Below are 41,200 nucleotides of genomic sequence, written 5' to 3'. Positions count from 1 at the left end.
CTTGCGACTTGCGACTTGCTACTTGCTACTTGCGACTTGCGACTTGCGACTTGCTACTCGCGCCTTCCAACGTGAAGCCCAAAGGTTGGCAACCCGCTCCCAGGCACGGATAATGCCCAGTTTTTCCACCTGCGCATCCAAGCGCTGCACCGCGCTTGCGGTCGAAAAGAGACCCCCATGAAAGACACCATTCGCCAGCTGATCCAGCAAGCCCTCACCCAACTCGTCACCGACGGTGTGCTGCCTGAAGGGCTGTCGCCGGCGATCCAGGTGGAAAACGCCCGGGACAAGACCCACGGCGACTTCGCCAGCAATATCGCGATGATGCTGGCCAAGCCGGCCGGCATGAAGCCGCGCGACCTGGCGGAAAAACTGATCAACGCCCTGCCGGCCAGCGCCGATATCAGCAAGGTCGAGATCGCAGGCCCTGGCTTCCTCAATTTCTTCCAGAACACCGACGCCCTGGCCAACCGCCTGGACGCTGCCCTGGCCGACGCCCACCTCGGCGCGCGCAAGGCCGGCCCGGCGCAAAAAGTGGTGGTCGACCTGTCGGCCCCCAACCTGGCCAAAGAGATGCACGTCGGCCACCTGCGCTCGACCATCATCGGTGACAGCGTGGCGCGGGTGCTGGAGTTCCTGGGCGACACCGTCATTCGCCAGAACCACGTAGGCGACTGGGGCACCCAGTTCGGCATGTTGATGGCCTACCTGCAGGAAAACCCGATCACCAGCGATGAGCTGTCGGACCTGGAAAACTTCTACCGCGCGGCCAAGCAGCGTTTCGACGAGTCCGAGGCATTCGCCACCCGTGCCCGCGGCCTGGTGGTCAAGCTGCAGGCCGGTGACCCGGAATGCCTGGCCCTGTGGACACGTTTCAAGGACATTTCGCTGTCGCACTGCCAAAAGACGTATGAACTGCTCAACGTCAAGCTGACCATGGCGGACGTGATGGGTGAAAGCGCCTACAACGACGACCTGGCCAATGTCGTGGCCGACCTCAAGGCCAAGGGCCTGCTGGTCGAAGACCAGGGCGCCCAGTGCGTGTTCCTCGACGAGTTCAAGAACAGCGACGGCGACCCGCTGCCAGTGATCGTACAGAAGGCCGACGGCGGTTACCTGTACGCCACCACCGACCTGGCCGCCGTGCGCTACCGCAGCAATGTGCTCAAGGCCGACCGTGCCCTGTACTTCGTCGACCAGCGCCAGGCCCTGCACTTCAACCAGGTGTTCGAAGTGGCCCGCCGCGCAGGCTTCGTCGGCCACCCGATGCAAATGGAGCACATGGGCTTCGGCACCATGAACGGCGCCGATGGCCGCCCGTTCAAAACCCGCGACGGCGGCACCGTGAAGCTGATCGACCTGCTGACCGAGGCCAAGGAAAGGGCCTACGCGCTGGTCAAGGAAAAGAACCCGAGCCTGGCCGACGACGAACTGCGCCGCATCGGCGAGGTGGTGGGTATTGGCGCGGTGAAGTACGCCGACCTGTCCAAACACCGCACCAGCGACTACAGCTTCAACTTCGAGCTGATGCTCAACTTCGAAGGCAATACCGCGCCTTACCTGCTGTACGCCTATACCCGTGTAGCTGGCGTGTTCCGCAAGCTGGGCAAGCGCTTTGACCAAGCCGATGGCAAGATCGTGCTGCAGGCCGCCCACGAGCAGGACCTGGCCGCACGCCTGGCGCAGTTTGGCGAAACCCTGAACAGCGTTGCCGAGAAAGGCACACCGCACGTACTGTGCAGCTACCTGTACGACCTCGCCGGCCTGTTCTCCAGCTTCTACGAGAACTGCCCGATCCTCGCCGCTGAAACCCCCGAGCAGCAACAGAGCCGCCTGCGCCTGGCCGCCCTGACTGGCCGCACCCTCAAACAAGGTCTGGAACTGCTCGGCCTGGAAACCCTGGAGCGCATGTAAGTTGGCTGCCAAGAAAAAACCCGCACCCAAACGCGGCGCCAGCCGCCAGACAGCGCCAGCCAAGCAGCCGATCCCCGGCTGGGTATGGCTGGCGGTCGGCCTGACCGTTGGCGCGTTCATCGTGTTCCTGATGAAGCTCGAACCCGGCGGCGATGACATCAAGCGGGCCAAACCCGAGCAGCAGAAGGCCGACAAAGTGGCCGAAACCAGCAAGCCTGCCCAGGCCACACCGCAACAGCCGGTGAAACCGAAGTACGACTTCTACACCTTGCTGCCAGAGTCGGAAGTCATCGTGCCGCCAGAGGCCGTACCGGAGAAAACACCCCCGGTCCCGGCCCAGCCGGTCACACCGGTTACCCCCGCTGAAGCGGCGAAAATCGACACGGCGCGGGCCCAGGCAGCACTGCTTGGCCAAACCCCGCCTCCGGCCCCGCCAGTGATCAAGCCGGCAGCGACCACCCAGTACTTCCTGCAGGCGGGCTCGTTCCGCAAACAGGCCGACGCCGACAAGGTGCGGGCCCAGATCATTCTGCTGGGGCAGTCAGTGAAGGTGGAGTCGGGTACGGTCAAGGAAGAAACCTGGTACCGCGTGATGGTCGGCCCGTTCAGCAACCGCGAACAGCTGACCGGTGCGCAGGAACAGCTCGCCGGCGCTGGTTTTGCCAACCTGTTGCTGCAACAGCGCCAGACCCGCCAGTAACCTTTGAACGGGGCGCTGTGCGCCCCCGTCAGACTTGAGCCGCCCCGGTGCAGCGGCCTTGCCTAGCGACAGGGCTGCAAAGCAGCCCTTGCCCTCTCAGCCCCGCCCCGCGTTGCGTTCGGACACCTGGCTATTGAGTGTCCAGAAGTCGTACAGCACCCCTACCAGGAACAGGCCACCGGTCAGGAAGTAGATGATCGCGGTCACCCACTTGCCCTGATACAGCCGGTGCAGGCCGAACACGCCGAGGAACGTCAGCAGGACCCAGGCGATGTTGTAGTCGATGCGCCCAGACTGGAACCTCAGGTCCGCCTCGCGGTCCATGGCCGGGATCAGAAACAGGTCGATCAGCCAGCCGATACCCAGCAGGCCGAAGGTGAAGAACCAGAGGGTGCCGGTTATCGGCTTGCCGTAGTAGAAACGATGCGACCCGGTGAAGCCGAAAATCCACAGCAGGTAGCCGATGGTCTTGCTGTGCGTGTCGTGGTAGGGCGTTCCCTGTTGATAACTGTTCATGCCTAGCCCTCGTGGGTTATGGAAAAATTTTCTAAGAAAAAATGTGACTTTTTTGTCACAGGCCGACGTATGGCACCCTGCCAATCGACCAACGGATCATAAATTGATCAAAAAGCTGTTATAAAGTTGCGCGCCCAACACATAACTATTCATAAGAGCTTCATCTATGCCGCCTTTACTCAAGACATGGCTGACCCTCTGCCTATTATTGCCCCTGGCCGCCCACGCCACCAATCGTGAGCAACGTCTTCCCAATGGCTTCACCGGCTACACCAGCAATGCCTCCGTGAGGCATGCAGCGGTCAAGCAGACTGCGCCCCATGCTCGCACTGTCAGCGCCGCCAGCACGCGCGGTGGCAAGGTGGCCGCGATGTCGCCCAAGCAGAGCAGCGATGTGCTCAGCCGCGCGGTCAATGTACTCGGTACCCCCTACGTTTGGGGTGGCAGCAGCCCGAAAAAGGGCTTTGACTGCAGTGGCCTGGTCAAGTACGCCTTCAACGACGTGGCCAACGTAGACCTGCCACGCACCTCCAATGCCATGGCCCAGGGCCATGGGGTGAAAGTGGCCAAGGGCGAGTTGAAGCCAGGGGACCTGATCTTCTTCAACATCAAAAGCCGGCGGGTGAACCACGTGGCCATCTATCTGGGCAACGACCGTTTCATCCACGCGCCACGCCGCGGCAAGCGGGTGAGCATCGACAACCTGAGCAAGCCTTACTGGCAGAAGCATTACGTGGTCGCCAAACGGGTGCTGCCGAAAGAGCAGCAGCTGAGCCTGGCCAAGCGCTAAGCTCTTTCCACCTGCAATGGCCCGATCGCCGGCAAGCCAGCTCCCCCACAAATCTGTAGAACTGTGGTGAACCTGTGGGAGATCACACAGCCCTACGGGCTGGGCTGTCGCACAGAGAACTCGATTCGTAACCGCGACGCGGCCCGCTCCCACAAAAACCCCGCTAAATCAATAAGTTATGTACTGTTCTATGAGAGCTGGCTTGCTGGCGAGAGAGCCTGTAGAGGCACTATCAATCGTCAACCAGGCCTTTCTCTCGTAACCCACGCAGTGCCCCCTCCATCGTCCGCATCCCTTGCGCACCACCCGCCTGCATCACCGAACACAACTGCGCCATCCGCCCCTCGCGCACCAGGTTGCGCACCGCCGGCGTCGCCACCAACACTTCCCGCGCTGCAACCCGCCCACCGCCCACGCGGCGTACCAGCACCTGCGCCACCACCATTTGCAACGACTCCGCCAGCATCGCCCGCACCAACGGCTTTTCATCGGCTGCAAATACCTCCACCAGCCGCTCGATGCTGCTGGCCGCCGAGCGCGCATGTACCGTCGCCAGCACCAGGTGCCCGGTCTCGGCCGCTTGCAAGGCCAGGCGAATGGTCTGCAGGTCGCGCAACTCGCCGATCATGATCACGTCCGGATCCTGGCGCAGCGCGCTGCGTAGCCCCTGGGCAAAGCCGCTGCTGTGGCGGCCGACCTCGCGCTGGTTGACCAGGCTACGCTGGCTGCTGTGGATAACTTCAACAGGGTCTTCCAGGGTAATGATGTGCAGCGCCTTTTCGCGGTTCAGCTGGTCCAGCAACGTTGCCAGTGTGCTGGACTTGCCACTGCCGGTCGGCCCACCCACCAGCACCAGACCATCGCGGTACTGGACCACCGCCTGAAACACATCGGTCAGCGCTAGCTCATCCAGCGTGGCAATACGCCCTGGGATCAGGCGGAAGGTCGCCGCAGGCCCATTTAGCTGGCGAAACAGGTTCACGCGAAAGCGCCCTAGGGCAGGCAGCGCCAGCGCCAGGTCCAGTTCAGCCCCTTGCGCCCACTGCTCGCGTTGCGTGTCATCGAGCAGGGTTGCCATGCCCTCGACCAAGGCGCCCGCGGCGAGCGGCGGCATGGCCATGCGCTGCAGCTCGCCGTCCAGGCGCAGCATGGGTGTCTGGCCGGCCGCCAGGTGCAGGTCCGAAGCCTGCACCGCCACGGCCCGTGCCAACAGGTCGGTCACATCCATGAGACTCCCCAAAGGCTTTCAAGTAGGTAGAATGCCGCAAACCCAACACTAGCCGGCCACCCTCCATGTCCACCCTAGCAGACAACCTTTCCGCGATTTCCGCCCGTATCGCCAGTGCTGCACAGGCAGCCGGGCGTGAGCCGGCCAGCGTCCAACTGCTGGCCGTGAGCAAGACCAAGCCAGCCGCTGCGATCCGCGAGCTGTACGCCGCTGGCGTGTGCGATTTCGGGGAAAATTACCTACAGGAAGCCCTGACAAAGCAGCAGGCACTCGGCGACTTGCCCTTGATCTGGCACTTCATTGGCCCCATTCAATCGAACAAGACCAAAGCCATTGCCGAGCATTTCGACTGGGTGCATTCCGTGGACCGCCTGAAAATCGCCCAACGCCTTTCAGAACAGCGCCCTGCCGGGCTGGCACCGCTGAACATCTGCCTGCAGGTGAACGTCAGTGGCGAAGACAGCAAGTCCGGCTGCGCCGCCGCCGAACTGCCGGCCTTGGCCAAGGCCGTGGCGGCCCTGCCCAACCTGCGCCTGCGCGGGCTGATGGCGATCCCCGAACCCACCGACGACCGCGCCGCTCAGGAGGCCGCCTTCGCCAGCCTGCGTAACCTGCTGGAACAGCAGCACCTGGGGCTGGACACCTTGTCCATGGGCATGAGCCACGACCTGGAAGCGGCCATTGCACAAGGTGCGACCTGGGTACGCATCGGTACCGCCCTGTTCGGCGCCCGCGCCCCACTCAACCCCGGCCAAAGCTGATTGCATGCTTTACTCACTCTTTTCCACAAGGACCTGACATGAGCAAGACTCGTATTGCCTTTATCGGCGCCGGCAACATGGCCGCCAGCCTGATCGGAGGTCTGCGTGCCCAGGGCCTGGACGCCTCGCAGATTCGCGCCAGCGATCCGGGCGCCGAGACCCGCAGCCGCATCCAGGCCGAACACGGCATCGAAACCTTCGAGGACAATGCCCAGGCCATCGACGGCGCCGACGTGATCGTGCTGGCGGTCAAGCCACAGGTCATGAAAGCGGTTTGCCAGGCCCTGCAACCCAGCCTGCGTGATGGCCAACTCATCGTTTCCATCGCTGCCGGCATCACCTGCGCCAGCCTGCAAAGCTGGGTGGGCGCGCGCCCCGTGGTGCGCTGCATGCCCAATACCCCCGCGCTCCTGCGCCAGGGCGTGAGCGGCCTGTACGCCACCGCCGAGGTGTCCGCCGCACAGCGCCAGCAGGCCGAGCAACTGCTGTCGGCGGTCGGCACGGCCCTGTGGCTTGAGCAGGAACAGCAACTGGACGCCGTGACCGCGGTTTCCGGCAGTGGCCCGGCCTACTTCTTCCTGCTGATCGAGGCCATGACTGCCGCAGGCGAAAAGCTTGGGCTGCCGCGTGAAACCGCCTCGCAACTGACCTTGCACACGGCCTTGGGCGCTGCCCGCATGGCGGTCGCCAGCGATGTAGACGCCGCCGAACTGCGCCGCCGTGTCACCTCGCCCGCCGGCACCACTGAAGCGGCGATCAAGTCGTTCCAGGCCAGCGGCTTCGAGGCGATCGTCGAGCAGGCCCTGCAGGCTGCCGCGACACGCTCCGCCGAACTGGCCGAACAACTGGGCAAATAAGGAGTTATCGATGAATGCACTCTCCGGCGCCGCGATTTTCGTGGTGCAAACCTTGGTCAGCCTGTACCTGGTGATCGTGTTGCTGCGCTTCGTGCTGCAGCTGGTCAAGGCCGATTTCTACAACCCGCTGTGCCAGTTCGCGGTGCGCGCCACCCAGCCGCTGCTCAAGCCGATCCGCCGCATCATCCCCAGCATTGGCGGCCTGGACACCTCGTCGCTGCTGCTGTCGGTGCTGATCCAGGCGCTGCTGATGGCCTTTGTGCTGATGGTCACCTATGGCACCTTCGGTGACGTCTTGCACTTGCTGATGTGGGCGATCATCGGCATTACCTCGCTGTTCCTGAAGATCTTCTGGGTGGCGATGATCGTGATGGTGATCGTTTCCTGGGTTGCGCCCAACAGCCACAACCCCGCCGCCGAACTGGCCTACCAGATCAGCGAGCCGGTGCTGGCCCCCTTCCGCCGCATCGTGCCCAACCTGGGCGGCATGGACATTTCGCCGATCTTCGCCTTCCTGGCGATTCAGGTGATCCAGTCGTTCGTCATGCCGCCGCTGGCTGCCTATGCCGGCATGCCCCAGGAGCTGTGGCGCATGATCTGACCCCGCATGCACCCAGCGGCAAGCCTTTGCTTGCCGCTGGGGGTAGCGCTCTTTAGACTTACGCCTCCGTCAAGCGTGAGCAGGGTCGATGTCCACTGTCTTTCCCGAAGATTCCGTCGGTCTGGTAGTACCGCAAACCGCCCGGTTCGATGAACCGCTGGCGCTGGCCTGCGGCCGCTCCCTGGCCAGTTACGAGCTGGTCTACGAGACCTACGGCACCCTCAATGCCAGCGCGAGCAATGCCGTGCTGATCTGCCATGCGCTGTCTGGCCACCACCATGCCGCCGGCTACCATGCTGCCACCGACCGTAAACCGGGTTGGTGGGACAGCTGCATCGGCCCTGGCAAGCCCATCGATACCAACCGTTTCTTCGTGGTCAGCCTGAACAACCTCGGCGGTTGCAACGGCAGCACCGGCCCCAGCAGCGTCAACCCGGCCACTGGCAAACCCTACGGCGCCGAGTTTCCGGTACTGACGGTGGAAGACTGGGTGCACAGCCAGGCGCGCCTGGCCGATCGCCTGGGCATCCAGCAGTGGGCAGCCATCGTTGGCGGCAGCCTGGGTGGCATGCAGGCGCTACAGTGGACCATGAGCTACCCGGAGCGCGTGCGCCACTGCGTCGACATCGCCTCGGCACCGAAACTGTCGGCGCAGAATATCGCCTTCAACGAAGTGGCACGCCAGGCCATCCTCACCGACCCCGAGTTCCACGGCGGTTCGTTCCAGGACCAGGGCGTGATCCCCAAGCGGGGCTTGATGCTGGCGCGCATGGTCGGCCACATCACCTACCTGTCCGATGACTCGATGGGTGAAAAATTCGGCCGCGAGCTCAAGAGCGACAAGCTCAACTATGACTTTCACAGCGTCGAGTTCCAGGTCGAGAGCTACCTGCGCTACCAGGGCGAGGAGTTTTCCGGGCGGTTCGATGCCAACACCTACCTGCTGATGACCAAGGCCCTGGACTACTTCGACCCGGCTGCCGCCCACGGCGGCGACCTGGCAGCCACCCTGGCCAACGTCAAGGCGGACTACTGCATCATGTCGTTCACCACCGACTGGCGCTTCTCCCCGGCCCGTTCACGGGAGATCGTCGACGCCCTGATGGCAGCGCGCAAGAACGTCTGCTACCTGGAGATCGACTCACCTTATGGGCACGATGCCTTCTTGATCCCCACACCTCGCTACATGCAGGGTTTCTCGAACTACATGAACCGCATTGCCATCTGAGGACAGCATGAGAGCCGATCTGGAAATCATCCACGACTGGATCCCCGCCGGCAGCCGGGTACTCGACCTGGGCTGCGGCAGCGGCGAACTGCTGGCCTCGCTACGTGACCGCAAGCAGGTCACCGGCTATGGCCTGGAGATCGACCCCGACAACATCGCCGCCTGCGTGGCCAAGGGCGTGAACGTCATCGAGCAAGACCTGGACAAAGGCCTGGGCAACTTCGCCAGCAACAGTTTTGACGTGGTAATCATGACGCAGGCCCTGCAGGCCGTGGAGTACCCCGATCGCATCCTCGACGAGATGCTGCGCGTGGGCCGCCAGTGCATCATCACCTTCCCCAACTTCGGGCACTGGCGTTGCCGCTGGTACCTGGCGACCAAAGGCCGCATGCCGGTATCGGACTTCATGCCCTATACCTGGTACAACACACCGAACATTCACTTCTGCACGTTCGCCGACTTTGAAGAGCTGGTGCATGAGCGCCGGGCCAAGGTGCTCGACCGCCTGGCGGTCGACCACCAGCACCGCAATGGGTGGGGTGGCCGGCTTTGGCCTAATCTTCTGGGTGAGATCGGCATCTACCGCGTCAGCAGCCCTAACCTGCAAGAGCGCCAGCTGGCGGTCTGACGCGCACCGGAGAAAGCGCCCCATGCGCAGCAGCCCGCTAGGATTCAAGCAGAGTATCGAAACCGGCGGCATCAGCAACTCCCTCAGTTTCAACCAGGAAGTGTTCCCAGGCGAATGATGAATTTCCAGCAACTCGTATTGGCCAGCCACAACGCCGGCAAACTCAAGGAACTCCAGGCCATGCTCGGCCACTCGGTGCAACTGCGCTCGATTGGCGAATTCAGCCAGGTAGAGCCGGAAGAAACCGGCTTGTCGTTCGTCGAGAACGCCATCCTCAAGGCGCGCAACGCTGCACGTATTTCCGGCCTGCCGGCCTTGGCCGACGATTCCGGCCTGGCCGTGGACTTCCTCGGCGGTGCGCCGGGTATCTACTCGGCGCGCTATGCCGATGGCAAGGGTGACGCGGCAAACAATGCCAAGCTGCTCGACGCGCTGAAAGACGTGCCAGAAGCCGAGCGCGGTGCACAGTTCGTCTGTGTGCTGGCACTGGTACGCCACGCGGATGACCCGCTCCCGATCCTCTGCGAGGGCCTGTGGCAAGGGCGCATTCTGTTCCAAGCCAGCGGCGAGCATGGCTTTGGCTACGACCCGCTGTTCTGGGTGCCCGAACGCAACTGCTCCAGCGCCGACCTGGCACCTGTGGACAAGAACCAGCTCAGCCACCGCGCCCGCGCCATGGCCCTGCTGCGCCAACGCCTGGGCCTGGCATGATCGCAACGCTGGCTACCCCTGGCGCGGCGGGCTTTACCAGCCTGCCGCCGCTGGCGCTGTACATCCACATTCCGTGGTGCGTGCGTAAATGCCCTTACTGCGACTTCAACTCCCACGCGGCCGGCCCTGAGCTGCCGGAAGACGCCTACGTCGCGGCACTGTTGACCGACCTGGACCAGGAGCTGGCGGCGGTGCAAGGCAGGCCGATCAGCTCGATCTTCTTCGGTGGCGGTACGCCCAGCCTGTTCAGTGCAGGCGCCCTGGGCCGCCTGCTGCGCGGCGTGGAGCAGCGCATACCGTTCGCAGCGGACATCGAGATCACCCTGGAGGCCAACCCGGGCACCTTCGAGCAGGACAAGTTCAAGGCCTACCGGCAAACCGGCATCAATCGCCTGTCCATTGGCGTGCAGAGCTTTCAGCCGGCCAAGCTGCAGGCCCTGGGGCGCATCCACAATGGTGACGAAGCCGTCCGCGCAGCCGGCATGGCGCGCGCCGCCGGGTTCGACAACTTCAACATGGACCTCATGCACGGCCTGCCCGACCAGTCGCTGGAAGACGCCCTGGGCGACCTGCGCCAAGCCATGGACCTGGGACCCACGCACCTGTCGTGGTACCAACTGACCGTCGAACCCAACACGGTATTCTGGAACCAGCCGCCGGAGCTGCCCGAGGACGACATTCTCTGGGACATCCAGGAAGCCGGCCAGGCGCTGATGGCCGGGCATGGTTTTCGCCAGTACGAGGTCTCGGCCTATGCTCAGGCCGGCCGCGCTGCGCGGCATAACCTCAACTACTGGCGTTTTGGCGACTTCATCGGCATCGGCGCCGGCGCCCACGGCAAACTGACCTTCGCTGACGGCCGTATCCTGCGCACCTGGAAGACTCGCTTGCCCAAGGACTACCTGAACCTGGCCAAACCGTACAAAGCCGGTGAGAAGCTGCTGCCAGTCGACGAGTTGCCGTTCGAGTTCCTGATGAACGCCCTGCGCCTGACCGATGGCGTGGAAGCCCAGCTGTTCACCCAGCGCACCGGCTTGCCGCTGGAGCAGTTGCGCGAAGCCCGTCGGGCAGCCGAACAAAAGGGCCTTTTGCAGGTCGAACCGGATCGACTGGTGGCCACGCCAAGGGGCCAGCTATTCCTCAATGACCTGCTGCAGTATTTCTTGACCTAAGGATGACCCATGGATCTGGTACTTGATCTGCTCGCGACGGTTTCCCGCTGGAGCCGCGGCAACCTGTCAGAAATTTCGCTGGCCTTGGTAGGCTGCCTGCTGGTGCTGTTCGGCAGCGACGTCAAAGGCTGGGCCGAACAACGACTGGGCAGCCTGGGTGGCGCTCTGCGCGTACCGTTCATGGCGGTGATGGTGATGGTCGGCAGCGGCGCGGCACTGATCTATGCCACACCCTGGGTGGTGAAGGGGCTGAGCCAGTTCAACAACTACGCACTGGCGCCGGTGCTGCTGGTGGTCGTGGTGCTGATTGGCGTGGTGGCCGACCGGCGCGGCTGAGACACAGCCTCTGGCTGAACGCTTGTGGGACATTCTGTCTTGCCCAGTTTCTGGAAGCATGCGCGATCACTGTAGGAGCGGGTTTACCCGCGAAGAGGTCGGCACTGCCAGCAGAAGGCTTGAGATAGCCGGGGCTGCTTTGCAGCCCATCGCGACACAAGGCCGCTCCTACACCGATCGCGCTAGTCGATCAGCGCAGGAAACAAGCGGGGCGCAGATTCTAAAAGCTGCCCCGGCAAACCAGGGCAGCCCTACCACTTGACTAGCCTTTAACGGGCGTCATCGAAGTGGTCGCGCATGCCTGCATTTCTACAGGCCACAGCGTACCGAAAGGCCAATTCAGCCGATCAGTCCACCTTCTCGAACTTCAAATCCCACACCCCATGCCCCAGCCGCTCGCCGCGGCGTTCGAACTTGGTGATCGGGCGCTCTTCGGGGCGCGGCACGTAGGTACCGTCTGCTGCGCGGTTGCGATAGCCCGGCGCAGCGCTCATCACTTCCAGCATGTACTCGGCATACGGCTCCCAGTCGGTGGCCATGTGGAACACGCCACCGGGCTTGAGCTTGCGCCGCACCAGCTCGGCGAACTCCAGCTGCACGATACGGCGCTTGTGGTGGCGCGCCTTGTGCCAAGGGTCGGGGAAGAACAGCATCAGGCGGTCGAGGCTGTTGTCGGCCACGCAGCGGTTCAACACTTCGATGGCATCGCAGTCATACACCCGCAGGTTCTTCAAACCCTGGGTCAGCACACCGTTGAGCAACGCACCAACACCGGGACGGTGTACTTCTACACCAATGAAGTCCTGCTCCGGCGCGGCGGTGGCCATTTCCAGCAGGGAATGCCCCATACCGAAGCCGATCTCCAGGGTACGCGGCGCGCAACGGCCGAATACCTGGTCGTAGTCCACCGGGCTGTCGGCCAACGGCAGGATGTACAGCGGGCCGCCTTGGTCCAGGCCGCGTTGCTGGCCTTCGGTCATGCGCCCTGCACGCATCACGAAACTCTTGATGCGGCGGTGTGGGCGCTGGTCGCCGTCGGCGGCGATCGGCGTATCTTGCGAATCAGTCATCTGGGGCTCTTACTTGATCAGACCATCCAGCGGCGAAGAGGCGCTGGCATAGAGTTTTTTCGGCATCCGGCCGGCCAGGTAGGCCATGCGACCGGCGACGATGGCGTGCTTCATGGCTTCGGCCATCAACACCGGCTGCTGGGCGTGGGCAATGGCCGAGTTCATCAGCACCGCCTCGCAGCCCATTTCCATGGCGATGGTGGCGTCGGAAGCGGTGCCCACGCCGGCATCGACCAGCACCGGGACTTTCGATTCTTCCAGGATGATCTGCAGGTTGTACGGGTTGCAGATACCCAGGCCGGTGCCGATCAGGCCGGCCAACGGCATCACCGCGATGCAGCCCGCCTCAGCCAGCTGGCGGGCAATGATCGGGTCATCGCTGGTGTAGACCATCACGTCGAAACCATCCTTGACCAGCACTTCGGCGGCCTTGAGGGTTTCGATCACATTGGGGAACAGGGTCTTCTGGTCCGCCAGCACTTCGAGCTTGACCAAGGTCCGCGACTCGTGGGACTTGTAGCCTTGCAGCAGCTCGCGGGCCAGGCGGCAGGTACGCACGGCCTCGGTGGCGTCGAAGCAGCCTGCGGTATTGGGCAGGATGGTGTACTTGTCGGGCGACAACACGTCGAGCAGGTTCGGCTCACCCGCATTCTGGCCAAGGTTGGTCCGGCGCACGGCCACGGTGACGATCTCGGCACCCGAGGCCTCTGTAGCCAGGCGGGTCTCTTCCATGTCACGGTATTTGCCGGTGCCGACCAGCAGGCGCGACTGGAACGTGCGCCCGGCCAGAATGAAGGGCTTGTCGCTGCGAACGTTGCTCATCGTTGTTCCTCGGGAAAAGGTTGCAGGGCTTGCTTGTGAACCACCAGGCTGCTGTCAGCCGCCACCGATCGCGTGGACCACTTCGACCTGGTCGCCTTCGTTCAGCAGGGTGCTCTCGTGCTGGCTACGCGGCACGATATCCAGGTTCAGTTCCACGGCGATACGGCGCCCACTGAGCTCCAGGCGCGTCAGCAGGGCTGCAACGCTCTCGCCGGCAGGCAGTTCGTAAGGTTCACCGTTCAGTTGAATGCGCATGCGCACGGCCACCATTATTCTTTGGGGCCCGCATTCTAGCGCCGAACCGCCCCGCAACCCAAGGGCGGTGCGCGCCATTAGTCGCGATTGTGGACCAACTGGTCAGCCCAGCCGCCAGGCCGCCAACCCCAGGCATAGCCAGCCGGCCAGGAAGCACAGGCCGCCGATCGGGGTGATGATGCCCAGCTTGGTCAGGCCGCTGAGGGCCAGCAGGTACAGGCTGCCGGAGAACAGCACGATACCCACCGCAAACAGCCCACCTGCCCAGCCCACCAGGCGCCCGGGCAGGTGCGCCGAGAGCACGGCAACCGCAAGAATCGCCAGCGCATGCACCAGTTGGTAGGTCACGCCGGTGTGGAACACCGCCAGGTAGTCGGCCGTCAGCCGGTTTTTCAGGCCGTGGGCGGCGAAGGCACCCAGTGCGACTCCGGTAAAGCCGAAAAAGGCGGCAAGCATCAGGAAGCTGCGAAGCATGGGACGACTCCTTGGATCGGGTCTGTATAATGGCCTCTTCCACCCGTACGGCCAAGCCATCGTCATGCTGCCATCCCTTGTTCGCCGCCTCTTCCGTGCCCTGCTCTGGTTCGCTGCCTGCAGCATCGTGCTGGTGCTGGTGTTCCGCTGGGTGCCGCCGCCCGGCACGGCGCTGATGGTCGAGCGCAAGGTGCAATCCTGGGTCAATGGCGATCCCATCGACCTGCAGCGCGAATGGGAGCCGTGGCAGAACATCTCCGATGAACTCAAGGTCGCGGTCATTGCCGGCGAAGACCAGAAGTTCGCCAGCCACTGGGGCTTCGACATCCCGGCTATCCAGGCTGCGCTGGCCTACAACGAGCGCGGCGGCAGCATTCGTGGCGCCAGCACCCTGACCCAGCAGGTGGCCAAGAACCTGTTCCTGTGGTCGGGGCGCAGCTGGTTCCGCAAAGGGCTGGAAGCCTGGTTCACGGCACTGATCGAACTGTTCTGGTCCAAGGAACGCATTCTCGAGGTTTACCTGAACAGCGCCGAGTGGGGCAAAGGCGTATTCGGCGCCCAGGCAGCGGCGCGCTATCACTTTGGTGTCGATGCCAGCCAGCTCACCCGCCAGCAGGCAGCGCAACTGGCCGCAGTATTGCCCAGCCCGATCAAGTGGAGTGCCAGCCGGCCGAGCGCCTACGTGGCAAGCCGTGCCGGGTGGATTCGCCGGCAAATGAGCCAGCTGGGTGGCCCCAGCTACCTGATGCAGCTCGACTCATCCAGAAAGCTTTGAATGCAGTGCCGGCACAAATGAAAAAGCCGCTCGCTCCGTCGGAGCCAGCGGCTTTTCTGTGCAACAAAGGCCCGATCAGGCTGCGATCAGTGCCTTGACCTTGTTCATCGCATTCTTCTCCAGCTGGCGAATCCGCTCAGCCGAAACGCTGTACTTGTCTGCCAGCTCATGCAGGGTGGCCTTCTCTTCAGCCAACCAGCGCTGGTAGAGAATGTCGCGGCTGCGCTCGTCCAGCCCTTGCAGCGCTTCGTGCAGGTTGCTGGTGGAGTTGTCGCTCCAGTCGGCATCCTCCAGTTGCACCGCCGGGTCGTACCGGTGGTCTTCCAGGTAATGCGCAGGGGACTGGAACGCGCTGTCGTCGTCAGCTTCCGCTGCCGGGTCGAACGCCATGTCCTGCCCGCTGAGGCGGCTCTCCATCTCGCGCACTTCACGCGGCTCGACACCAAGGCTCTCCGCCACACGATGCACTTCGTCGTTGTTCAACCAGGCCAGGCGCTTCTTCTGGCTGCGCAGGTTGAAGAACAGCTTGCGCTGGGCCTTGGTGGTAGCCACCTTGACGATGCGCCAGTTGCGCAGGATGAACTCGTGGATCTCGGCCTTGATCCAGTGCACGGCGAACGACACCAGGCGCACGCCCATTTCAGGGTTGAAGCGTTTGACGGCCTTCATCAGGCCAACGTTGCCTTCCTGAATCAGGTCAGCCTGGGCCAGCCCATAACCAGCATAGCTACGGGCGATATGTACGACGAAACGCAGGTGGGCCATCACCATTTGACGAGCGGCCTCGACATCCTGCTGATAATAGAGACGCTCGCCCAGATCACGCTCCTGCTCGACCGTCAGCAGCGGGATGCTGTTGACCGTGTGCACATAGGCTTCCAGGTTTGCACCGGGTACCAAGGCATAGGCAGGTTGCAACGATGTGGTCATTCAAGAACCTCCGACTTACTAGACTCGCGCTTTTTGGGCGCTGCCAACATTGACCTGGAACGACGGTACAAGTTCCATCGTGAACAAAATGTCAATGTTGGCCTGTAAAAACTATCGCGGTGCCAGCTCGTTCAAGTGGCGGGCGACTGCAATCCATGCACCGATATACCCCAACAACACCGCTCCGATCAAGAGCGACAGACCATCGGACCCCGGCACTCCGCCCAGGGCGAAGTCACTGCCGTATAGCCCGGAAAGCCCTACCACCGCCTCGTTCAGCCAGTTCAGGCCAAACGCCAGGATCCCCCACGCCAGCAGCCCTGCACCCAGGCCATACAATGCGCCCATGTACAGGAAAGGCCGGCGTACGTAGGCGTCGGTGCCGCCGACCAGCTTGATCACTTCGATCTCGATGCGGCGGTTTTCGATATGCAGACGAATTGTGTTACCGATTACTAACAGCAGTGCAGAAATAAGCATCACCGCCAGACCGAAGACGAACCGGTCACCCAGCTTGAGGATCGCCGCCAGCCGCTCGACCCAGACCAGGTCCAGTTGCGCCACATCCACCCGCGGCAGCTCCGCAAGGCGCTGACGCAAGGCTTCAAGGGCGGGCTTGTCGACCTCGGTCGGGGTGACTACCACCACGCCTGGCAGCGGGTTCTCCGGCAGCTCGCGCAAGGCCTCGCCCAGACCGGACTGCTGCTGGAATTCCTCCAGCGCCTGCTCGCGGCTGACATACTGCGCGTCTGCCACGCCGGGCATGCCCTTGATCTCGTCACGCAGCGCCTCGCCATCACGGCTGCCGGCATCCAGCTTGAGGTACAGCGAAATCTGCGCCGCGCGCTGCCACGAACCGCCCAGTTGCTCGACGTTCTTCAACAGCAACGACAGGCCCATCGGCATGCTCAGCGCGACGGCCATCACCAGGCAGGTGAAGAAGCTGCCGATAGGCTGTTTGCCCAGCCGGCGCAGGCTGTCAGCCAGGCTGGCACGGTGGCTTTCCAGCCAGGCGTGCAACAACGTGCGGAAGTCCGGGCCGTCATCGTCTTCGCCGCGTTTTTTCTTCGCCGGCTGCGGGTCGGCTGGCTTCGGCGCAACGCGCTCGGAAACCTTTGGCGTACGTGTAGTGCTCATTGCCCGGCCTCCCCATCGCCGATCAAGCGGCCGCGCTGCAAGGTCAGCATGCGGTGACGCATGCGCGCAATCAGTGCCAGGTCGTGGCTGGCGATCAAAACCGTAGTACCCAGGCGGTTGATGTCCTCGAATACCCCCATGATTTCTGCGGCCAGCCGCGGGTCGAGGTTACCGGTGGGTTCATCGGCCAGCAGCAGCGCGGGCTGGTGGACGATTGCCCGGGCAATGCCGACCCGCTGCTGCTGCCCGGTGGACAGGTCAGCCGGGAACAGCTCGCCCTTGTCAGCCAGCGACACGCGCTCCAGGGCGGAATCGACGCGCTTGGCGATCTCGGCCTTGGACAAGCCCAGAATCTGCAGCGGCAGGGCGATGTTGTTGAACACCGTGCGGTCGAACAACAGTTGGTGGTTCTGGAACACCACGCCGATCTGCCGGCGCAGGAACGGGATCTGGGCGTTGCTGATCTGGCCCAGGTCCTGCCCGGCCAGCATCAGCTTGCCGCTGGTCGGGCGCTCCATGGCCAGCAGCAGGCGCAGCAAGGTGCTCTTGCCGGCGCCCGAGTGGCCGGTGACGAACAGGAACTCGCCCCGGCGCGCCCGGAAACTCAGCTCATGCAAACCGACATGACCATTGGGATAGCGCTTGGCAACCTGTTCGAATCGGATCATGGTCAGTCTCGCTCGGCGAACAGAGCCTTGACGAAAGGCTCCGCTTCGAAGGTCCGCAGGTCGTCGATGCCTTCGCCGACACCGATGAAGCGGATCGGCAACTTGAACTGCTTGGCCAGGGCGAAGATCACCCCGCCCTTGGCGGTGCCATCGAGCTTGGTCAGGGCCAGGCCGGTCAATTCGACACTCTGGTTGAAGTACTTGGCCTGGCTGATGGCGTTCTGCCCGGTACCGGCGTCGAGCACCAGCAGCACCTCGTGCGGCGCCTCGGCGTCGAGCTTGCCGATGACCCGGCGCACCTTCTTCAGCTCCTCCATCAGGTTGTCCTTGGTGTGCAGGCGGCCGGCGGTGTCGGCGATCAGCACATCCACACCGCGGGCCTTGGCGGCCTGCACGGCGTCGAAAATGACCGATGCGGAGTCGGCACCGGTGTGCTGGGCGATGACCGGAATCTGGTTACGCTCACCCCACACCTGCAACTGCTCGACCGCTGCGGCGCGGAAGGTATCGCCGGCGGCCAGCATCACCTTCTTGCCTTCCTGTTGCAGTTTTTTCGCCAGTTTGCCGATGGTGGTGGTCTTGCCGGCGCCGTTCACGCCTACCACCAGGATCACGTAGGGCTTGTTCTGCGCCTGCACTTTCAGGGGCTGCTCGACCGGACGCAGCAATGCCGCCAGCTCTTCCTGCAGCGTCTTGTACAGGGCGTCGGCATCGGCCAGTTGCTTGCGGGCGACTTTCTGGGTCAGGTTCTGGACGATGGTCGACGTGGCTTCCACGCCCACGTCGGCGGTCAGCAAGCGCGTTTCGATCTCGTCGAGCAAGTCGTCGTCGATGACTTTCTTGCCCAGGAACAGGCTGGCCATCCCCTCGCCAATGGAGGCACTGGTCTTCGACAGGCCCTGCTTGAGGCGGGCAAAGAAGCCAGGCCTGGCCTGTTCGGCCGGCGCTGCCGCTGGCTCTGGCGCGACCTCGACGGCTGTGGCAGCCACGGCCGGCGGGGCAACCACCTCAGGTGCAGGGCGCTCGGGGATCGCCGGTGGCGCCTTGGGTTCCAGGTCCGGCACCAGCGCTACCGGCTCTTCGGCCACCGGCAGTACCAGGTTGCTGACCGGCGCAGGCTCGGTACGGGCGACGTCCACCACAGCCGCTGGCACCGGCGCAGGGGCAACGGGTTGCGGCGCGGGCGCTACCGGCGGCGGGGAAACCAGCGGCTCGGGTTCAGCGGCCGGCAACGGCGGCACAGCGACCGGCGCCGGCGCTTCGGCTGCCGGGGCAGGCGCGGGCGCCTCAGGCTGCGGCGCTTCAGCAGCGGGGGCCTCGACCGGAGCGGCTACAGGTTGCTCGACAGCGGGGGCTTCACTGGCGGGAACGCCAGCGTCCACAGGTTGTTGCGGCTTCTTGCGAAACCAGCTGAACAGGCCTTTCTTTTCACCAGCCTCGGCCGGCGCTTTCTTGTCGTCGTTGGAACCAAACATGGAAGACGGCTATCTCAGGGTAGCGATGCGCCAGCTACGGCGGATCGGGAATTCTCTCTACGCAGAACAGACTATCTTGAAGCCGGCTGGTTCATGCGCAATGTTTTGTCTTAGTGTCCTGTGGGCCAGAACGGCGACAGGCATGGTCGCCAGGCAACCGGATCAGTATCCTAGCACCTCCTGGCCCGTCGACGCTAAACCCAGCGGGCCGCCGAACAGGTTAAACACCGTATGAATGCTCTAGCCCGCCGCGCCGCTGGCCTGTTGCTCGGCACGCTCTGCCTGCCGCTCGCGGCCTTCGCCGCCGATGTGCAACCCACCCACGAATTCATCCTCGACAACGGCCTCAAGGTCGTGGTGCGCGAAGACCACCGCGCCCCGGTGGTGGTCTCGCAGATCTGGTACAAGGTCGGTTCCAGCTACGAAACCCCGGGCCAGACCGGCCTGTCGCACGCCCTGGAGCACATGATGTTCAAGGGGAGCGCCAAGCTCGGCCCCGGCGAAGCTTCACGCGTGCTGCGCGACCTGGGCGCCGAAGAGAACGCCTTCACCAGCGACGACTACACCGCCTACTACCAGGTGCTGGCGCGTGACCGCCTGCCCGTAGCCCTGGAACTGGAGGCCGACCGCCTGGCCAGCCTGCGCCTGCCAGCCGACGAATTCAGCAAGGAAATCGAGGTCATCAAGGAAGAGCGCCGCCTGCGTACCGACGATCAGCCCACTGCAAAGGCCTTCGAGCTGTTCCGCGCCATGGCCTACCCTGCCAGCGGCTACCATACCCCGACCATCGGCTGGATGGCCGACCTGGAGCGCATGAAGGTCGAGGAACTGCGCCACTGGTACGAGTCCTGGTATGCCCCCAACAATGCCACGCTGGTGGTGGTCGGCGATGTCACCCCCGACGAGGTCAAAGGCCTGGCCCAGAAGTACTTCGGCAGCATTCCGAAGCGCACCGTGCCACCGGCCAAGCTGCCACTTGAGCTCGCAGAACCCGGCCAGCGCCAGCTGACCCTGCACGTGCGCACGCAACTGCCAAGCCTGATCTACGGGTTCAACGTGCCCGGCCTGGCCACGGCCAAGGACCCCCGCACCGTACACGCCCTGCGCCTGATCTCGGCGCTGCTCGACGGCGGCTACAGCGCCCGCATGCCGGCGCGCCTGGAGCGTGGCCAGGAGCTGGTGGCCGGTGCTTCGTCCAGCTACAACGCCTTTACCCGTGGCGACAGCCTGTTCCTGATTTCGGCCACGCCGAACGTTCAGAAGCAGAAAACCCTGGCCGACGTCGAGAAGGGCGTGTGGCAACTGCTCGACGAACTCAAGACCACCCCGCCCAGCGCCGAGGAACTGGAGCGCGTACGCGCCCAGGTTATCGCCGGCCTGGTCTATGACCGCGACTCCATCAGCAGCCAGGCCACCACCATCGGCCAACTGGAAACCGTCGGCCTGTCCTGGAAGCTGATCGACAGCGAACTGGACGAGCTCAAGCGCGTTACCCCGCAGGACATCCAGAACGCCGCGCGCACCTATTTCACCCGCGAACGCCTGAGCGTTGCCCATGTACTGCCCGAGGAGTCCGCTCATGAGTGATCGTCGCGCACCACGCCCAACCCTGTTGGCCACCGGTATCCGCGCCCTGGCGCTGGCAGCGGTGCTGGCTGCCCCGGCCCTGGCCGACAACGCCGCCAAGGCCGACAGCACCGCGGCCCGGCCGGCCAACACCCTGCAGTCGCTGGCCGAGCTGGACGGCAAGGCGCCGAGCCGGCGCCAGCTGAACATCCAGCACTGGAACACCGCCGAAGGGGCCCGGGTGCTGTTCGTCGAGGCGCGCGAGCTGCCGATGTTCGACCTGCGCGTGACCTTTGCCGCCGGCAGCAGCCAGGACGGCGGCACGCCAGGCCTGGCTGCCTTGACCAACGCCATGCTCAACGAAGGCGTGGCCGGCAAGGACGTGACCGCCATCGCCGAAGGCTTCGAGAGCCTGGGCGCAGACTTTGGCAACGGCTCCTACCGTGACATGGCCGTGGCCTCGCTGCGCAGCCTCAGCGCCAAGGACAAGCGCGAGCCGGCACTCAAGCTGTTCACCGAGGTCGCCGGCAAGCCGAGCTTCCCTGAAGACGCGCTCAAGCGCATCAAGAACCAGATGCTGGCCGGCTTCGAGTACGAGAAGCAGAACCCTGGCAAAATCGCTGGCAAAGCGCTGTTCGCCAACCTCTATGGCCACCACCCCTACGCCCACCCCAGCGACGGCACTGCCGAAAGCATCAACGGCATCGGCCTGGCCCAACTGCGCGCCTTCCATGCCAAGGCCTACACCGGTGGCAACGCCGTGATCGCCCTGGTCGGCGGCCTCAGCCGCGCCGAAGCCGAAGCCATCGCCGCCCAGGTGTCCGCCGGGCTACCCAAAGGCCCGGCGCTGCCCGCGCCGGCGCAGCCGGCCGAGGCCAAGCCCGGCCTGACCCACATCGATTTCCCGTCCAAGCAGACCCACCTGATGCTGGCCGAGCTTGGTATCGACCGCCAGGACCCGGACTGGCCTGCACTGTCGCTGGGTAACCAGATCCTCGGCGGCGGTGCCTTCGGTACCCGGCTGATGAGCGAAGTGCGGGAAAAACGCGGCCTGACGTACGGCGTTTACTCGGTCTTCAGCCCGATGCAGGTGCGCGGCCCGTTCATGATCAACCTGCAAACCCGTGCCGAACTCAGCGAGGGCACGCTCAAGCTGGTGCAGGGCATTCTCGCCGACTACCTCAAGACCGGCCCCACCCAGCAAGAGCTGGACGATGCCAAGCGCGAACTGGCCGGCAGCTTCCCGTTGTCCAATGCCAGCAATGCCAGCATCGTCGGCCAGCTGGGCGCCATCGGCTTCTACAACTTGCCGCTGACCTGGCTGGAGGACTTCATGCAGCAGTCCCAGGCCCTCACTGTCGAGCAGGTCAAGGCCGCCATGAACAAACACCTGTCAGCCGATAAACTGGTGATCGTCACCGTTGGCCCGAAAGTGCCACAGAAACCGCTGCCAGCACCCACTGACAAGCCCTCCGAGCAGCCGCTCGGGGTACCGGAGCACTAATGCCAAGATCCACCCCTCCCGCCCGCCCGCAAACCGGGCAAAGCAAGGGCCAGGGCCACCTGCGCATCATCGCCGGCGAGTGGCGCAGCCGTCGCCTGGCGGTGCCGGAAGGTAAAGGCCTGCGGCCAACGCCCGACCGTGTGCGCGAAACCGTCTTCAACTGGCTGGCGCCCTACATCGAGGGCGCTCGGGTACTGGACGCCTTCACCGGCAGTGGCGCCCTCGTGCTCGAAGCCCTGTCCCGCGGCGCTGAAGACGCCGTGGCACTGGACAGCAACCCGGCGGCCATCGCCAACCTGAAAAACAACCTGGAGATCCTCCGCTGCCCGCGCGGGCAAATCCTGCAAACCGATGCCCTGCGCTACCTGCAGAACCCGGCCAAGCAGCAGTTCGACGTGGTGTTCCTCGACCCGCCATTCCACCAGGACCTGCTGGCCAACACCTGCAACCTGCTGGAGCAGCACCAGTGGCTCAGCGAGCAAGCCTGGGTCTACACCGAGAGCGAAGCCGCGCCGTCGGCCCTGCAACTGCCCGGCAACTGGCGCCTGCATCGCGAGAAAAAAACCGGCCAGGTGTATTACGCGCTGTGGCAGCGGGGCTAACTATGTAGCGCTGCCCGCGGCGCCATTTCGCTGAAGCTGTTGCGGTTCACCCAACCGGAGCACTTCAGCGATGACTTCACCTGCGCCCGTCACCCTCGACCAGGTCTCGGCAGGATTGGCATCTGTCGTTTCAGCCGCCCCCTTGCCACTGCAGCACTTCACCCTGAGCAACGGTTTGTCCGTCTACCTGCGGCCAGACCACACCAGCCAGCTGGCCGCCGTGCAACTCTGGTATCACGTGGGTTCCAGCCATGAGCCCGCGGGCCACAGCAACCTGTCCCACCTCCTGGAACACCTGATTTTCGAAGGCAGCAGCAAACTTGCCGCCGGCCAATACTCGCGAGTGATCGCCCGCCTGGGCGGCAACGCCAATGCCAGCACCCATGAAGAGGCGACGGCGTATGAGATAACGCTGCCGGTCGCTCGCCTGCCAATCGCATTGGAGATCATGGCCGATGCCATGAACAGCGCGACCTTCGGCCAGGCAGAACTGGTCCGGGAAAAGAAAGCCGTCGAGGACGAAAGGCGGCTCAAGTTGGACAACCACCCAGACCAACAGGCGTACGACCTTCATCTGGCGCTGGCCCATGGCGGCAATGCCTACGGGCAACCGAGCTTCGGTTCCCAGGCCGACCTTGCCGATATAGGACTGGAAACGCTGCGAACCTGGTATGCAACCTGGTACCGGCCCAACAACGCCACGCTGGTGGTGGTTGGCGGCATCGACCTGGCAACCCTGCGCCCCCAGGTAGAGCAGTACTTCGCCAGCCTGCCGAGCGCGCCAGTGCCGCAGCGCCCCGCACCACGGCAAGACCAGCCGTTGCAGGCGCGCACGCAAACCGTGAGCCTGCCCGGGTTACGCGAAGGGCTGTTCATGTCGTTCAACGTTCCGAGCAGGGCCACCGCAGCGGATGCAGCCACTGCCCCTGCCCTCGAGTTGATCCGCGAGGTGCTGGCCGAGGGGTTCAGCGCCAGGCTCTACAGTGACCTGGTGCGCGACGAACGCCTGCTCACCGGCATCAGCATCACCTATCAGCCCTTGTTGCAGGGTGACACGCTGCTGACCCTGTCAGCGTACGTGAACAGCATGAACAGCACGCCAGAACAGGCTGCACACGCTGTTTGCCAGCACCTCGAAGCACTGCGCAACACTGCGGTGCCCACTGCTGAGCTTGAACGCGCGAAATTGCGCATGCTTGCCCGCCGCCTGTTCACTGACAGCCAGGTGGCCCAAGCCGAGCGAATCGGCCAGGCCGCCGCTGCCGGGATCGCCGTCGCGGCCGTGGACCAAGACATCCAGATCATCCGCGACCTCGACAGCCAACAGGTGCAGCAAGTGGCACTTGCCTACCTGGGGCGCGAACGGTTGACCACCTGCTACCTTCAGCCAGGAGCCACAGCATGATCCAGGTACCCTCCCCAACCCCCTTGCCGCTGACGTGCAACGGCCCGGCTGACGACACCGCCTTGGCGGCCATGGCCAACCTGCGGTCGGCACAGGGTATCGACCTTGGCCACATTCCAGACCTGCAGGCCCACCCTGAGCACTGGCGAACGGCAGAAGGCACCCGCGTCAGCTTCCTCGCACGCCATGACCGGCCCATGTTCGACCTGGCATTACGCTTTCGCGCAGGCAGCGTACTCGACGGCGCCCACCCTGGGCTTGCGGCACTTGTGCTGTACAGCCTCGACCAAGGCACCGGGCAACTCGACGCTACGCGGTTCGCCGAGGATATGGCCGGTTTCGGCGCCATCCTGGGCAGGAGGATCAGCGACGACAGCGCCCTTGTCACCCTGCGCGCCCTGAGCCTGCCGGCACTGCGCGACAGCGCGATGCAACTGCTGACCGAGATGCTGGCCCGCCCGGCATTGCGCGCGGGCGATGTGGCCAAAATCGGCGAACGGCTCGTATTCAGCCAGGTCAGGTATGGCAACCATCCGCTGCTGCGGATTACCAAGGCGGCCACCGCGCATATCTTCAGCGGCCACCCCTACGCGGCCACCCTGACAGCGCAGACTATCGCCAGCATTGGCGATGACCAGATCCGGGCGTTCCACCAACAGGCGTATTCGGCCAACAACCTCGACATCGGCCTGGTGGGCAACCTGACCCGCGAGGAAGCACGGCAGCTTGTCGACGACCTGGTCCGGGCCCTGCCGCAAGGCTGGGCGGCGCAACGCACGCCATCGGTTCCCGACTACCAGGCATTGGACCTGAATCTCGCTGCGGCCAGCAGTACCACCCAGGCAACGCTCACCCTTGCAACGAACGTATCGGCCCAGGATCCGGTGTTCCCGGCCCTGTATCTGCTCAACGCAATCCTGGGCAGTAGCTACGAGTCGCGCCTTACCCAGGAATTGCGCACCCTGCGCAACCTCACCTACGCCATCTCCTGCGACCTGAGGCCGCTGGATGCCGCCAGCCAGTTGCAGATCCACTGGGATATCGCCCCCCAGTACCGGGACGCCTCTGGCGCGCTGGTGTCGGCGATTCTGGCATGCCTGCGTGAACACGGCCCCAGCCAGGCCGAATGCGACATGGCGGTGAACCAGATCGCCGGTAAACTGCACGACAGCCTGGCAGACCGCGCGAGAATGGCCCAGGCCTTGGCCACCTACAGCCACCAAGGCTTGGCGCCAGACCACCTGGGCACCTTCCTCGGTAAACTGTCGGCGCTTACCCCTGCCAATCTGCGTGAAGCGGCGCAAGTCTGGCTGCAGGCCCCACAGGTATTCGTCACCAGCGGCCCGGTTACCGAGCAATTGCCATTACCCAAACCGACCGCGCTCGACCAATAGCGCAGGTACAAAGGCGCTGTTTCGTGGCACTCTAGGCCGGCACATCACGAGTCGCCCAGCATGCCTAGCCTCAGCGCCCCTTTCCGTCCGGCCATCGGCCTGTCCAACCCGCATCTGCAAACATTGTGGGGCCCCCTGTGGCGCAAGCTGCCGGCGCTTGCGCGCAACCGGGAGCGCCTGTGGCTGGCTGATGGCGACTTCATCGACCTGGACTGGCATGGCCCACACCAGCCGCAGGCGCCGCTGGTACTGGTGTTGCACGGGCTGACCGGTTCCTCTCACTCACCCTATGTGAAGGGCTTGCAGCAAGCCCTGCAAGCGCGGGGCTGGGCCAGCGTGGCGGTGAACTGGCGCGGCTGTTCGGGCGAACCCAACCTGTTGCCCCGAAGCTATCACTCCGGCGCCAGCGAAGACCTGGCGGAGATCATCGCCCACCTGCGCGCCCAGCGCCCACTGGCACCGCTGTATGCGGTGGGCTATTCGCTGGGCGGCAATGTGTTGTTGAAATACCTGGGTGAAAGCGGCGTCGCCAGCCAGCTGGAGGCTGCGGTAGCGGTCTCGGTACCGTTTCGTCTGGACCACTGCGCAGACCGCATCGGCCAGGGATTTTCCAAGGTGTACCAGGCGCACTTCATGCGCGAAATGCTGGCGTATGTACAACTCAAGCAGCGGCACTTCCATGCCCAGGGCCAGCATGACCGGTTGGCCGAACTCGACCGCCTGGGCCAGCTGAGTAACTTGCGCACGTTCTGGGAGTTCGACGGCAAGGTCACGGCACCCTTGAACGGTTTTCGCGATGTACACGACTACTATCGCCGCTCGTCGAGCCACTTCTTTCTTGGCCAGAACCGCACGCCAACGCTGATCATTCAGTCCAGTGACGACCCGTTCGTGTCCAGCCACAGCTTGCCGACCGCGCGGGAACTGGCCCCCCAGACCCGTTTCGAGCTGCACCGCCGCGGCGGCCATGTGGGCTTTGTCGATGGCAGCCTGCGCAGGCCCGGGTACTACCTGGAACGGCGGATTCCGCAGTGGCTGGTGGAGGGCCAGTAACGTCCCTCCATGCCCTGCTCGCGGCAGACTTACCTATTCGCCGGTGGCCACCCCATGCTCCGGATCAGTGATCCACTCACTCCACGACCCGGCATACAGCTTGCCCAGCGGGTAACCTGCCAGCGCCAGTGCAAACAGGTTGTGGCATGCCGTCACCCCCGACCCGCAGTAAGACACCACGTGCTCCGGTGCCCGCCCGGCCAGCTTTTCGGCAAAGCGCTGCCTGAGCTGATCGGCCGGCAAAAAGCGCCCGTCAGGCCCCAGGTTGTCAGTAAACGCCGCGCACTGCGCGCCGGGGATATGCCCTGCCACCGGGTCGATGGGCTCCACCTCGCCGCGAAAACGCGGCAATGCCCGCGCATCGATCAGGGTCAGGTCTGCATTGCCCAGGCGCTTGGCCAGGTGGTCGGCATCGATCAGCAGCGCGGGGTCTGGCTCGCCGCTGAACGTGCCTTGGCGCTTGGGTGCAGGGTCCAGGCTCAGGGGCAGGTGCGCTGCATGCCAGGCCTTCAGGCCACCGTCGAGGATCGCCACGCCGCTGCGCTTGCCCAACCAGACCAGCAGCCACCAGGCACGGGCGGCAAAGGCGCCGGGGCCGTCGTCGTACAGCACCACTTCGCTGTCGTTGTCCACACCCCACTCACGCAAGCGCTCGACCAGCCGCTGCGCATTGGGCAACGGGTGGCGCCCGGTACGCCCCTTGCTCACCGGCCCGCTGAGATCGCGGTCGAGGTCGGCAAAATGTGCACCGGCTATGTGCCCTTGCGCATAGCTGCGTTGGCCATAGTCGACATCTTCAAGGGCAAAGCGGCAGTCGAGGATCACCGATTTGGGCGAGCCCAGACGCTCGGCCAATTGTTGCGGGGTGATCAATTGCGCAAGGGGCATGACAATCTCCTGATCAATGGCACAAAGCAATGACACTGGCGCCCCGGATTACAGCTCCAGGGCCTGGTTGAACGGTACCTGAAATTCCTGGCACAGCGCGTCCACCGCGTGGCGGGCACTGTCGGTGACGAAACCCAGCTCCAGCACCAGTACCTGGTAGACGCCGCGCATGAAGGCTTCTTCACCCAGGTGCGCGGAGTGCTCGCGGGTGGTACTGAGAAAACGTACCCATGAGGTCAGCACGATCCACGCGTTGATGGTCAGCGATTCGATCTGCGCCGGCGCCATGGCCAGGATGCCTGCCTCGACGAAGCCGCGATAGATCGCCTGGCCCTGGCGCAGGCAGCGCTCGGAGAAGCGCCGGTAGCGGGCGGCCAGTTCGGCATCGCTGTCCAGCAGATGCTCCAGGTCGCGGTGCAGGAAGCGGTAGTTCCACATCGCCGCCAGTAGCGCCTTGAGGTAGAACCGCTTGTCTTCCACGGTCGCCGCACGCCCCTGCGGCGGGCGCAGGAAACTGTCCACCAGTTCTTCGTACTGGCTGAACAACACCGCGATGATCGCCTGCTTGTTAGGGAAGTGGTAATACAGGTTGCCGGGCGAAATTTCCATGTGTGCGGCAATGTGGTTGGTACTGACGCATCTCTCGCCCTGCTGGTTGAACAGCTCCAGGCTGTTCTGCACGATGCGCTCTCGGGTCTTCATGCGCGGGGCCATGCTCAAGCTCCCAGTCTGCAGGCGTTGATAAAGGTTCATCTTACGGCGATTCACCCGGCTGATACACCGGTCTCTGCAAGGGTAATACTCGCGCCAACGCAGAAATTAGAGTATAGACTCTAGAAACTTCAAGCTCAGCCAGGAGACCGCCGTGACCTCGCCCATCGCCTTGCCTGCCGTGCATGCCGACCACGCCCGGGAGGCGACATTCAGCGCCCAGCGCCAGGCGTTCGCCGGCAACCCTCTGCCGCCGGCAACACAACGGCGGCAGTGGCTGAAAAGCTTGCGCGAGGCCCTCCTGGCCAACCAGCAGCAGCTGATCGCAGCAATCGATGCCGACTTCAGCGGGCGCAGCGCCGATGAAACGTTGCTGGCCGAGCTTCTGCCCTCGGTGCAGGGCATACGCCATGCCGAGCGCCACCTGCAACGCTGGATGCGCCCTTCCAGGCGGGCCGTGGGGCTGGCATTCCAGCCGGCCAGCGCGCGGGTGCTTTACCAGCCGCTAGGCGTCGTCGGCATCATCGTGCCGTGGAATTACCCGCTGTTTCTCGCCATCGGCCCGCTCACCTGTGCCCTGGCCGCTGGCAACCGGGTCATGCTCAAGCTCAGCGAGGCCACCCCGGCTACTGGCCAGGCCTTGCAGGCCCTGCTGCAACGGGTGTTTCCCGAGGACCTGGTCAGTGTGGTACTTGGCGAGGTCGAGGTCGGCCAGGCGTTCGCTCGCCTGCCGTTCGATCACCTGCTGTTCACCGGGGCCACCAGCATAGGCCGCCAGGTCATGCTGGCGGCCGCGCAAAACCTGACGCCGGTGACCCTGGAGTTGGGCGGCAAATCCCCGGCCATCGTGTCGGCCAGCGTACCGCTGGAAACAGCCGCCGAGCGCATCGCCTTCGGCAAGACGCTCAACGCCGGCCAGACCTGCGTCGCCCCCGACTACGTGCTGGTGCCGCGCGAGCGCCTGAATGCTTTCGCCGATGCCTACGGCACCGCCGTGCGGCGCATGTACCCTCGCATTGCCGACAACCCTGACTACAGCGCCATCATCAACCCCCGGCAACTGGCACGCCTTGAGCACCTGCTGCAGGACGCGCGCGGCAAAGGTGCGCAGGTGACCGACCTGTACGCCCACGAGACACGCCAAGGGCGGCGCCTGCCGCCACACGTGCTGACCAAAGTGAACGACACCATGCAGGTCATGCAGGACGAAATATTCGGCCCGCTGCTGCCGCTGGTGCCCTACGACACGCTCGATGACGCGCTGGCCTACATCAACCAGCGCCCGCGGCCCTTGGCGCTGTACTACTTCGGCTACGACCGCGGCGAACATCAACAGGTGTTGCAGCACAGCCATTCCGGCGGGGTATGCCTGAACGACACCTTGCTGCATGTGGCTCAGGACGACCTGCCGTTCGGTGGCATAGGCCCCTCAGGCATGGGGCACTACCACGGCCACGAAGGCTTCCTGACCTTCAGCAAGGCCAAGGCGGTACTGGCCAAGCAACGCTTCAACGCCGCACGGCTGATTTACCCGCCTTACGGCAAAGCCCTGCAGCGCCTGGTCTACAAGTTGTTCATCCGCTGAGGCCCGGGCCATGCACCGTCGTGACCTGCTGCGTTTCAGCGTTGCCGCGAGCACTTTCCTGGCCGGTGCCAGCCTGGTGGGCTGCAGCGCACAAACGGCCGCGCCGGGGTTTCAGGCGCTGCGCCACGATGACCTGCCACTGCTGCGTGCGCTGATACCGGTGGTGCTCGGCGGCACGCTGGCCACCGATACGCTGGTGCTGCGCAGCCTCGATTACAAGCTGGCAGCGCTGTCGCCGGAGATGCTCAAACTTACCCGGCAATTGTTCGACGTGCTCAGCCTGCCGCTGACCCGCGGCCCACTGACCGGCATCTGGGGGGCCTGGGCCCAGGCCGCGCCCGCCCAGGTCGAGGCTTTCCTGCAGCGCTGGCAGGGCAGCTCGCTGAACCTGCTGCGCATGGGCCATGCCTCACTGCTGCAACTGCTGCAAATGGCCTGGTACGAGCGCCCCGAGTCCTGGGCCGCCTGCGGCTACCCTGGCCCACCGAAAATCTGAACACGACAAGAGCATCGCCAATGCCTGTGCCTGACCCGTTTCGCCAAGGCCTCGACCGCGGCTGGATCACCCACGACGCCTCACGCCTGGAACACGACCTGCAACTGCACGCCGATATCGCCGTGATCGGCAGCGGTGCCGGCGGCGCCACCAGCGCACAGCGGCTCAGCGCCGCGGGCTTCAAGGTCTTGCTGATCGAAGAAGGCCCGTTGAAGACCAGCAGCGACTTCAAGCTGCTGGAGCACGAAGCCTATGCCAGCCTCTATCAGGAGGGCCTGGGGCGCATGAGCAAGGATGGCGCCATTACCATCCTGCAAGGTCGTGCCGTAGGCGGCACCACGCTGGTGAACTGGACGTCGAGTTTTCGCACCCCGCCGCAGACCCTGGCGCACTGGGCCTCGGCCCATGGTGTACAAGGGCTCGGCGAAGATGAGCTGCGCCCTTGGTTCGAGCGCATGGAACTGGAGCTGGGTATCACACCCTGGGCCATGCCACCGAATGCCAACAACGACGTGCTGCGCCGTGGCTGCGAACAACTGGGTTATCGCTGGGCAGTCATCCCGCGCAACGTGCGCGGCTGCTGGAACCTGGGTTACTGCGGCATGGGTTGCCCGGTGAATGCCAAGCAATCGATGCTGGTGACGCGCATTCCCGCCACCCTCGAACAGGGCGGCGAGCTGCTCTACCTGGCCCGGGCCGAGCGCTTCAGCCACAACGGCGAGCGCATCCAACACCTGACCTGCCAGGCCCTGGATACGCAAGGCATCCACCCGACAGGTCGGCAAGTGACGGTACACGCGCGCCATTACATCCTGGCAGGCGGCGGCATCAACAGCCCGGCCCTGCTGCTGCGCTCCAATGCCCCCGACCCGCATGGCCGCCTGGGCAAACGCACCTTCCTGCACCTGGTCAACTTCAGCGCCGCACGCTTCAACGAACGCATCGACCCCTACTACGGCGCGCCGCAGTCGATCTACAGCGACCATTTCCAGTGGCAGCAAGGCACGGAGGGGCCGGTGGGCTACAAGCTCGAAGTACCGCCGCTGCACCCGGCCCTGGCCAGCACCCTGCTGGGTGGCCATGGCCAGGACAATGCCCGGCGCATGGCCGCACTGCCCAATACCCATGTCATGCTGGCCTTGCTGCGCGACGGGTTTCACCCGCAAAGCCAGGGTGGCAGTGTTGAACTGCGCGGCGACGGCTCCCCCGTGCTCGATTACCCGGTCACCGACTACCTGCGTGACGGCTTGCGGCGCGCCTACCGCAGCATGGCGCAGGTCCAGTTCGCCGCCGGCGCGGCCGAGGTAACCCCGGTGCACAGCGATGCCAGCGCCGCTGCCAGCCTGGAACAGGCCTTGGCCATGATCGACCGCCTACCGTTGGAGCCTTTCCGTACGCGCCTGGGCAGCGCCCATGTGATGGGTGGTTGCGCCATGGGCGAAGACCCGCGCCAGGCGGTGTGCGACAGCCTGGGCCGCCATCACCAGCTGGAAAACCTGTCGGTTCACGACGGCTCGCTGTTCCCCACCAGCATCGGCGCCAACCCGCAGCTGTCGGTGTATGCCATCAGCGCCAGGCTCAGCGAAGCGTTGGCTACCCGCCTGGCACACAACGCATGACAACGAATACACGCCCTGTCTATAGTGCCATCAGCCGGCCGCATGGCTTGGCCGGGGCGCCGTCGCTGCGCTACCATCCGACTCCCCAACGCACTCCAGCCAGGATGACGCGATGAACCGAGTGTTGTACCCGGGTACTTTCGACCCCATTACCAAAGGCCACGGCGACCTGGTCGAGCGCGCTTCGCGCCTGTTCGACCACGTGATCATCGCAGTGGCGGCCAGCCCGAAGAAAAACCCGCTGTTCCCGCTGGAGCAACGTGTCGCGCTCGCCCGTGAGGTCACCAAGCACCTGCCCAATGTCGAAGTCATCGGCTTCTCTTCGCTGCTGGCGCATTTCGCCAAGGAACAGGGCGCCAATGTGTTGCTGCGCGGCCTGCGTGCGGTTTCCGACTTCGAATACGAGTTCCAGTTGGCGAACATGAACCGGCAACTGGCACCCGATGTGGAGAGCCTGTTCCTGACGCCGTCAGAGCGCTATTCGTTCATTTCCTCGACCCTGGTCCGGGAAATCGCCGCATTGGGCGGTGATATCAGCAAATTCGTCCACCCTGCGGTGGCCGAGGCACTGACCGAGCGTTTCAAGAAGCCAGCCTGACCGCCTGATTGTCGCGCCCGCGTGCACTGCGGGCGCGAATGCGGCACAATTGTGCCCATTGCGTTGAACATGCCCGGGCGCTGAGCCCCGGCCGGAGTCCCCATGTCCCTGATCATTACCGACGATTGCATCAATTGCGACGTCTGCGAACCCGAGTGCCCGAACGAGGCCATCTCCCAAGGCGAAGAGATCTACGTGATCGACCCCAACCTGTGCACCCAGTGCGTGGGTCATTACGACGAGCCGCAGTGCCAGCAGGTCTGCCCGGTCGATTGCATCCCGCTGGATGAGGCGCACCCGGAAACCGAAGAGCAATTGATGGCCAAGTACCGGCGTATTACCGGCAAGGCCTGAACCCTCAGCCCTGCGCGGTTTCTGTAGGAGCGGCCTTGCGTCGCGATGGGCCGCACAGCGGCCCCGGCGGTTTCCTCGCTAAAGCCGAAGTTTCTGCGCAGACGCTGAAATTTTGGGGGCGCTTCGCACCCCATCGCGACACAAGGCCGCTCCTACAGGACGGCAATCACCTGTAGCCTCAGCGCTGGCAGCGTGGGCAAAACACGCTCGCCCGCTGCCCCAGTTTCACTTCGCGCAGCTCCGTACCGCATACCTTGCACGGCTGCCCAGCCCGCCCGTACACGAACAGGGTCTGCTGGAAGTACCCCGGCTGCCCGTCACCGCCGATGAAATCGCGCAAGGTGGTACCGCCCTGCTCGATCGCCGCCGCCAGTACCCGCTTGATCTCGATCGCCAGCTTCAGGTAACGCGCCCGGGAAATCCCCCCGGCCGCACGGCGTGGATCGATGCCGGCAGCGAATAGCGCCTCGCTGGCGTAGATGTTGCCCACCCCCACCACCACCGCGTTATCCATGATGAACGGCTTGACCGCCATCGAGCGCCCACGGGACAGCTGGAACAGCCGCTCGCCGTCGAACAGGTCGGTCAGCGGCTCCGGCCCCAGGCGCAGCAGCAGCTCGTGGCGCAACGGGTCCTGGCTCCAGAGCATGGCACCAAAACGGCGAGGGTCGGTGTAGCGCAGCATCAGCCCCGACTCCAGCTCGATATCGACATGCTCATGCTTGGCCGCCGGCAAGCCCTGCTCGACCAGGCGCAAGTTGCCCGACATGCCCAGATGGCTGATCAGGGTGCCGACTTCGGCATTGATCAGCAGGTACTTGGCGCGCCGTTCGACAGTGACGATGCGCTGCCCCGACAGGCGCACGTCGAGGTCTTCGGGAATGGGCCAGCGCAAGCGCCGGTCACGCACCACCACGCGGCTGACGCGCTGGCCTTCCAGGTGCGGCGCAATACCGCGCCGGGTGGTCTCTACTTCGGGTAATTCCGGCATGTGTCAGTGCCCGCCCAACTCACGAATGTTCTGCTTGAGGTTTTCGAAATCGTAATCCGACAGGCCAATGTAATCGAGCACCAGCGGGCCGACCACACGCCATTCGTGGTCGACTGCCTGGTTGCCCAGCACCCGGTAGGAGGCACAGATATGCTCGGCCATCTTCAGCACCGCCAGCAGGTTTTTCAGCTGGCTTTGGGTGTTGCGCGCGGTGTCGTCGCGGAACACTGCCAGGGCATTGTGGTGGTTGGCGATGGCGGCAGTGAGGTGCTCCGGCAGGCGCCAGGACTTGGCGGTGAAGTAGCCGACCACCGAATGGTTGGTATTGAAGGCGCGGTTTTCGGTATCCACCACCCGCGTTTCGCCGCCGGCCTTGGCATAGGCTTCTTCCAGCACCTCCATGTAGCTGGGGAAGCGCTTGAGCATCAACGGCACGCCACAGTCGTGGAACAGGCCCAGGGTGTAGGCCTCGTCCGCGGGCTGGATACCGGTGCGCTTGGCCAGGGTCAGGCAGGTCATCGCCACGTCCTGGGCGGTGTCCCAGAAGCGGTTGAGGGTAACGATGGTCTCGTCGCTCATCTCGCCTTTGATCGACTGGGCGTTGATCAGGTTGATGATCGAACGGCTGCCCAGCAGGTTCACCGCACGCTGGATCGAACCGATCTTGTTGGACAGGCCAAAATGCGGCGAATTGACCAGCTTGAGCAAGGCGCCGGACAGCCCTGGGTCCTGGGAAATCAACTTGGCGATGGTTTCCAGGTCCGGGTCAGGCATGTACTGCTCGAACTGCAGGTCAACCATGATCTGCGGTTGCGGCGGGATGGTGATGCCTTGCAAGGCTTGCTGGATCTGTTCGGCGCTGAGTTCTTGGGACATACGTGCACACTCGTTTAGGACGGTGGATTCTAACCCAGTTGGCCGTGCCGGCGCTTTGTCGTACCTCGAACCGAAGTGCCGGCCAACAAGGTATAATCCCGCTCTTTTTTCCCGGAGCGACGTCATGTCCCTGCCCAGCCTTCGCCTCAAAGCCAATGCCGACCGCCGCCTGCGCGCCGGCCACCTGTGGGTCTACAGCAACGAAGTCGATGTCAGCGCGACCCCACTGCAAGGCTTCCAGGCCGGCCAGCAGGCCATTCTCGAGGCGGCCAACGGCAAACCGTTGGGCATCGTCGCACTCAGCCCGAACAACCTGATCTGCGCACGCCTGCTGTCGCGCGACATCAAGCTGCCGCTGGACAAGTCGCTGCTGGTGCACCGCCTCAATGTCGCCCTGTCGCTGCGCGAGCGCCTGTTCGACCAGCCGTGCTACCGCCTGGTCTATGGCGATTCCGACCTGCTGCCAGGGCTGGTGGTCGACCGCTTCTTCGACATCCTCGTGGTTCAGCTGGCCTCGGCCACCATGGAAGCGCACAAGGACGACGTGATCGCTGCCCTGGTGCAAGTGCTCAAACCAAGCGGCATCCTGTTCAAGAACGATTCCGCCGCCCGTGACGCCGAAGGCTTGCAGCGCTATGTGGAGACCGTCTATGGCGAGGTGCCGGACTGGGTGCCGCTGGAAGAGAACGGCGTCAAGTTCGAAGCCCCGGTGCGTGAAGGCCAGAAGACCGGCTGGTTCTACGACCACCGCATGAACCGTGCGCGCCTGGCGCCGTACGTCAAGGGCAAGCGTGTGCTCGACCTGTTCAGCTACATCGGTGGCTGGGGCGTGCAGGCAGGTGCTTTCGGCGCCAGCGAAGTGTTCTGCGTCGATGCCTCGGGCTTTGCCCTGGATGGCGTGGAGCGTAACGCGGCGCTGAACGGCATCAGCGAAAAGCTGACCTGCATCGAAGGCGATGTGTTCGAAGCCCTGCGCGAACTGAAGGCTGCCGAAGAACGCTTCGACGTGATCATTGCCGACCCACCCGCGTTCATCAAGCGCAAGAAAGACCTGAAGAACGGCGAGGCGGCCTACCGCCGGCTGAACGAACAGGCCATGCGCATGCTGAGCAAGGACGGCATTCTGGTCAGCGCCTCGTGCTCCATGCACCTGCCCGAGGACGACCTGCACAACATCCTGCTGACCAGCGCCCGCCACCTGGACCGCAACCTGCAGCTGCTCGAGCGCGGCGGCCAGGGCCCCGACCACCCGGTGCACCCGGCCATTGCCGAAACCCGCTACATCAAGAGCATCACCTGCCGGTTGCTGCCCAACAGCTAGCGGCAAGCGGCAAGCTGCAAGCTGCAAGCTGCAAGCTGCAAGCGCGCCAGGTCGGCTCTGTCTTGTAGCTTGTAGCTTGTAGCTTGTAGCTTGTAGCTTGTAGCTTGTAGCTTGTAGCTAGCCACTTGTATCTGAAGCATTCCTTCGCCGCGCCAGGGGTGTAGAATCGGCCTATTCATCGCCAGTCATCCCCGGCGGGTTTATGAGCTCTGGTCAAGCCCGCGGCGATCCCGCGCAGTCTTCGGCCTCATCCGTGCCAGTGGCAACCGGCCTGCGGTACAAAGGACAAGAGAAGCTCACTCCCCTTTTTGTGACCTGATTAAGCCGCCAGGAGTGTTTCATGCCTGATTATCGTTCCAAGACTTCCACCCAGGGCCGCAACATGGCCGGCGCCCGTGCCCTGTGGCGCGCCACCGGCATGAAGGACGAAGACTTCAAGAAACCGATCATCGCCATCGCCAACTCGTTCACCCAGTTCGTCCCGGGCCACGTGCACCTGAAGGACTTGGGCCAGCTGGTCGCCCGCGAAATCGAACGCGCCGGTGGCGTGGCCAAGGAATTCAACACCATCGCGGTCGACGACGGCATCGCCATGGGCCACGACGGCATGCTGTACTCGCTGCCCAGCCGCGAGATCATTGCCGACGCCGTGGAATACATGGTCAACGCCCACTGCGCCGATGCCATCGTGTGCATCTCCAACTGCGACAAGATCACCCCCGGCATGCTGATGGCCGCCCTGCGCCTGAACATCCCGGTGATCTTCGTCTCGGGCGGCCCGATGGAAGCCGGCAAGACCAAGCTGGCCAGCCACGGCCTGGACCTGGTCGACGCCATGGTCATCGCCGCCGACTCCAGCGCATCCGACGAGAAAGTCGCCGAGTACGAGCGCAGCGCCTGCCCGACCTGCGGTTCGTGCTCCGGCATGTTCACCGCCAACTCGATGAACTGCCTGACCGAAGCCCTGGGCCTGGCCCTGCCGGGCAACGGCTCGACCCTGGCCACCCACTCGGACCGCGAGCAGCTGTTCCTGACGGCCGGGCGCACCATCGTCGAACTGTGCAAACGCTACTACGGCGAAAACGACGAGTCGGTACTGCCACGCAGCATCGCCAACTTCAAGGCGTTCGAGAACGCCATGATGCTCGACATCGCCATGGGCGGCTCGACCAATACCATCCTGCACCTGCTGGCCGCGGCCCAGGAAGGCGAGGTGGCCTTCGACCTGCGCGACATCGACCGCCTGTCGCGCAAAGTGCCGCAGCTGTGCAAAGTGGCGCCCAACATTCAGAAGTACCACATGGAAGACGTGCACCGCGCTGGCGGCATCTTCAGCATCCTCGGCTCGCTGGCCCGTGGCGGCCTGCTGCACACCGACCTGCCGACCGTGCACAGCCGCAGCATGGAAGAAGCCATCGCCAAATGGGACATCACCCAGACTGACGACGAAGCCGTGCACACCTTCTTCAAGGCCGGCCCAGCCGGGATCCCGACCCAGACCGCGTTCAGCCAGTCGACCCGCTGGGAAACCCTGGATGACGACCGCGAGAACGGCTGCATCCGCAGCTTCGAGCACGCCTACTCGCAAGAAGGCGGCCTGGCCGTGCTGTACGGCAACATCGCGCTGGATGGTTGCGTGGTGAAGACCGCCGGTGTCGACGAGTCGATCCACGTGTTCGAGGGTACCGCGAAGATCTTCGAAAGCCAGGACAGCGCCGTGCGCGGCATCCTCGCCGACGAAGTGAAGGCCGGCGACATCGTGATCATCCGCTACGAAGGCCCGAAAGGCGGCCCGGGCATGCAGGAAATGCTCTACCCGACCTCGTACCTGAAGTCCAAAGGCCTGGGCAAGGCCTGCGCCCTGCTGACCGACGGCCGCTTCTCGGGTGGCACCTCGGGGCTTTCCATCGGCCACGCCTCGCCGGAGGCTGCTGCAGGCGGCGCCATCGGCCTGGTGCGCGACGGTGACAAGGTACTGATCGACATTCCCAACCGTTCGATCAACCTGCTGGTCAGTGATGAAGAGCTGGCTGCGCGCCGTGTCGAGCAGGACAAGAAAGGCTGGAAACCGGCTGAAGTCCGCCCGCGCAAGGTGACCACCGCACTGAAGGCTTATGCGTTGCTGGCGACCAGTGCCGACAAGGGTGCTGTGCGTAACAAGGCGATGCTCGAAGGGCTGTAAGGCTTCGAAAGCATGAAAGAAAAACCGGCGCACTGTGCGCCGGTTTTTTTATGCCTGCACCGGCCTCTTCGCGGGCTCGCCCGCTCCCACAGGGACCGCACAGCATCTGAAAGTCATGCAATGCAAGTGGGAGCGGGCGAGCCCGCGAAAAGGCCGGCCCACTCTACACAAGCCTTACTGGATCTGCTCCGGCGTCACGATCACCCAGTTCTTGTCCGCGGTCACCGGCAACCCTTCCTTGGCCTGCGCCGCCGCCTGCTTGGCAATCATGCCGTTCAACTGGTCCATGTACTTGGCCTTGCGGTTGATCCACAGGTGGATACCGCCCTTGCCGACGTCTACCCCATGAAACTGCATGTAGCCATCACTGGTTGGCGTGTCGCCGCCCACCAGCACCGGCTTCTTCCACTCATCGATGTAAGTCAGGATCGCCGCCTGCTTGCCCGCCATCCAGGTGGCCGGGGTCCACAGGTACGGGGTCAGTTCCAGCCCTTCGTTGGCTTTGGCGTCATAGTGCCCGGCACTGATCTGCTTGCGCGCGGTGGTCAACTGGCCATTGGCGCGGTCCTTGAGCAGCAGGCTCACGCCAATCACATTCTGCGGCTTCACGTTGTAGCCGTATTTGGGGTCCGAAGCGACCATGCGCACCAACTCCTCAGAGGCGGCAGAAATCACATAGACCTCGATGCCGTTTTCCATCAGCTTGTTGTACAGCTCGGCCTGGCCCTTGAATACCTTGGGCGGCTGCACGTCGATCGCCTTCACCTGGTCGCCATCGTAATAGGTGCTGGGAATCGGCTGGGTCGAAGCCATCAGTTCGTCCACCTGCACCTTCAACTCCTTGAGGGTGAAGCCGGAAAACACCTGGGCGACCCACGGGTAGCACACCATGTCGTCGATTTCGCACAACCGGTAGTAGTAGCTGAACAGGCTTTCCTTGTGCTCGGCGGTGTCTTTGAACGGTATCAGCTTCAGCGACGGGTCGAGCTTGTCACGGCTCAGCAAGCCTTTGTTTTCCATGAACGGCAGCAAGGCTTCTTCCAGGTCATAGCGGTAACTGGTGTTGTCCATGTCGAACACCGCATAGTTACCTTTGTTGGCATTGGCAGCGATCATGCTGTCGAGCTGCCTGGCTGCATCGGCAGGCCAGTGCTTGAGCTCGGTGGCGAAGGTTTCGATACTGAACAGCAGGGACAAGCCGATAGCGGCAGCTTTCACGGCGACTTTCATGTACGAATCTCCTGAAATGATCTACCAACGCTAGTGCAACCCGGCCGATGGGCGGCAGTCCACACCGACCTTCAGGCAGCAGTAAACGCCGTGTTCATTGCAATTTGCGACATGGCGTTATTCCATAAACGACTATGCACATTCCATTTGGGTATAAAGTCGTTTGTTTTCAGGCTGTTAGCATTTCCGTTCGCAATCGCTCACAGAGGCGATGCCACCCTTTGCTTTCTCTGCTGGAGCTTCAATGAATCTGCCGCTGTCACTCAACCTGCTGGCATTCCTGGCCCTGTTGCTGGGCCTGGCACAAACCCGCCGCACCGACTGGAGCCTGGCCAAGAAGGTCTTGCTGGGCCTGGCGCTGGGGGTGCTCTTCGGCTTGGCCCTGCACACCGTGTATGGCGCCGGTCACCCGGTGCTCAAGGCCACCATCGCCTGGCTCGACCTGGTCGGCAATGGCTATGTGGGCCTGTTGCAGATGATCGTCATGCCGCTGATCTTCGCCTCGATCCTCAGTGCCGTCGCGCGCCTGCACAACGCATCGTCGCTGGGCCGTATCAGCGTGCTGAGCATCGGCACCCTGCTGCTGACCACGGCCATTGCCGCGTTGATCGGCATCGTGCTGACCAACCTGTTCGGCCTCAGCGCCGAGGGCCTGGTGGCCGGCGCCCAGGAAAGCGCCCGCATGCAGGTCATCCACAGCGACTATGCAGGCAAGGTCGCCGACCTCAATATCCCGCAGTTGCTGTTGTCGTTCATTCCCAGCAACCCGGTAGGCGACCTGGCGCGGGCCAAGCCGACGTCGATCATCAGCGTGGTGATTTTTGCCGTGTTCGTCGGCCTGGCGGCCCTGCAACTGATCAAGGACGACGCCGAGAAAGGCGCACGTGCGCTGTCGGCCATCGACACCCTGCAAGCCTGGGTCATGCGCCTGGTGCGGGTGGTGATGAAACTGACCCCATATGGCGTGCTGGCCCTGATGACCAAGGTGGTAGCCAGTTCGAACATGGAAGACATCCTCAAGCTGGGCAGCTTCGTGGTGGTGTCCTACCTGGGCCTGGCACTGATGTTCGTGGTTCACGGCATCATCCTCGCGGCTACGGGTGTCAGCCCGCTGCGTTTCTTCCGCAAGGTGTGGCCGGTGCTCACCTTCGCCTTCACCAGCCGCTCCAGCGCAGCCAGCATTCCGCTGAACATCGAAGCGCAAACCCGCCGTCTGGGCGTGCCGCAGTCGATTGCCAGCTTCAGCGCCTCGTTCGGCACCACCATCGGCCAGAACGGCTGTGCGGGGCTCTACCCCGCCATGCTGGCGGTCATGGTCGCGCCTGCGGTAGGCATCGATACCTTCGACCCGCTGTGGATCGCCACCCTGGTGGCCATCGTCACGCTGAGTTCGGCAGGGGTTGCCGGCGTGGGCGGCGGCGCCACCTTCGCCGCGCTGATCGTGTTGCCGGCCATGGGCTTGCCGGTGGAACTGGTGGCGTTGCTGATTTCGGTCGAGCCGCTGATCGACATGGGCCGTACAGCGTTGAACGTGAATGGCTCGATGACTGCCGGGGTGGTCACCAGCCAGTTGCTGAAAGAGACCGACAAGGACGTGCTGGCCGACGATGAACATGCCGAGCTGAGCCATACCTGACAGGTTGCCGGGGCCCACAGGGATTGCATCAGGGCTGACAGGTGTTTGCCACAAGATATGCGGCGCCTGTGAGATCGAGCGCCGCCCGCGCGGCGCATCGCGAGCTGCGCTCGCTCCTACGTTTGTTTCGGGCCAGTAACG

The 41,200-nt window shown here is 63.9% G+C and carries 41 protein-coding genes and 1 pseudogene; 27 read left to right on the top strand and 15 right to left on the bottom strand.

The features are described from left to right. Window positions 1-177: 177 nt before the first annotated feature. Complete coding sequence (argS, locus tag B3361_RS06740) at window positions 178-1,914, top strand: arginine--tRNA ligase (protein WP_009684939.1); 1,737 nt, start codon at window positions 178-180, stop codon at window positions 1,912-1,914. 1 nt (window position 1,915) lies between these two features. Next, on the top strand, window positions 1,916-2,614 hold the full coding sequence (locus B3361_RS06735) for an SPOR domain-containing protein (protein ID WP_054904630.1): 699 nt from the start codon (window positions 1,916-1,918) through the stop codon (window positions 2,612-2,614). 96 nt (window positions 2,615-2,710) lie between these two features. Here B3361_RS06735 and B3361_RS06730 read toward each other — a convergent pair whose 3' ends face one another. Continuing rightward, window positions 2,711-3,130 (bottom strand): NINE protein, encoded by a 420-nt coding sequence (locus B3361_RS06730; RefSeq protein ID WP_009684937.1) that lies wholly within the window; start codon window positions 3,128-3,130, stop codon window positions 2,711-2,713. Between the two features lie 166 nt (window positions 3,131-3,296). On the opposite strand from B3361_RS06730, the gene B3361_RS06725 reads away from it, so the two are divergent. Further along, window positions 3,297-3,920, top strand: a complete 624-nt coding sequence (locus tag B3361_RS06725; RefSeq protein WP_054904631.1) for a C40 family peptidase — start codon at window positions 3,297-3,299, stop codon at window positions 3,918-3,920. 232 nt (window positions 3,921-4,152) lie between these two features. Here B3361_RS06725 and B3361_RS06720 read toward each other — a convergent pair whose 3' ends face one another. Then, complete coding sequence (locus B3361_RS06720) at window positions 4,153-5,148, bottom strand: type IV pilus twitching motility protein PilT (protein WP_054904632.1); 996 nt, start codon at window positions 5,146-5,148, stop codon at window positions 4,153-4,155. Window positions 5,149-5,213: 65 nt separating this feature from the next. Here B3361_RS06720 and B3361_RS06715 point away from each other — a divergent pair, with 65 nt between their 5' ends. The 9 genes and pseudogenes from B3361_RS06715 to B3361_RS06680 all read left to right on the top strand — a co-directional run bounded on the left by B3361_RS06715 (window position 5,214) and on the right by B3361_RS06680 (window position 11,442). Further along, window positions 5,214-5,909, top strand: a complete 696-nt coding sequence (locus tag B3361_RS06715; protein ID WP_054904633.1) for a YggS family pyridoxal phosphate-dependent enzyme — start codon at window positions 5,214-5,216, stop codon at window positions 5,907-5,909. A 38-nt stretch (window positions 5,910-5,947) separates the two neighbouring features. Next, window positions 5,948-6,766, top strand: a complete 819-nt coding sequence (proC, locus tag B3361_RS06710; RefSeq protein ID WP_029886159.1) for a pyrroline-5-carboxylate reductase — start codon at window positions 5,948-5,950, stop codon at window positions 6,764-6,766. 10 nt (window positions 6,767-6,776) lie between these two features. Beyond that, window positions 6,777-7,367, top strand: a complete 591-nt coding sequence (locus B3361_RS06705) for a YggT family protein (RefSeq protein WP_009684930.1) — start codon at window positions 6,777-6,779, stop codon at window positions 7,365-7,367. 88 nt (window positions 7,368-7,455) lie between these two features. Further along, window positions 7,456-8,595: a homoserine O-succinyltransferase MetX gene (gene metX, locus B3361_RS06700; RefSeq protein ID WP_054904634.1), complete on the top strand. Its 1,140-nt coding sequence runs from the start codon at window positions 7,456-7,458 to the stop codon at window positions 8,593-8,595. A 7-nt stretch (window positions 8,596-8,602) separates the two neighbouring features. Then, on the top strand, window positions 8,603-9,223 hold the full coding sequence (gene metW, locus B3361_RS06695; RefSeq protein WP_054904635.1) for a methionine biosynthesis protein MetW: 621 nt from the start codon (window positions 8,603-8,605) through the stop codon (window positions 9,221-9,223). Window positions 9,224-9,248: 25 nt separating this feature from the next. Continuing rightward, a pseudogene (locus B3361_RS24005) lies at window positions 9,249-9,341 on the top strand (DUF4426 domain-containing protein); the annotation flags it as partial. After that, the gene (gene rdgB / locus B3361_RS06690; protein ID WP_033690803.1) at window positions 9,338-9,934 is read left to right on the top strand and encodes an RdgB/HAM1 family non-canonical purine NTP pyrophosphatase; all 597 of its coding nucleotides are present in this window, start codon (window positions 9,338-9,340) and stop codon (window positions 9,932-9,934) included. The pseudogene B3361_RS24005 and the gene rdgB, both read left to right, overlap by 4 nt. Further along, a complete protein-coding gene (gene hemW, locus B3361_RS06685; RefSeq protein WP_054904636.1) occupies window positions 9,931-11,106 on the top strand; it encodes a radical SAM family heme chaperone HemW in 1,176 nt (391 codons plus the stop codon). Before rdgB ends, hemW begins: the two co-directional genes overlap by 4 nt. Window positions 11,107-11,115: 9 nt before the next feature. Then, entirely contained in the window at window positions 11,116-11,442 is a 327-nt protein-coding gene (locus B3361_RS06680) for a DUF3392 family protein (protein ID WP_009684924.1), read from the top strand. A 347-nt stretch (window positions 11,443-11,789) separates the two neighbouring features. Here B3361_RS06680 and trmB read toward each other — a convergent pair whose 3' ends face one another. The 4 genes from trmB to B3361_RS06660 all read right to left on the bottom strand — a co-directional run bounded on the left by trmB (window position 11,790) and on the right by B3361_RS06660 (window position 14,063). Further along, window positions 11,790-12,512: a tRNA (guanosine(46)-N7)-methyltransferase TrmB gene (gene trmB, locus B3361_RS06675; protein WP_154211595.1), complete on the bottom strand. Its 723-nt coding sequence runs from the start codon at window positions 12,510-12,512 to the stop codon at window positions 11,790-11,792. Between the two features lie 9 nt (window positions 12,513-12,521). Beyond that, window positions 12,522-13,334, bottom strand: coding sequence for a thiazole synthase (locus B3361_RS06670; RefSeq protein ID WP_009684921.1), 813 nt, complete (start codon window positions 13,332-13,334; stop codon window positions 12,522-12,524). Window positions 13,335-13,388: 54 nt separating this feature from the next. After that, complete coding sequence (gene thiS / locus B3361_RS06665) at window positions 13,389-13,589, bottom strand: sulfur carrier protein ThiS (protein WP_054904650.1); 201 nt, start codon at window positions 13,587-13,589, stop codon at window positions 13,389-13,391. 102 nt (window positions 13,590-13,691) lie between these two features. Next, window positions 13,692-14,063: a DUF423 domain-containing protein gene (locus B3361_RS06660; protein ID WP_009684919.1), complete on the bottom strand. Its 372-nt coding sequence runs from the start codon at window positions 14,061-14,063 to the stop codon at window positions 13,692-13,694. 64 nt (window positions 14,064-14,127) lie between these two features. Here B3361_RS06660 and mtgA point away from each other — a divergent pair, with 64 nt between their 5' ends. Next, window positions 14,128-14,838, top strand: coding sequence for a monofunctional biosynthetic peptidoglycan transglycosylase (gene mtgA, locus B3361_RS06655; RefSeq protein WP_054904638.1), 711 nt, complete (start codon window positions 14,128-14,130; stop codon window positions 14,836-14,838). A 75-nt stretch (window positions 14,839-14,913) separates the two neighbouring features. On the opposite strand, the gene rpoH is transcribed toward mtgA, so the two are convergent. From rpoH to ftsY, 4 genes are all read right to left on the bottom strand, one after another. Further along, window positions 14,914-15,768 carry an RNA polymerase sigma factor RpoH gene (gene rpoH / locus B3361_RS06650; RefSeq protein ID WP_009684917.1) on the bottom strand — a complete coding sequence of 285 codons (855 nt, stop codon included), beginning with the start codon at window positions 15,766-15,768 and terminating at the stop codon, window positions 14,914-14,916. Window positions 15,769-15,879: 111 nt separating this feature from the next. Continuing rightward, on the bottom strand, window positions 15,880-16,905 hold the full coding sequence (gene ftsX / locus B3361_RS06645; protein WP_029886166.1) for a permease-like cell division protein FtsX: 1,026 nt from the start codon (window positions 16,903-16,905) through the stop codon (window positions 15,880-15,882). Continuing rightward, window positions 16,902-17,573: a cell division ATP-binding protein FtsE gene (gene ftsE, locus B3361_RS06640; RefSeq protein ID WP_009684915.1), complete on the bottom strand. Its 672-nt coding sequence runs from the start codon at window positions 17,571-17,573 to the stop codon at window positions 16,902-16,904. Before ftsE ends, ftsX begins: the two co-directional genes overlap by 4 nt. Before the next feature lie 2 nt (window positions 17,574-17,575). Next, entirely contained in the window at window positions 17,576-19,048 is a 1,473-nt protein-coding gene (ftsY, locus tag B3361_RS06635) for a signal recognition particle-docking protein FtsY (protein ID WP_054904639.1), read from the bottom strand. Window positions 19,049-19,279: 231 nt separating this feature from the next. On the opposite strand from ftsY, the gene B3361_RS06630 reads away from it, so the two are divergent. The 6 genes from B3361_RS06630 to B3361_RS06605 all read left to right on the top strand — a co-directional run bounded on the left by B3361_RS06630 (window position 19,280) and on the right by B3361_RS06605 (window position 26,572). Further along, complete coding sequence (locus B3361_RS06630) at window positions 19,280-20,635, top strand: M16 family metallopeptidase (protein ID WP_029886168.1); 1,356 nt, start codon at window positions 19,280-19,282, stop codon at window positions 20,633-20,635. Then, window positions 20,628-22,118, top strand: a complete 1,491-nt coding sequence (locus tag B3361_RS06625; RefSeq protein WP_054904640.1) for a M16 family metallopeptidase — start codon at window positions 20,628-20,630, stop codon at window positions 22,116-22,118. The genes B3361_RS06630 and B3361_RS06625 overlap by 8 nt, the downstream gene beginning before the upstream one ends. Next, window positions 22,118-22,720, top strand: coding sequence for a 16S rRNA (guanine(966)-N(2))-methyltransferase RsmD (gene rsmD, locus B3361_RS06620; RefSeq protein ID WP_054904641.1), 603 nt, complete (start codon window positions 22,118-22,120; stop codon window positions 22,718-22,720). Before B3361_RS06625 ends, rsmD begins: the two co-directional genes overlap by 1 nt. A gap of 70 nt (window positions 22,721-22,790) precedes the next feature. Then, window positions 22,791-24,125 (top strand): M16 family metallopeptidase, encoded by a 1,335-nt coding sequence (locus B3361_RS06615; protein ID WP_054904642.1) that lies wholly within the window; start codon window positions 22,791-22,793, stop codon window positions 24,123-24,125. After that, window positions 24,122-25,519, top strand: coding sequence for a M16 family metallopeptidase (locus B3361_RS06610; RefSeq protein ID WP_054904643.1), 1,398 nt, complete (start codon window positions 24,122-24,124; stop codon window positions 25,517-25,519). The genes B3361_RS06615 and B3361_RS06610 overlap by 4 nt, the downstream gene beginning before the upstream one ends. 60 nt (window positions 25,520-25,579) lie before the next feature. Then, complete coding sequence (locus B3361_RS06605) at window positions 25,580-26,572, top strand: hydrolase (RefSeq protein WP_054904644.1); 993 nt, start codon at window positions 25,580-25,582, stop codon at window positions 26,570-26,572. 33 nt (window positions 26,573-26,605) lie between these two features. On the opposite strand, the gene B3361_RS06600 is transcribed toward B3361_RS06605, so the two are convergent. Together B3361_RS06600 and B3361_RS06595 are read right to left on the bottom strand one after the other, a co-directional pair. Further along, on the bottom strand, window positions 26,606-27,460 hold the full coding sequence (locus B3361_RS06600; protein ID WP_054904645.1) for a sulfurtransferase: 855 nt from the start codon (window positions 27,458-27,460) through the stop codon (window positions 26,606-26,608). A 48-nt stretch (window positions 27,461-27,508) separates the two neighbouring features. Continuing rightward, complete coding sequence (locus tag B3361_RS06595) at window positions 27,509-28,174, bottom strand: TetR/AcrR family transcriptional regulator (RefSeq protein WP_029887460.1); 666 nt, start codon at window positions 28,172-28,174, stop codon at window positions 27,509-27,511. A 151-nt stretch (window positions 28,175-28,325) separates the two neighbouring features. On the opposite strand from B3361_RS06595, the gene B3361_RS06590 reads away from it, so the two are divergent. From B3361_RS06590 to B3361_RS06570, 5 genes are all read left to right on the top strand, one after another. After that, entirely contained in the window at window positions 28,326-29,756 is a 1,431-nt protein-coding gene (locus B3361_RS06590) for a coniferyl aldehyde dehydrogenase (protein WP_178126185.1), read from the top strand. A gap of 10 nt (window positions 29,757-29,766) precedes the next feature. Beyond that, window positions 29,767-30,252 (top strand): hypothetical protein, encoded by a 486-nt coding sequence (locus tag B3361_RS06585; RefSeq protein ID WP_054904647.1) that lies wholly within the window; start codon window positions 29,767-29,769, stop codon window positions 30,250-30,252. 20 nt (window positions 30,253-30,272) lie between these two features. Beyond that, the gene (locus tag B3361_RS06580) at window positions 30,273-31,871 is read left to right on the top strand and encodes a GMC family oxidoreductase (RefSeq protein WP_154211505.1); all 1,599 of its coding nucleotides are present in this window, start codon (window positions 30,273-30,275) and stop codon (window positions 31,869-31,871) included. Window positions 31,872-31,983: 112 nt separating this feature from the next. Beyond that, the gene (gene coaD / locus B3361_RS06575; RefSeq protein ID WP_054906220.1) at window positions 31,984-32,469 is read left to right on the top strand and encodes a pantetheine-phosphate adenylyltransferase; all 486 of its coding nucleotides are present in this window, start codon (window positions 31,984-31,986) and stop codon (window positions 32,467-32,469) included. 102 nt (window positions 32,470-32,571) lie between these two features. Then, window positions 32,572-32,823, top strand: coding sequence for a YfhL family 4Fe-4S dicluster ferredoxin (locus B3361_RS06570; protein ID WP_009683359.1), 252 nt, complete (start codon window positions 32,572-32,574; stop codon window positions 32,821-32,823). 178 nt (window positions 32,824-33,001) lie between these two features. On the opposite strand, the gene mutM is transcribed toward B3361_RS06570, so the two are convergent. Beyond that, window positions 33,002-33,814: a bifunctional DNA-formamidopyrimidine glycosylase/DNA-(apurinic or apyrimidinic site) lyase gene (gene mutM / locus B3361_RS06565; protein ID WP_009683360.1), complete on the bottom strand. Its 813-nt coding sequence runs from the start codon at window positions 33,812-33,814 to the stop codon at window positions 33,002-33,004. 3 nt (window positions 33,815-33,817) lie between these two features. Then, the gene (locus B3361_RS06560; protein ID WP_172828440.1) at window positions 33,818-34,636 is read right to left on the bottom strand and encodes an HDOD domain-containing protein; all 819 of its coding nucleotides are present in this window, start codon (window positions 34,634-34,636) and stop codon (window positions 33,818-33,820) included. A gap of 178 nt (window positions 34,637-34,814) precedes the next feature. On the opposite strand from B3361_RS06560, the gene B3361_RS06555 reads away from it, so the two are divergent. After that, window positions 34,815-36,011: a class I SAM-dependent rRNA methyltransferase gene (locus B3361_RS06555; protein WP_054906221.1), complete on the top strand. Its 1,197-nt coding sequence runs from the start codon at window positions 34,815-34,817 to the stop codon at window positions 36,009-36,011. Window positions 36,012-36,351: 340 nt separating this feature from the next. Next, entirely contained in the window at window positions 36,352-38,193 is a 1,842-nt protein-coding gene (gene ilvD / locus B3361_RS06550) for a dihydroxy-acid dehydratase (RefSeq protein WP_009683363.1), read from the top strand. 174 nt (window positions 38,194-38,367) lie between these two features. Here the strand turns inward: ilvD and B3361_RS06545 are convergent, their stop codons facing one another. Beyond that, window positions 38,368-39,423, bottom strand: coding sequence for a phosphorylcholine phosphatase (locus B3361_RS06545; RefSeq protein WP_054906222.1), 1,056 nt, complete (start codon window positions 39,421-39,423; stop codon window positions 38,368-38,370). Window positions 39,424-39,667: 244 nt separating this feature from the next. On the opposite strand from B3361_RS06545, the gene B3361_RS06540 reads away from it, so the two are divergent. Next, the gene (locus tag B3361_RS06540; protein WP_029887465.1) at window positions 39,668-41,059 is read left to right on the top strand and encodes an L-cystine transporter; all 1,392 of its coding nucleotides are present in this window, start codon (window positions 39,668-39,670) and stop codon (window positions 41,057-41,059) included. Window positions 41,060-41,200 lie beyond the last annotated feature (141 nt).

It is taken from the genome of Pseudomonas sp. UBA6699 (assembly GCF_002454615.1).
GTDB classification, from domain to species: Bacteria; Pseudomonadota; Gammaproteobacteria; order Pseudomonadales; family Pseudomonadaceae; genus Aquipseudomonas; species Aquipseudomonas juntendi.
The sequence above is the reverse complement of the archived record's forward strand: the minus strand, read 5'-3'. Positions and strand labels throughout refer to the sequence as shown.

Bases quoted from the DNA above. Each gene is read 5' to 3' on its own strand.
- argS (WP_009684939.1), top strand. From the start codon at position 178: ATGAAAGACACCATTCGCCAGCTGATCCAGCAAGCCCTCACCCAACTC.
- B3361_RS06730 (WP_009684937.1), bottom strand. From the start codon at position 3,130: ATGAACAGTTATCAACAGGGAACGCCCTACCACGACACGCACAGCAAG.
- B3361_RS06725 (WP_054904631.1), top strand. From the start codon at position 3,297: ATGCCGCCTTTACTCAAGACATGGCTGACCCTCTGCCTATTATTGCCC.
- B3361_RS06720 (WP_054904632.1), bottom strand. From the start codon at position 5,148: ATGGATGTGACCGACCTGTTGGCACGGGCCGTGGCGGTGCAGGCTTCG.
- B3361_RS06715 (WP_054904633.1), top strand. From the start codon at position 5,214: ATGTCCACCCTAGCAGACAACCTTTCCGCGATTTCCGCCCGTATCGCC.
- proC (WP_029886159.1), top strand. From the start codon at position 5,948: ATGAGCAAGACTCGTATTGCCTTTATCGGCGCCGGCAACATGGCCGCC.
- B3361_RS06705 (WP_009684930.1), top strand. From the start codon at position 6,777: ATGAATGCACTCTCCGGCGCCGCGATTTTCGTGGTGCAAACCTTGGTC.
- metX (WP_054904634.1), top strand. From the start codon at position 7,456: ATGTCCACTGTCTTTCCCGAAGATTCCGTCGGTCTGGTAGTACCGCAA.
- metW (WP_054904635.1), top strand. From the start codon at position 8,603: ATGAGAGCCGATCTGGAAATCATCCACGACTGGATCCCCGCCGGCAGC.
- rdgB (WP_033690803.1), top strand. From the start codon at position 9,338: ATGATGAATTTCCAGCAACTCGTATTGGCCAGCCACAACGCCGGCAAA.
- hemW (WP_054904636.1), top strand. From the start codon at position 9,931: ATGATCGCAACGCTGGCTACCCCTGGCGCGGCGGGCTTTACCAGCCTG.
- B3361_RS06680 (WP_009684924.1), top strand. From the start codon at position 11,116: ATGGATCTGGTACTTGATCTGCTCGCGACGGTTTCCCGCTGGAGCCGC.
- trmB (WP_154211595.1), bottom strand. From the start codon at position 12,512: ATGACTGATTCGCAAGATACGCCGATCGCCGCCGACGGCGACCAGCGC.
- B3361_RS06670 (WP_009684921.1), bottom strand. From the start codon at position 13,334: ATGAGCAACGTTCGCAGCGACAAGCCCTTCATTCTGGCCGGGCGCACG.
- thiS (WP_054904650.1), bottom strand. From the start codon at position 13,589: ATGCGCATTCAACTGAACGGTGAACCTTACGAACTGCCTGCCGGCGAG.
- B3361_RS06660 (WP_009684919.1), bottom strand. From the start codon at position 14,063: ATGCTTCGCAGCTTCCTGATGCTTGCCGCCTTTTTCGGCTTTACCGGA.
- mtgA (WP_054904638.1), top strand. From the start codon at position 14,128: ATGCTGCCATCCCTTGTTCGCCGCCTCTTCCGTGCCCTGCTCTGGTTC.
- rpoH (WP_009684917.1), bottom strand. From the start codon at position 15,768: ATGACCACATCGTTGCAACCTGCCTATGCCTTGGTACCCGGTGCAAAC.
- ftsX (WP_029886166.1), bottom strand. From the start codon at position 16,905: ATGAGCACTACACGTACGCCAAAGGTTTCCGAGCGCGTTGCGCCGAAG.
- ftsE (WP_009684915.1), bottom strand. From the start codon at position 17,573: ATGATCCGATTCGAACAGGTTGCCAAGCGCTATCCCAATGGTCATGTC.
- ftsY (WP_054904639.1), bottom strand. From the start codon at position 19,048: ATGTTTGGTTCCAACGACGACAAGAAAGCGCCGGCCGAGGCTGGTGAA.
- B3361_RS06630 (WP_029886168.1), top strand. From the start codon at position 19,280: ATGAATGCTCTAGCCCGCCGCGCCGCTGGCCTGTTGCTCGGCACGCTC.
- B3361_RS06625 (WP_054904640.1), top strand. From the start codon at position 20,628: ATGAGTGATCGTCGCGCACCACGCCCAACCCTGTTGGCCACCGGTATC.
- rsmD (WP_054904641.1), top strand. From the start codon at position 22,118: ATGCCAAGATCCACCCCTCCCGCCCGCCCGCAAACCGGGCAAAGCAAG.
- B3361_RS06615 (WP_054904642.1), top strand. From the start codon at position 22,791: ATGACTTCACCTGCGCCCGTCACCCTCGACCAGGTCTCGGCAGGATTG.
- B3361_RS06610 (WP_054904643.1), top strand. From the start codon at position 24,122: ATGATCCAGGTACCCTCCCCAACCCCCTTGCCGCTGACGTGCAACGGC.
- B3361_RS06605 (WP_054904644.1), top strand. From the start codon at position 25,580: ATGCCTAGCCTCAGCGCCCCTTTCCGTCCGGCCATCGGCCTGTCCAAC.
- B3361_RS06600 (WP_054904645.1), bottom strand. From the start codon at position 27,460: ATGCCCCTTGCGCAATTGATCACCCCGCAACAATTGGCCGAGCGTCTG.
- B3361_RS06595 (WP_029887460.1), bottom strand. From the start codon at position 28,174: ATGGCCCCGCGCATGAAGACCCGAGAGCGCATCGTGCAGAACAGCCTG.
- B3361_RS06585 (WP_054904647.1), top strand. From the start codon at position 29,767: ATGCACCGTCGTGACCTGCTGCGTTTCAGCGTTGCCGCGAGCACTTTC.
- B3361_RS06580 (WP_154211505.1), top strand. From the start codon at position 30,273: ATGCCTGTGCCTGACCCGTTTCGCCAAGGCCTCGACCGCGGCTGGATC.
- coaD (WP_054906220.1), top strand. From the start codon at position 31,984: ATGAACCGAGTGTTGTACCCGGGTACTTTCGACCCCATTACCAAAGGC.
- B3361_RS06570 (WP_009683359.1), top strand. From the start codon at position 32,572: ATGTCCCTGATCATTACCGACGATTGCATCAATTGCGACGTCTGCGAA.
- mutM (WP_009683360.1), bottom strand. From the start codon at position 33,814: ATGCCGGAATTACCCGAAGTAGAGACCACCCGGCGCGGTATTGCGCCG.
- B3361_RS06555 (WP_054906221.1), top strand. From the start codon at position 34,815: ATGTCCCTGCCCAGCCTTCGCCTCAAAGCCAATGCCGACCGCCGCCTG.
- ilvD (WP_009683363.1), top strand. From the start codon at position 36,352: ATGCCTGATTATCGTTCCAAGACTTCCACCCAGGGCCGCAACATGGCC.
- B3361_RS06545 (WP_054906222.1), bottom strand. From the start codon at position 39,423: ATGAAAGTCGCCGTGAAAGCTGCCGCTATCGGCTTGTCCCTGCTGTTC.
- B3361_RS06540 (WP_029887465.1), top strand. From the start codon at position 39,668: ATGAATCTGCCGCTGTCACTCAACCTGCTGGCATTCCTGGCCCTGTTG.